The 55,936-nt window shown below is 62.7% G+C and carries 55 protein-coding genes (1 of these 55 cut by a window edge); 18 read left to right on the top strand and 37 right to left on the bottom strand.

Annotation, left to right across the window (positions count from 1 at the left end):
- The 4 genes from R3C98_RS13175 to R3C98_RS13160 form a co-directional block, all read left to right on the top strand.
- Nucleotides 1-1,539, top strand: the 3' portion of a protein-coding gene (locus R3C98_RS13175; protein ID WP_371314542.1) for a phosphoenolpyruvate carboxykinase. The gene continues 54 nt to the left of window position 1, outside the view; the window shows 1,539 of its 1,593 coding nt (coding positions 55-1,593); its start codon lies off the left edge, out of view; its stop codon occupies nt 1,537-1,539.
- A 211-nt stretch (nt 1,540-1,750) separates the two neighbouring features.
- Complete coding sequence (locus R3C98_RS13170; protein ID WP_371314541.1) at nt 1,751-2,959, top strand: acetyl-CoA C-acyltransferase; 1,209 nt, start codon at nt 1,751-1,753, stop codon at nt 2,957-2,959.
- A 168-nt stretch (nt 2,960-3,127) separates the two neighbouring features.
- Nucleotides 3,128-3,826 (top strand): redoxin family protein, encoded by a 699-nt coding sequence (locus tag R3C98_RS13165; protein ID WP_371314540.1) that lies wholly within the window; start codon nt 3,128-3,130, stop codon nt 3,824-3,826.
- Between the two features lie 224 nt (nt 3,827-4,050).
- Nucleotides 4,051-5,544 carry a hypothetical protein gene (locus R3C98_RS13160; protein ID WP_371314539.1) on the top strand — a complete coding sequence of 498 codons (1,494 nt, stop codon included), beginning with the start codon at nt 4,051-4,053 and terminating at the stop codon, nt 5,542-5,544.
- A gap of 12 nt (nt 5,545-5,556) precedes the next feature.
- Here the strand turns inward: R3C98_RS13160 and R3C98_RS13155 are convergent, their stop codons facing one another.
- Nucleotides 5,557-7,011, bottom strand: a complete 1,455-nt coding sequence (locus R3C98_RS13155; RefSeq protein ID WP_371314538.1) for a TrkH family potassium uptake protein — start codon at nt 7,009-7,011, stop codon at nt 5,557-5,559.
- A 277-nt stretch (nt 7,012-7,288) separates the two neighbouring features.
- On the opposite strand from R3C98_RS13155, the gene R3C98_RS13150 reads away from it, so the two are divergent.
- The 6 genes from R3C98_RS13150 to R3C98_RS13125 all read left to right on the top strand — a co-directional run bounded on the left by R3C98_RS13150 (nt 7,289) and on the right by R3C98_RS13125 (nt 13,541).
- Nucleotides 7,289-8,329, top strand: coding sequence for a Glu/Leu/Phe/Val dehydrogenase (locus R3C98_RS13150; RefSeq protein WP_371314537.1), 1,041 nt, complete (start codon nt 7,289-7,291; stop codon nt 8,327-8,329).
- Nucleotides 8,330-8,412: 83 nt separating this feature from the next.
- The gene (locus R3C98_RS13145) at nt 8,413-9,240 is read left to right on the top strand and encodes a universal stress protein (protein WP_371314536.1); all 828 of its coding nucleotides are present in this window, start codon (nt 8,413-8,415) and stop codon (nt 9,238-9,240) included.
- A gap of 41 nt (nt 9,241-9,281) precedes the next feature.
- Complete coding sequence (locus R3C98_RS13140; RefSeq protein WP_371314535.1) at nt 9,282-9,650, top strand: hypothetical protein; 369 nt, start codon at nt 9,282-9,284, stop codon at nt 9,648-9,650.
- 93 nt (nt 9,651-9,743) lie between these two features.
- Nucleotides 9,744-11,660: a DUF3604 domain-containing protein gene (locus R3C98_RS13135; RefSeq protein ID WP_371314534.1), complete on the top strand. Its 1,917-nt coding sequence runs from the start codon at nt 9,744-9,746 to the stop codon at nt 11,658-11,660.
- A 17-nt stretch (nt 11,661-11,677) separates the two neighbouring features.
- The gene (locus tag R3C98_RS13130) at nt 11,678-12,544 is read left to right on the top strand and encodes a peptidyl-prolyl cis-trans isomerase (protein ID WP_371314533.1); all 867 of its coding nucleotides are present in this window, start codon (nt 11,678-11,680) and stop codon (nt 12,542-12,544) included.
- Nucleotides 12,534-13,541 (top strand): HupE/UreJ family protein, encoded by a 1,008-nt coding sequence (locus tag R3C98_RS13125; RefSeq protein ID WP_371314532.1) that lies wholly within the window; start codon nt 12,534-12,536, stop codon nt 13,539-13,541. Before R3C98_RS13130 ends, R3C98_RS13125 begins: the two co-directional genes overlap by 11 nt.
- A 4-nt stretch (nt 13,542-13,545) precedes the next feature.
- On the opposite strand, the gene R3C98_RS13120 is transcribed toward R3C98_RS13125, so the two are convergent.
- Complete coding sequence (locus tag R3C98_RS13120) at nt 13,546-14,367, bottom strand: sulfite exporter TauE/SafE family protein (RefSeq protein ID WP_371314531.1); 822 nt, start codon at nt 14,365-14,367, stop codon at nt 13,546-13,548.
- A gap of 279 nt (nt 14,368-14,646) precedes the next feature.
- Between R3C98_RS13120 and R3C98_RS13115 the strand changes: the two genes are divergently transcribed.
- On the top strand, nt 14,647-16,002 hold the full coding sequence (locus tag R3C98_RS13115; protein ID WP_371314530.1) for a pilus assembly protein TadG-related protein: 1,356 nt from the start codon (nt 14,647-14,649) through the stop codon (nt 16,000-16,002).
- Nucleotides 16,003-16,023: 21 nt separating this feature from the next.
- Here R3C98_RS13115 and R3C98_RS13110 read toward each other — a convergent pair whose 3' ends face one another.
- Nucleotides 16,024-17,820: a flavin-containing monooxygenase gene (locus R3C98_RS13110; protein ID WP_371314529.1), complete on the bottom strand. Its 1,797-nt coding sequence runs from the start codon at nt 17,818-17,820 to the stop codon at nt 16,024-16,026.
- A 186-nt stretch (nt 17,821-18,006) separates the two neighbouring features.
- Between R3C98_RS13110 and R3C98_RS13105 the strand changes: the two genes are divergently transcribed.
- Nucleotides 18,007-18,915: a DMT family transporter gene (locus R3C98_RS13105; RefSeq protein ID WP_371314528.1), complete on the top strand. Its 909-nt coding sequence runs from the start codon at nt 18,007-18,009 to the stop codon at nt 18,913-18,915.
- A gap of 3 nt (nt 18,916-18,918) precedes the next feature.
- Here the strand turns inward: R3C98_RS13105 and R3C98_RS13100 are convergent, their stop codons facing one another.
- The 16 genes from R3C98_RS13100 to R3C98_RS13025 form a co-directional block, all read right to left on the bottom strand.
- A complete protein-coding gene (locus R3C98_RS13100) occupies nt 18,919-19,323 on the bottom strand; it encodes a DUF1489 family protein (protein WP_371314527.1) in 405 nt (134 codons plus the stop codon).
- A gap of 52 nt (nt 19,324-19,375) precedes the next feature.
- Nucleotides 19,376-20,077: a hypothetical protein gene (locus tag R3C98_RS13095; RefSeq protein ID WP_371314526.1), complete on the bottom strand. Its 702-nt coding sequence runs from the start codon at nt 20,075-20,077 to the stop codon at nt 19,376-19,378.
- Nucleotides 20,078-20,229: 152 nt separating this feature from the next.
- A complete protein-coding gene (locus R3C98_RS13090; RefSeq protein ID WP_371314525.1) occupies nt 20,230-20,649 on the bottom strand; it encodes a Fur family transcriptional regulator in 420 nt (139 codons plus the stop codon).
- 15 nt (nt 20,650-20,664) lie between these two features.
- Complete coding sequence (locus R3C98_RS13085; protein ID WP_371314524.1) at nt 20,665-21,861, bottom strand: winged helix-turn-helix domain-containing protein; 1,197 nt, start codon at nt 21,859-21,861, stop codon at nt 20,665-20,667.
- A gap of 7 nt (nt 21,862-21,868) precedes the next feature.
- A complete protein-coding gene (locus R3C98_RS13080) occupies nt 21,869-22,417 on the bottom strand; it encodes a methylated-DNA--[protein]-cysteine S-methyltransferase (protein ID WP_371314523.1) in 549 nt (182 codons plus the stop codon).
- Between the two features lie 57 nt (nt 22,418-22,474).
- On the bottom strand, nt 22,475-23,359 hold the full coding sequence (locus R3C98_RS13075) for a dienelactone hydrolase family protein (protein ID WP_371314522.1): 885 nt from the start codon (nt 23,357-23,359) through the stop codon (nt 22,475-22,477).
- Nucleotides 23,360-23,440: 81 nt separating this feature from the next.
- Complete coding sequence (rimI, locus tag R3C98_RS13070) at nt 23,441-23,896, bottom strand: ribosomal protein S18-alanine N-acetyltransferase (RefSeq protein WP_371314521.1); 456 nt, start codon at nt 23,894-23,896, stop codon at nt 23,441-23,443.
- Nucleotides 23,893-24,537 (bottom strand): tRNA (adenosine(37)-N6)-threonylcarbamoyltransferase complex dimerization subunit type 1 TsaB, encoded by a 645-nt coding sequence (gene tsaB, locus R3C98_RS13065; RefSeq protein WP_371314520.1) that lies wholly within the window; start codon nt 24,535-24,537, stop codon nt 23,893-23,895. The genes rimI and tsaB overlap by 4 nt, the downstream gene beginning before the upstream one ends.
- 12 nt (nt 24,538-24,549) lie before the next feature.
- Complete coding sequence (locus tag R3C98_RS13060) at nt 24,550-25,149, bottom strand: malonic semialdehyde reductase (RefSeq protein WP_371314519.1); 600 nt, start codon at nt 25,147-25,149, stop codon at nt 24,550-24,552.
- A gap of 70 nt (nt 25,150-25,219) precedes the next feature.
- Nucleotides 25,220-25,798 carry a NifU family protein gene (locus tag R3C98_RS13055; RefSeq protein WP_371314518.1) on the bottom strand — a complete coding sequence of 193 codons (579 nt, stop codon included), beginning with the start codon at nt 25,796-25,798 and terminating at the stop codon, nt 25,220-25,222.
- A 93-nt stretch (nt 25,799-25,891) separates the two neighbouring features.
- Complete coding sequence (locus R3C98_RS13050; protein ID WP_371314517.1) at nt 25,892-26,962, bottom strand: hypothetical protein; 1,071 nt, start codon at nt 26,960-26,962, stop codon at nt 25,892-25,894.
- 190 nt (nt 26,963-27,152) lie between these two features.
- Nucleotides 27,153-27,611, bottom strand: coding sequence for a copper chaperone PCu(A)C (locus R3C98_RS13045; protein WP_371314516.1), 459 nt, complete (start codon nt 27,609-27,611; stop codon nt 27,153-27,155).
- A 94-nt stretch (nt 27,612-27,705) separates the two neighbouring features.
- On the bottom strand, nt 27,706-28,746 hold the full coding sequence (gene trpS / locus R3C98_RS13040) for a tryptophan--tRNA ligase (RefSeq protein WP_371314515.1): 1,041 nt from the start codon (nt 28,744-28,746) through the stop codon (nt 27,706-27,708).
- Between the two features lie 24 nt (nt 28,747-28,770).
- Nucleotides 28,771-30,327, bottom strand: a complete 1,557-nt coding sequence (gene murJ / locus R3C98_RS13035; RefSeq protein ID WP_371314514.1) for a murein biosynthesis integral membrane protein MurJ — start codon at nt 30,325-30,327, stop codon at nt 28,771-28,773.
- A 22-nt stretch (nt 30,328-30,349) separates the two neighbouring features.
- Nucleotides 30,350-33,196 (bottom strand): [protein-PII] uridylyltransferase, encoded by a 2,847-nt coding sequence (locus tag R3C98_RS13030; protein WP_371314513.1) that lies wholly within the window; start codon nt 33,194-33,196, stop codon nt 30,350-30,352.
- Nucleotides 33,197-33,229: 33 nt separating this feature from the next.
- Nucleotides 33,230-33,700 carry an Lrp/AsnC family transcriptional regulator gene (locus R3C98_RS13025; RefSeq protein WP_371314878.1) on the bottom strand — a complete coding sequence of 157 codons (471 nt, stop codon included), beginning with the start codon at nt 33,698-33,700 and terminating at the stop codon, nt 33,230-33,232.
- A 108-nt stretch (nt 33,701-33,808) separates the two neighbouring features.
- On the opposite strand from R3C98_RS13025, the gene R3C98_RS13020 reads away from it, so the two are divergent.
- Nucleotides 33,809-34,999, top strand: coding sequence for a methionine gamma-lyase (locus R3C98_RS13020; RefSeq protein ID WP_371314512.1), 1,191 nt, complete (start codon nt 33,809-33,811; stop codon nt 34,997-34,999).
- On the opposite strand, the gene R3C98_RS13015 is transcribed toward R3C98_RS13020, so the two are convergent.
- Both R3C98_RS13015 and R3C98_RS13010 read right to left on the bottom strand, forming a co-directional pair.
- On the bottom strand, nt 34,996-35,361 hold the full coding sequence (locus tag R3C98_RS13015; protein WP_371314511.1) for an EthD domain-containing protein: 366 nt from the start codon (nt 35,359-35,361) through the stop codon (nt 34,996-34,998). The two genes, R3C98_RS13020 and R3C98_RS13015, sit on opposite strands and share 4 nt — an antisense overlap.
- Nucleotides 35,358-36,593, bottom strand: coding sequence for an acyl-CoA dehydrogenase family protein (locus R3C98_RS13010; RefSeq protein ID WP_371314510.1), 1,236 nt, complete (start codon nt 36,591-36,593; stop codon nt 35,358-35,360). Before R3C98_RS13010 ends, R3C98_RS13015 begins: the two co-directional genes overlap by 4 nt.
- Before the next feature lie 124 nt (nt 36,594-36,717).
- Here R3C98_RS13010 and R3C98_RS13005 point away from each other — a divergent pair, with 124 nt between their 5' ends.
- Nucleotides 36,718-38,955 carry a copper-translocating P-type ATPase gene (locus tag R3C98_RS13005; RefSeq protein WP_371314509.1) on the top strand — a complete coding sequence of 746 codons (2,238 nt, stop codon included), beginning with the start codon at nt 36,718-36,720 and terminating at the stop codon, nt 38,953-38,955.
- 3 nt (nt 38,956-38,958) lie between these two features.
- Here R3C98_RS13005 and truA read toward each other — a convergent pair whose 3' ends face one another.
- The 9 genes from truA to R3C98_RS12960 all read right to left on the bottom strand — a co-directional run bounded on the left by truA (nt 38,959) and on the right by R3C98_RS12960 (nt 47,260).
- Nucleotides 38,959-39,696, bottom strand: coding sequence for a tRNA pseudouridine(38-40) synthase TruA (gene truA, locus R3C98_RS13000; RefSeq protein ID WP_371314508.1), 738 nt, complete (start codon nt 39,694-39,696; stop codon nt 38,959-38,961).
- A gap of 10 nt (nt 39,697-39,706) precedes the next feature.
- The gene (locus R3C98_RS12995) at nt 39,707-40,195 is read right to left on the bottom strand and encodes a GNAT family N-acetyltransferase (RefSeq protein WP_371314507.1); all 489 of its coding nucleotides are present in this window, start codon (nt 40,193-40,195) and stop codon (nt 39,707-39,709) included.
- Between the two features lie 170 nt (nt 40,196-40,365).
- Nucleotides 40,366-41,319: a methionyl-tRNA formyltransferase gene (fmt, locus tag R3C98_RS12990; RefSeq protein ID WP_371314506.1), complete on the bottom strand. Its 954-nt coding sequence runs from the start codon at nt 41,317-41,319 to the stop codon at nt 40,366-40,368.
- A 57-nt stretch (nt 41,320-41,376) separates the two neighbouring features.
- Entirely contained in the window at nt 41,377-42,366 is a 990-nt protein-coding gene (locus R3C98_RS12985; RefSeq protein WP_371314505.1) for an NADPH:quinone oxidoreductase family protein, read from the bottom strand.
- A 47-nt stretch (nt 42,367-42,413) separates the two neighbouring features.
- The gene (gene def, locus R3C98_RS12980) at nt 42,414-42,944 is read right to left on the bottom strand and encodes a peptide deformylase (protein WP_371314504.1); all 531 of its coding nucleotides are present in this window, start codon (nt 42,942-42,944) and stop codon (nt 42,414-42,416) included.
- A 45-nt stretch (nt 42,945-42,989) separates the two neighbouring features.
- Nucleotides 42,990-44,330, bottom strand: coding sequence for a DNA recombination protein RmuC (gene rmuC, locus R3C98_RS12975; RefSeq protein WP_371314503.1), 1,341 nt, complete (start codon nt 44,328-44,330; stop codon nt 42,990-42,992).
- Nucleotides 44,331-44,386: 56 nt separating this feature from the next.
- Nucleotides 44,387-44,710, bottom strand: coding sequence for a YbaB/EbfC family nucleoid-associated protein (locus R3C98_RS12970; RefSeq protein ID WP_371314502.1), 324 nt, complete (start codon nt 44,708-44,710; stop codon nt 44,387-44,389).
- An 11-nt stretch (nt 44,711-44,721) separates the two neighbouring features.
- The gene (locus R3C98_RS12965) at nt 44,722-46,425 is read right to left on the bottom strand and encodes a DNA polymerase III subunit gamma/tau (RefSeq protein WP_371314501.1); all 1,704 of its coding nucleotides are present in this window, start codon (nt 46,423-46,425) and stop codon (nt 44,722-44,724) included.
- Between the two features lie 55 nt (nt 46,426-46,480).
- Complete coding sequence (locus R3C98_RS12960; RefSeq protein WP_371314500.1) at nt 46,481-47,260, bottom strand: tyrosine-protein phosphatase; 780 nt, start codon at nt 47,258-47,260, stop codon at nt 46,481-46,483.
- 158 nt (nt 47,261-47,418) lie between these two features.
- Here R3C98_RS12960 and R3C98_RS12955 point away from each other — a divergent pair, with 158 nt between their 5' ends.
- Complete coding sequence (locus R3C98_RS12955; protein WP_371314499.1) at nt 47,419-47,976, top strand: YSC84-related protein; 558 nt, start codon at nt 47,419-47,421, stop codon at nt 47,974-47,976.
- A gap of 69 nt (nt 47,977-48,045) precedes the next feature.
- Here the strand turns inward: R3C98_RS12955 and R3C98_RS12950 are convergent, their stop codons facing one another.
- Together R3C98_RS12950 and R3C98_RS12945 are read right to left on the bottom strand one after the other, a co-directional pair.
- Nucleotides 48,046-49,497: an AMP nucleosidase gene (locus tag R3C98_RS12950; RefSeq protein ID WP_371314498.1), complete on the bottom strand. Its 1,452-nt coding sequence runs from the start codon at nt 49,495-49,497 to the stop codon at nt 48,046-48,048.
- Between the two features lie 131 nt (nt 49,498-49,628).
- Nucleotides 49,629-50,321, bottom strand: a complete 693-nt coding sequence (locus tag R3C98_RS12945; RefSeq protein ID WP_371314497.1) for a hypothetical protein — start codon at nt 50,319-50,321, stop codon at nt 49,629-49,631.
- Nucleotides 50,322-50,447: 126 nt separating this feature from the next.
- On the opposite strand from R3C98_RS12945, the gene R3C98_RS12940 reads away from it, so the two are divergent.
- Both R3C98_RS12940 and R3C98_RS12935 read left to right on the top strand, forming a co-directional pair.
- Nucleotides 50,448-50,933, top strand: coding sequence for a DUF1203 domain-containing protein (locus R3C98_RS12940; protein WP_371314496.1), 486 nt, complete (start codon nt 50,448-50,450; stop codon nt 50,931-50,933).
- Between the two features lie 328 nt (nt 50,934-51,261).
- The gene (locus R3C98_RS12935) at nt 51,262-51,615 is read left to right on the top strand and encodes a UrcA family protein (protein WP_371314495.1); all 354 of its coding nucleotides are present in this window, start codon (nt 51,262-51,264) and stop codon (nt 51,613-51,615) included.
- Nucleotides 51,616-51,769: 154 nt separating this feature from the next.
- On the opposite strand, the gene R3C98_RS12930 is transcribed toward R3C98_RS12935, so the two are convergent.
- The 4 genes from R3C98_RS12930 to R3C98_RS12915 all read right to left on the bottom strand — a co-directional run bounded on the left by R3C98_RS12930 (nt 51,770) and on the right by R3C98_RS12915 (nt 54,649).
- Entirely contained in the window at nt 51,770-52,123 is a 354-nt protein-coding gene (locus R3C98_RS12930) for a hypothetical protein (RefSeq protein WP_371314494.1), read from the bottom strand.
- Between the two features lie 14 nt (nt 52,124-52,137).
- A complete protein-coding gene (locus tag R3C98_RS12925; RefSeq protein WP_371314493.1) occupies nt 52,138-52,785 on the bottom strand; it encodes an EF-hand domain-containing protein in 648 nt (215 codons plus the stop codon).
- A 121-nt stretch (nt 52,786-52,906) separates the two neighbouring features.
- On the bottom strand, nt 52,907-53,581 hold the full coding sequence (locus tag R3C98_RS12920; RefSeq protein WP_371314492.1) for a hypothetical protein: 675 nt from the start codon (nt 53,579-53,581) through the stop codon (nt 52,907-52,909).
- A 30-nt stretch (nt 53,582-53,611) separates the two neighbouring features.
- Nucleotides 53,612-54,649: a ribonucleotide-diphosphate reductase subunit beta gene (locus R3C98_RS12915; RefSeq protein WP_371314491.1), complete on the bottom strand. Its 1,038-nt coding sequence runs from the start codon at nt 54,647-54,649 to the stop codon at nt 53,612-53,614.
- A 228-nt stretch (nt 54,650-54,877) separates the two neighbouring features.
- Here R3C98_RS12915 and R3C98_RS12910 point away from each other — a divergent pair, with 228 nt between their 5' ends.
- The gene (locus R3C98_RS12910; RefSeq protein WP_371314490.1) at nt 54,878-55,423 is read left to right on the top strand and encodes a 2'-5' RNA ligase family protein; all 546 of its coding nucleotides are present in this window, start codon (nt 54,878-54,880) and stop codon (nt 55,421-55,423) included.
- 8 nt (nt 55,424-55,431) lie between these two features.
- Here the strand turns inward: R3C98_RS12910 and R3C98_RS12905 are convergent.
- Nucleotides 55,432-55,936, bottom strand: a 505-nt coding sequence (locus tag R3C98_RS12905; protein WP_371314489.1) for an STAS domain-containing protein, incomplete at its 5' end; no start/stop codon positions are given.

Here is a 55,936-nt window from a genome sequence, read left to right as displayed (position 1 = left end):
CGCAAGAACTGGAACGAAGCACGTTTGTACGAGACGTCCGTTGCAGCGGGCGAAGCACGTGTCGCTGAGGGCGGCCCTCTTGTTGTAGAAACCGGGCAGCACACCGGGCGGTCTGCAAAGGACAAGTTCACGGTTCGCGACGAAACCACCGAAAACACTGTATGGTGGGACAATAATGCCTCGATGACGCCGGCGCAGTTCGACGTTCTCTTCGAAGACTTCAAGGCCCACCTCGCTAATCAGGATGTGTTCGCACAGGAACTGTTCGGCGGCGCTGACCTTTCCCACCGCCTGCCTGTGACCGTGGTCACCGAATACGCGTGGCACTCCCTGTTCATCCGCCACCTGCTCCGCGTTCCGGAAGCTGGCGAGTACGAGAATTTTGAGTCGCAGTTCACCATCATCAACTGCCCGAGCTTCCGTGCCGATCCGGCACGCCATGGCTGCCGCTCCGAAACCGTCATCGCGGTCAATTTCGACAAGCGCATGGTCCTGATCGGCGGAACGTCTTACGCTGGCGAGACCAAGAAGTCTGTTTTCACGGCGCTCAATTATTACCTGCCGGCCAAGAAGGTCATGCCGATGCACTGCTCGGTGAACACCTCGCCGGACGATGACGCCGCCATCTTCTTCGGCCTGTCTGGCACCGGCAAGACGACCCTTTCCGCCGATGCAACCCGCATCCTGATCGGTGACGACGAGCACGGCTGGTCGGAAAACGGCCTCTTCAACTTTGAAGGCGGCTGCTACGCCAAGATGATCAAGCTCTCGGAAGAAGCCGAGCCGGAAATCTTCGCCACGACAAAGCAGTGGGGCACGGTCCTCGAAAACGTCGTGATGGACCCGGACACCCGCACCCTTGATCTCGATGATGCGACACTCGCCGAGAACTCCCGCGGCGCCTACCCGATTTCGGCTATCCCGAATGCATCCCTGTCGGGCCGCTGCGGCCAGCCGAAAAACCTGATCATGCTGACGGCAGATGCATTTGGCGTCATGCCGCCGATCGCCAAGCTGACCCCGGCCCAGGCGATGTATCACTTCCTGTCGGGCTACACCGCCAAAGTTGCCGGGACCGAGAAAGGTGTCACTGAACCGACAGCGACCTTCTCCACCTGCTTCGGCGGTCCGTTCATGCCGCGCCATCCGTCCGAATACGGAAACCTGCTTCGTGAACTGATCGGCAAGTACGACGTGAATTGCTGGCTGGTCTCCACCGGCTGGACCGGCGGACCTTACGGCACCGGCCATCGCATGCCGATCAAGGCGACCCGCGCCCTGCTGAACGCTGCGCTCGACGGCTCGCTGAACAATGTCGAGTTCCGTAAGGACGAAACCTTCGGCTTCCTCGTCCCGGTCGCCGTGCCGGGCGTCGATGCAAAGATCCTCGATCCGCGTTCGACCTGGGATGACGGTACCGCCTATGACAAGCAGGCGACCAAACTGGCCGAAATGTTTGTCGAGAACTTCGCCAAGTTCGAACCCTATGTGGACGACAGTGTGAAAGCTGCCGCACCGAAGGCGAAAGTCACGGTCTGAGCCTGACCCGAACTATCGGAAATTGAGCGCCGCCTGCCGCCAGGCGGCGCTTTTTTGCATTCCTGTCCCCCATCAACACCTCACCGGGGCGTTATCGGGGTAAAATTTGCCGTGATTTCATGCCGTTTACGCGAACGGAAGGGCTGGTGTTCCTTACGTGAGGCCAGTAGGGTGCAGCGCAACAATCACAGCAGTCCTTGGAGGGAAATCCATGCGTGAAGCCGTTATCGTATCCTACGCCCGTACGGGCATGACAAAGACCCACCGCGGGGGCCTCAACGACACCCACCCGATCGTCATGGGTGGCCACGTGATGTCGGCCGCTCTAGAGCGCGCTGGTGTTGAAGCAGGCGCCGTGGAAGACGTATTCTTCGGCTCCGCCCAGCCGGAAGGCGCAACGGGCATGAACGTTGCCCGCAACATTGCGCTGGCCGCCGGCTGCCCTTCCTCGACCGCGGGCGCAACCATCAACCGCTTCTGCTCCTCCGGCCTTCAGGCAATTGCCAATGCTGCTCACACCGTCATCAACGAGGGTGCACCTGTGGCTGTCGGCGGCGGTGTCGAAAGCCTGTCGCTGGTCGCCCATTCCGGCAAGACCAACCGCCACCGCATCGTCGAAGAAGGCCTGTACGAAAAATGGCCGGCTGTCTGGATGTCGATGCTCGAAACCGCCGAAATCGTTGCTGACCGCTACAATGTCAGCCGCGAATACCAGGACGAATACTCCGCTGAATCCCAGAAGCGCACCGCCGCGTTCCAGGAAGCCGGCCACATGGCCGAGGAGATCGTGCCGCTCAAGACGCGGATGAAACTCGTCAACAAGGAAACCGGTGAAGAAACCTTCCAGGAAGTCACCGTCGACCGCGACGACTGCAACCGTCCCGGCACCACCGTGGAATCCCTCGCTGGCCTGAAGCCTGTCTTCTCCAACGGCATGGTCGTGAAAGAAGGCAAATACATCACCGCCGGTAACGCTTCCCAGCTGTCCGACGGCGCTGCTGCCGTGGTTGTCATGGAAGCCCAGGAAGCTGCAAAGCGCGGCCTCAAGCCGCTCGGCCGTTTTGTCGGCTTCAATGTGGCCGGTTGCGATCCGGACGAAATGGGCATCGGCCCGGTCTTCGCCGTTCCGCGCCTTCTTGAGCGTCATGGCCTGAAGGTTGACGACATCGACCTCTGGGAACTCAACGAAGCTTTCGCCTCGCAGTGCCTCTACAGCCGTGACCGCCTCGGCATCGATCCGGCGAAATACAACGTCAATGGCGGCTCGATCTCCATCGGCCACCCGTTCGGCATGACCGGCGCACGCTGCACCGGCTCCATCCTGATGGAAGGCCAGCGCCGCGGCGCAAAATGGGGTGTCGTCACGATGTGTATCGGTGGCGGCCAAGGCGCTGCTGGCCTGTTCGAGATCTACAGCTAAGCACTGAGTGCAACTCGAGAATTGGAAAACCCCGGCTCGTGGCCGGGGTTTTTCTTATGGAAAAGCCGGTCTATTCAATGTCTTGATAGAACAACTTACGGGTGGCGTAAGTTCAAACTGCCAGTGCGCATTGCTATCTGGGCGGAAACGTCAAAAGGAATACCTCTCATGATCCGATCATTCGTAGCCGCAAGCGCCATGATCGCACTCGTTGTCGCCTGCAGCCCGGCAAGCGAAACGACCGAACCGCCCGCCGAAGCGACAACGCCATCTGCCGAAGCGGAACCTGTCCTGCCGGCCGACGCAACCGGCTTCATCACCACCAACCCCCTGCCCCTGGCTGAAGATGGCAGCGTGCGCCGCGACGATTACGGCCGCCCGTATGAATATGTTTTCCTGGGCGAGAAGCTGCCGCACATTACCGGTACGACGCTGGATGGTTCCACTTTCGATTCCGATGATCTCTCCAACTGGACCGTGATCGATATCTGGGGCCTCTGGTGCGGGGACTGCCTGGCAGACGGGCCGTATGTCGCCGCCCTGTCCACGGCGATCGCGCAGGATCCGGATCTCGACTTCCTGTCGATCCACGTCCCAGCGAGCGCAGCGCGCACCACGCCGGAAGAAATGTACAAGAAGTGGGGCTCGGTCGACGCCTATTTCGCCGAGAAAGGCTATTCCTATCCGGTCGTGATCGACCCTGACACGAGCATCCGAAGCGCGCTGAAGATCGGCTGGACGCCGTCTTACCTGCTCGTCTCGCCGGATGGCGTCGTGAAAGGCTATCGCAGCGAATTTTCCGCCGCGAAGGGCGAACCGGTGAAAGACTTCCTGAAAGACATCGCCCGCGTGAAGGCGGAGCAGTAGCCAAACCATTTTGGGCCGGCGCGGACGGGGGTCTGCACTGGCCCGGTCTATACTGGCCCGGAAAGGCACAACCGGGCGGTGTACCTGGCCCGATCCGGCACCACCTGCCAGCGCAGCCATCACAGTCTGACTTTCCTGGCCCGAATCTTGATGCAGCATTTGAACAATCGGCCTGCACGGGCTAACTGGTAGGCTCCGGACAGGGAAACGGGAGACGCCCCGGAATGCTGCATCCTTCGACCAAACGCCTGATCGACAAGCTCGATGAGATGACTCGCAAGCAGCGGGTCGGCTGGGAAGAAAGCGACAATGGCTCGATCAAGCACGATACCGAAGGGTATCGCGTGACGCTGACGGCCGCGCCTCATTCCCTGCTGCTGACGGACACATTGGGCCGCGAAATAGAGACCTGCACGCCGGAGGATTTCGCCAGCGAAACCGACGCCAGCGGGCGGCCCTATACCGAGTTCGTTGAGGAAATGTACCGCGAGGCGCACCGTCATGCGCGCGGCGCCGAAAAGGCGATCTCGGCCCTGTTGAGCAGCCTGGATGAGGCAGCTGCGGAAGACGAGGCTGATGCGGCCACACCGCTGGATGAGCTGGAAAACTTTGAGCACCCGGAAGACGATGGCGACGAGTCCCGTCCGCTCGAAGACCACGAGCTCCCCGAGCCGGAGTATGAAGGCCAGGCAGACATGCAGGCCGCGATCGCGGCGATGGCCGACCAGATGAACGCGGTTCCGCCGGAAGCGGCACACGCCGCTGAAGATTCCGAACTGGACGCGGCGCCGGAACCCGAGCCGGAACCAGCGGTCGAAGCGCCCGCCATGCCCGTCGCCATTGAAACCGCTGCCCCGGAACCGGCGGCCGAACCTGCACCGGAGCCTGTCAGCGAAGAAGTGGCAGCCCCTTATGCTCCTTTCGCCGGATCGGAAGAAACGGCCCGCACCTATGCCATCGCCGCAGAATTCGAAACGCCTGCCGAGCCGGAACAAGCAGCCGAGGACCCTTTCGGCAGCGAAAACGACGTATGGGACTCGATTCGCAATGCAGGCGGCGAAGCTGAGGCGCCTGCCGCCGAGCCAGAACCACCGGCACAGGAGCCGGCCGTCACTTTCCAGCGGCGAGGCCCGGTTTTCGGCTCTGCATTATTCTCGAACAGCCTGGGCGACCTCAGCAGCTATCGCAAGCCGGATGCTGAAATCGCGCCGGAAACGCCATCGGAGCCCGCCGCAGCACCAGTCCCGGAACCGATTGCGGAACCGGCGATGGATGTTGCGCCAGATCCGGCGTCTCAGCCGGAACCTGCCCCTGTGCCGGAGCCCGAACAGGCCGCTCCGCGCAGCTTCAGCCTGTCGGGCATCACATCAGGCTTCGGCCTTGGCTCAACGCATGCCGCCCACCGCGTCCAGCCGGAGACCCCGGCCGCGCCCGCCAAACCGGCCGAACGCGGACTGATCGACGGCACGCTCGACCTGCCGGACGAATTTCCCACAGACGAGCCTGTACCGGGTCAGGAATGGCGGATGGAACAGGATGAGGAATTCGGTTTCACCGAGGCAGACATGATGCCTGGTAGCCCCGCACAGCCCCTGCCTGCCACGACCAGCTCAGCGCCGGAATCACTAGAGCCGGAAGCCCCTGCCGACAAGCCGGAGACGGAAGCTGACAATGGGCACCCCGCGCGGTCGACCCGGCGTTTCAATCCCTGGAATTAATCTGTCTTCGGATCAACCGCGCCAGAAGCGGCGAGTCAGCACCACGAAGACGACCACAAATTCCAACCGCCCGAGCAGCATGTTGATCGTACATATCCAGGTGGCGAAGTCGGAAAAGTCCTGAAACGTGCCGGAAGGTCCGTTGATCGGTCCAAGTCCCGGGCCGACATTGGACAGCGTCGTTGCCGCGCCCGAAATGGCGGTCATCGCATCCAGTCCATCGAGGCCGAGCAGTGCGGCAGAGATCAGGAATGTCGCAAAGTACAGAAACATGAAGACCATAACCGACTGCAGCGTATCTTCATCGACATTCTTGCCGCCATACTTGATCGGCGCCCGGCGATGCGGCTGCACCATGCGGCGCGAATAGGCGAGCATTGCTTTCGATGCGATCTCCAGACGGAACATTTTGAGGCCGCATGCGGCTGACCCGGCACAGCCACCAACAAAAGTCGCGCCGAGAACGATCGCCATCACCGGTGTGCCCCAGGTGTCGTAGGGCGCCGAGGCGTATCCTGTGCCTGTCATCACGGAGATGATGTTGAACAAGGCTTCCTTGAACCCGTGGAAGACGTGGTTGAAGATCGGCGGGTCCACCACAGCCTCGTGATAAATCACGATCGTACTGGAAAGCACGAGTGCGATCCCGGCATAGACGCGGGGTTGCGGGTCGGTGATCATCGGCATGATCCGGCCCTGCAACAGCAGCATGGCCAGCAGGCTGAATGGCAGGCCGGCGACGAACATGAAGAAGGTCGCTGCATAGGCTGCCGGCGTGTCGTTGAAATAACCGAAGGATGCGTCGTGGGTGGAATAGCCGCCCGCCGACATGGTCGTCATGGCGTGGCAGATCGCATCGAACCAGGTCATGCCGCACAAATAATAAACCAGCGCGCAGGTCAGCGAGATGATGAGGTAAGTCAGGCCAAGATACGTCGCGATGTCTGTCACGCGCGGCAGGAACTTGCCGGAACGGTCGGAGTTTTCCAGCTGGAACAGCTGCATCCCGCCGACGCGCAGCTGAGGCAGGATGGCAATCGCGGTGACGATGATGCCAATACCGCCGAACCACTGAATGATCGAGCGCCACAGCAGCAAGCCACGCGGCAGCGAATCGAGCCCGGTCATGACGGTTGCGCCGGTCGTGGTCAGGCCCGACACGCTTTCGAACATGGCATCGGTAAAACTCATGCCGGACGCTATGAAGGGGATCGCGGCAACAGCCGGCAGGGCGGTCCAGACGAGAACTGTCAGCAGGAAGCCTTCCCGCTGACCGGTGCGCTCCACCTCCCCGCGCGCGAGCACCCAAAGGCATGTACCGATGAACACTGCACCGAAGGAGGAAACCGAGAAAACATAGGCTTCCGGGCGCTTGTCGGCCCAGTCGATCAGCGCGCACGGCAGCATGGCCACGCCCAGGAGCACGGTCATGATGCCGATGGCAAGAAGGAGCGGGCGCAGCTGCATATCAGGCGGTAACCATAGCCGGGAAAAGCTGCAAAGACGTCAACGCGGGGACCCGGCAGGTGCCGGGCGTGCCGCAAGAGACGGAATCGTCAGGAATGATCGGGTCATCAGCCTTGTGTCCGGTCAGTGGGCAAACCCTACGTTGCCTGCATCAACTGCGCCAGAGCTGACTACATCTGACCATCCCCGGTGGGGACTAAGATTGACCGAAGGGAAAGCGGTCTCTAAAGGCGGTCAATTCGTTACATTTGTATCTAATTGCACTCCCGGAAGCCGCATGTTCGATCACCCCTCTTATGATGCCCATGAAGGCGTCCACATGTTCCATGACGCCGCCAGCGGCCTGCGGGCGATCATCGCGGTCCATTCCACAGCCCGCGGACCGGCAGCAGGTGGATGCCGAATGTGGAATTATGACAGCGGCGAAGCGATGCTGAAGGATGCCCTGCGGCTCAGCCAGGGGATGAGCTACAAGAACGCCATGGCCGATATTCCCCTGGGTGGCGGGAAATCCGTGATCTGGGGCAATGCCCGCACAGACAAGTCACCGGAACTGTTCCGTGCCTTCGGGCGTGCCGTCCACAGCCTGCAAGGCGCCTACACGACAGCAGAAGATGTCGGGGTCAGCGTGGCCGATATGGAAATCGTGCGCGAAGAGACCCCCTATGTTGCCGGGCTCAGCAAAGGCGAAGCCGCCTCAGGCGACCCTTCCCCCGTCACGGCGAAAGGCATCTATCTCGGCCTGCGGGAAACGGCGAAACGCGCTTTCGGCACCGACGACCTGACCGGAAAAACGGTTGCCGTGCAGGGTGTCGGCCATGTCGGCGGCTATGTCTGCGATCATCTTGCAGAAGCCGGCGCGACGCTGGTGATCACCGACATAGACCAGACCGCATTGAACGCGGTCGCCGAGCGGACCGGCGCCAACATTGTCTCACCGGATGCCATATACGATGTCGATGCCGATATCTTCTCGCCCTGCGCACTCGGCGCCGTGGTGAACGAGCAAACGCTGGAGCGCTTCAAGGTGAAGGCCATTGCCGGCGGCGCCAACAACCAGCTGATCGTGCCGGAAATGGGTGAATTGCTACGCCGCAAGGGCATCCTCTATGCGCCGGACTACGTCATCAACGGCGGTGGCATCATCAATGTCGCGGCAGAAATTTCCGGCAACTATTCACGCGACTGGGTGGAGGCAAAACTCGCCCGGCTGGTCGAAACGCTGGGTGAGGTTCTGGACGAAGCCTTGTCCCATGACACCCCCACCAATGAAGTGGCGGACCGGATCGCGCGAGAGCGGATCGCTGCGGCTACGTAGAATCCCTTGCACAATTGCACGTTCAGCGTGTTAGACGTGGTGTCCTGAAGGCCCATTGCGGGTGAATTTACAGGGAGACGCTCATGTCCGTTGTCGCCATGCTGGAAGGGGCGGAATCTGCCGACCGTGCCTCGACGCTGACCGCTCTGGGGATCGCCCGGCGCCTGAACGTGCCGGTCAGCGGTGTGTGCGCCCTGCCCGACCCCACCTCGACCCTGATCGTAATGTCGACCCCCGAAGCAACAGGCCTCGCAGCCAATGCAACGCGGGATATCTCCGCCCTGCAGGAAGAAGTGATCGCCCGTGCAAAAGCAACCTTTGAGGCGGCGACCGCTGGTGAAAACGTACCCTGCGATTTTTCCCACATTGTCGATGTGGCCGAACGGGCCGGCGCCAACGCCGCCACGCTCGCCGATGCGGTCGTGTTTCCCCACAGTGTGCAGAAAGCGGCAGACCCGCTCAGCCTCTCCTTCGAATATGTCCTCATGGAAGCGCGCCTGCCTGTGGTCATGGCCGGGTCCGAGCCTTTGACGGACGGACCCGTGGTCGTGGCATGGGACGGATCCAATGGCGCCGCCCGCGCCGTGCGGTTCCACCTGCCGATCGTGAAGGCGTTTGGCGAAGTGATCATCGCCCAAAACGAAACAGACCTCGGCAAGGACCAGCCGCGCGACGCCTCCAGCCCGGCGGCGCTCGAAGCCTGGCTCGACTCCCACAATGTGAAACACAAGCGCATGCCGATCGAAGGCCAGGTGGCCAGTGGTCTCCTGTCTCTGGCCAAAGGCAGTAATGCGTCGATAATTGTTGCGGGGGCCTATGGCCATTCCCGCATTGGCGAACGCCTGTTCGGCGGCACCACCCAGCGCCTGCTGGATGCCGCAGAAGCCCCGGCCCTCGCTCTTGCCCGCTGATTATGGCCCACTAATTCTGGCCCGCTAAACCGGAGAAAAAGATGACTCTGAAACGCATTACCCTGCAACTCGCCCGCAACCCCGGCGTCACCGAGGGCGACGCCCGCATCGGCTATTTCATCGTCGCGCCGCTGACCGGGGACGGCCACCTCGATGTGGAAGCCTGGCGGGAACACAAGAAAGAATGCCGGGTGACCCGCTTCCACCCCGATCCGGACGAGCATGCAACGGGCCTGCTGACCCATCGCGGCAACCAGTGGAAGTTCCACTATGACGAAGACGATGAGGGTGACGACGAGGCCGGCTACCGGCTGGGCGACCACGTCTTTTCGGAAGGCGAGTACATCACTGTGGCAAGCCATGGCGAAACACCGCTGACCTACAAGATCACTGACATTTCGGCCGTATAGCAGCGACGACGCGGCGTCAGTCTGGACACTCCTCCCAATCGCGATCTAAATGCACTTTAAGTGCCAATACAGGGGCGCGAGAGGGAGGAATCCATGTTGAAGCAAACGACGGCGCTGGCCGTGATCATGACGTTGGCCGCCTGCAGCGGCACAGGCACATCCACAGAAGAAGCCAGTACGCCTGCGGCGGAGACGGCCGCGGTGGCCGAGACCGGACGTACGGCCGGATACAACCCTGACCGCAACGCCTATTTCGGCGACCTTCACATTCACACGCGTTCCAGCTTCGACGCCTATATCTTCAACGTGCGCCGCACCGCGGACGATGCCTACCGCTTTGCGCTTGGTGAAACGATCCAGCACCCATCCGGCTTCGACATGACAATCGCCGGCGGTCCGCTCGACTTCTACACCGTCACCGACCATGCCGAGTATCTCGGTATCCTGCCGTCCATGGACACGCCCGGAACAAAGCTTTCAGAGCTGCCGCGCGCAAAGGACATGTTCTCGACCGATCCGGACAAGATCACGGCTGCCTTCCAGGGCGTTGGCCAATCCGTCCGCACCGGAAAGCCCATCGAGGACATGTATGATCTCGATACGATCAATTCGGTCTGGCTCCAGAACGTCGCAGCGGCTGACAAGTACAACCAGCCCGGCAAGTTCACGACCTTTGCCGCCTATGAGTTCACCTCGGTAACCACGCCTGACGAGAACGGCGGCTTCGGTGGCGGCAACCTTCACCGCAACGTCTTCTTCAAGGGCAAGGCACCTGTGCGTGCTTTCTCGACGCTCGACTCCACCAATCCGGAAGATCTCTGGGACTGGATGGACGCCCAACGCGAAGCCGGCATGGAAGTCATTTCCATCCCGCACAACTCCAATGTGTCGGACGGCCAGATGTTCCGTCTGGAAACATATAATGGCGAACCGCTCGATACCGCCTATGCCGAACAGCGGATGCGTAATGAGCCGCTGGTCGAGGTGACTCAGGTCAAAGGGACGAGCGAGACCCACCCGGACCTCTCCCCCAATGACGAATGGGCGAATTTCGAGATCTACGACCAACTGCTCGGCGCCTACACGGTCGGCGCCACGAAAGGGTCCTATGTCCGCGAAGCCTACCGCAACGGCCTGAAACTGCAGGAAGAAAAGGGCTTTGATCCTTTCCGTTTCGGCCTCGTGGCAGCATCCGACAGCCACGTCGCCGGCGGCGCCTATTCCGAGCAGGACTACTGGTCCAAGATCGGCATTGTCGACGGTACGCCAGTTGCCCGCGGCTCCGTCCCCTTCCCCGGCACAACCAGCTGGGACAACCAGCCTGACCCGGAAACCAATCCCGTCGTGAAGAATGCCACCAACTGGTTCTCGCGCTGGAGCGCCAGCGGCCTGACGGGCGTCTGGGCGGAAGAGAACACACGTGAAGCCATCTTCGACGCCTTCCGCCGCAAAGAGACTTTCGCGACCACCGGTCCGCGCATGAAAGTGCGCTTCTTCGGCGGCTTCGGCTATGACGAAGACATGCTGACCTCAGCCAATCTATCCCACGAAGCCTATGAAGGCGGCGTCCCAATGGGCGGCGATCTGGTCGGCACGGGTGAAGCCCCGGCCTTCATCGCCTGGGCCCAGCGCGATCCGAACGGCGGCACGCTGCAGCGCCTGCAGGTGGTCAAGGTCACAAGCGATGGCGAGGAAGTCATCGATGTCGCCTGCGACAATGGCACGCCCGATCCATCGACCGGACGCTGCACCGATAACGGCGCCTCCGTCGACATGTCGAGCTGCACGCCGTCAAATGAGGGTGCCAGCGAACTGAAAGTCCTGTGGACGGACCCGAATTTCGACCCGGCTCGCCGTGCAACCTATTATGTCCGTGTGCTGGAAAACCCATCCTGCCGCTGGTCAACCTGGGAAGCCATGCGCAACGGCACCCCGCCGCGGCCTGACGTGCCGGAGACGATCCAGGAGCGTGCCTACACGTCCCCAATCTGGTATATCCCGGGCGGCTGACGCGACAGGAAGACAATTTGACCGACACAACCGAAAAGGTGCGCCGCTGGCCCGTGCTGCTGCGCGAGCCGCTGGTGCACTTCATCCTCGCCGCCCTGGCGGTGTTCATCGCCTGGAATGTCGTGACGTCCGGGCGCGCCGATGAAGCGCGAACCATCCGCGTTTCCAGTGCGGACCTCGAACGCCTCGCCTCCATCTACACGGCGGAGGCAGGGGCCCTGCCCTCCGGTGAGGACATGGTGGCGATGGTCAACGACTATGTGCGCGACGAGGCCCTCGCCCGGGAGGCCAAGCGCCTCGGCCTGGACGAAGGCGACACAATCGTGACCCGGCGCCTGGCGCAGAAGATGACCTTCATGGTCGCCGACCTGGCCCGCGAAGACACGCCGGATGATGCGGTGCTGCGGGAATGGTACGAGACCCATGCGGACCGGTTCACCGAACCGCAAAAAGTCACCTTTCGGCACGTCTTCTTCAGCGAGGATGTCCGCGGAGCATCCGCGACCGCCGACGCCGAAGCCGCGCTTGGCAAACTGAACGCCGGGGATGACTGGCGGGAGGCGGGCGACCCGTTCATGCTGCAGCGCGCTTATGGGGACCTCCCGCTTCGCGAAGTGGTGCGGCTGTTCGGCGGTGAGTTTGCGCAATCGCTCGCCGCAACACCGGCCTCCGGCCTCTGGACAGGTCCCATCCGCTCGGCGCTCGGAGTGCATCTCGTTCAGGTCGAGACCAATGCCCCGCCCCAGCTTCAGCCTTTTGAAGACGTGAAGGATGCGGTCCTCGCTGACTGGCAGGATGAGACACGCCGCGAAGCGAATGAAAAGGCCATCCAGGACATCATCGCCCGCTACAAGGTCGAGGTTGAAGGCATCAATGCCGATTAGATCTGGCATGGCCCGCTGGCTGGCGGCCTGCCTGGCAGGCTTTGCCGTCTGGCTGATGTCCGCAGTCCCTGCGGCGGCGCATGAAGTGCGTCCGGCCTATCTGGAAGTGATCGAAACCTCCCTGGGTGTTTATGACGTCACCTGGAAACAGCCTGTGCTGGACGGTCGCCGCCTGAAGATCGACCCGGTCTTTCCGGACGACTGCGCGCGCGAAGGTGAATATGTCGCCTCGCCCGGCGGGACGCTGGTGCAGCGCTGGACCACGCGATGCGACCTCAATCAGGGCGAAATCCGGATCGATGGGCTGGAACGAACCTTGACAGATGCCTTCGTCCGTATCGACCGGCTGGAAGGTGACGACATTGGCGCCGTGTTGCGCCCGTCCTCCCCCGTGCTGGACCTGACCGTCCCCACGGGCGCACCCATCGCCACCTATTTCCGGATCGGTGTGGAGCATATCCTTTTCGGATGGGACCATCTCCTGTTCGTGCTCGGCATGGTGCTGCTGGTGCGGCCTCGCCAGTTGTTGCTCACCCTCACGGCTTTCACCGTCGCCCACTCCATAACGCTGGCGGCGGCTACGCTCGGCGGGATTACCCTGCCCGGCCCGCCGGTAGAGATCACCATCGCGATGAGTATCGCCCTGCTGGGCGCAGAAGCCATGCACCGCATCAAGGGCTGGGACACGCTCAGCCAGCGCATTCCCTGGGCCATCGCTTTCGGCTTCGGCCTGATCCACGGGTTCGGCTTCGCGGGGGCACTCGCAGAGATTGGCCTGCCGAAGGGCGCGGAAGCGATGGCGCTGCTGCTGTTCAATGTCGGCGTCGAGGCCGGACAAGTCCTGTTCGTGAGCGTTCTGCTGGCGGCAGCCTTTGTCGTCCACAAACTGGCCGCGAAGCGCATGCTGCCGCTGCGCGTGGGCCTTGCTTACTTCATAGGCTTCATGGGCTGCTATTGGGCCATCGAGCGCATCGCCGGAGCCTTCTTCGGCGTCTGATCCGTCAGAGACCGAGGGCCTTCCACAGCATGCGAGCGGCAACCACGGCCAGCAGAATGGCAAACATCCGGCGAAGGCGCACGGCGTCCAGCTTGTGCGCGAGCGACGCTCCAACCGGTGCCATGGTGACGGTGAACAGCGAGATGAGCGCGAACGCCGCAAGGTTCACGTGGCCGAGCGAAAAGGGTGGAAGTCCCTCCCGCCCCCAGCCAATATAGATGGCCATGAGCGCAGACGGCAGCCCGATGGCGACACCCCAGCCAGCCGCCGTCGCCACGGCCTGATGGATGGGCCGGCCGTAGAGCGTCATCAGACTGACGCCGAATGTGCCCCCGCCAATCCCCATGAGAGCCGACAGAGCCCCTACGGCCATACCTAACGCCATCCGCAGCGGACCTTTTGGCATGTCGTCGGCGAGGCGCCAGGTGGGCCGGCCGAAGAACAGCTGCGCGGACAGTACAAAGGCGAGCGACCCGAAGATGCCCAGCAGGGCCCGCTTCGAAAGGAAGCCCGTCAACGACATGCCGGCGAGCGCGCCGAGAACGATCCAGGGGGCCCACCCCCGGATGATCGACCAGTCGACCGCACCATGGCTGTTATGAGCACTGACACTGCGCGCCGAGGTCAGAATGATGGTGGCCAGCGACGTGGAAACCGCCACGTGCATCGCAGCCTCTCCATACCCCATCGCATCAAACAGGAAGTACAAGACCGGAACGATGATTGCCCCGCCGCCAATTCCGAACAGGCCAGCCGCAAGGCCAGCCGCCGCGCCTGCCAGGGCGAGCGCCACCAGCAAAGGCCCATATTGAACGGCCAGTTCCATCGTTTCCTCCTTCCGCAGCGCTTTGAATCTCCCCGGAAGAGCCCTCGCCGCTGCGGTGTCTTGTGCATGCTGTTTGCACGAGCCCAGGCGCCGTGACCAGCGTCAAACGCTGCGTTCTGTTGCCCGCACTACGCAAGCTCGCCCGTTTGAGCCTTCAGAACGGGGGCCAATTCTTACCAGATACTTGCGCCGCGTAAGGAGATTTCACCGGCTTCTTAGTCTGGTGGAAACGTTAATCGCCCATAATCCAATCCGGATGTCTACAATCGGGGCAAGCTCATGTTGAACAAGCTGACCACATGGATCGACAATCGCGATGGCAATGTCGCGATGATTCTGGCAATTGCGATCGTGCCAATTCTGGCGCTGGTCGGAATCGCGATTGACCTTCAGAACACGAACACCAGTCGTCAGTTCATCCAGTACACAATGGACAATGCCGTGATCGCCGGATCGCGTGAAATGCAAGCCGGCAAATCGAAGGCCGAGATCAACACCTACATCAGGAATTATGTGGAAGGCGTGATCAAGGCCAAGAATTACATGGTCGCCTGCAAGCCAGTGGAAGTGACTTATTCCGATGGCAGCCAAGACATCAACGCAACGATCAAGTGCCAGCAAAAAACAACACTGACAGAGCTGATCGGATATCAATATCTGGATTTCGCCGTCACTTCAGGCTCCACTTATGGTATCGGCAAGGTCGATGTTTCGTTCGTGTTCGACATTTCAGGCTCCATGGGTTGGAGCGGCAAAATGAGTGCACTGAAGGATGCTGCTGAAGATGCAGTCGACGTCCTCCTGCCGACGGGCGAAGCCGCCAATATGGGTGATGTTCGCCTCTCCATGGTTTCCTATTCAAATTATGTGGATGCGGGCGATTACTTCAAAGCAGTTACCAATTTGAACCCGACACGGACATTCACCAACACCTACACAACGACCGAAGCGGTTTGTGTTAAGTGGAAACGGAATGGCCGTTGCCGCAAGTATGAATATCAGGAAGTCGAGAAAACTTCTTCGCAAACCTTTACCAACACCTGCGTCGAAGAACGTCTTGGGTCCGACGCCTACACTGACGACGACCCCGGCCCGTTCGCATGGATCGAAGCGATTGAACCAACATACAACTCCAGCAAGGGCACCTGGAGCATGGCGAGCTGCAATCCGATCGGCCCGCTTCCACTGACCAACGACCGGACAGATCTGAAAAACTACATCAATGGATTGAATGCCAGCGGCGGCACCGCGGGCCATATCGGCATCGCCTGGGGCTGGTACATGATCTCACCGGAGTGGGATAGCGTCTGGCCGTCGGGTTCCGACCCGCTCGGCTATGACGAGCCGGATTCCGCGAAGGCCATGATCATCATGACCGATGGTGACTTCCTGAACTGGCACAATACCGGCGAAGGCTCGTCTTTCGACCAGGCCAAGAAGCTGTGCGACAACATCAAGGACGAAGGCGTCCGGGTTTACACAGTGGCGTTCCAGGCCCCGACGGCCGGTAAGCAAATCCTGGAATACTGCGCATCCGGCACCGAGTTCGCGTTCAAGGCGGAGAGCGCCGACGAACTGACCGACGCCTACACCAAGATTGCCCAGTCTATCTCAGACCTGCGCATCACATACTGATCCGGCACCTGGCAGGGCGACTCAACCGAGCGACAGCCCTGCCAGTTCTCCCTCTTCCCTCCATCCTTTCAGAATGGCGAAATACGGATCAGGCCCGGCGCCATAGGACAAGTCCTGACGGGCGCGCTCGCTCGGCTTGCCTTCATTGTTGTAGTAACCGGGTGTGCACTCCTCGAGGAATTGCTGGCGTAGCATGGCCTTCTCGATGATCGTATCGACCCATGCCTGTTCCGCCTCTTCCGTCAGTTCGAACCGCCCGGCCTGCCGCGCATTCGTCTCGGCCAGAGTGTAGCCGATTTGCGAAGCTTGCTCTGCCAGCAAGTGCGGGTAATTCGCTGTGAACCCGGCCTGAGCGGGCCCCATGACGAACATGTTCGGGAATCCGTGCACGAACATGCCATGCAGGCTGCGCATGCCATTCCCCCATGCCTTGGCGAGGGACACCCCGTCCTGGCCAACCGGGTTGTATCCGGCCCGGCGAGTATAGTCGGTACCGACCTCGAAACCCGTCGCATAAACCAGGCAGTCGATCTTGTATTCCTTGCCCTTCACGACCACCCCATGCTCGGTGATGGCGTCAACGCCCTGCCCTTCCGTATCCACCAGCGTGACATTGTCCCGGTTGAAGGCAGCCAGATAGTCGTCGTGGAAACAGGGCCGCTTGCAGAACTGGCGATACCATGGCTTCAGCGCCTGGGCCGTCTCAGGGTCCTTCACGATATCGTCGACGCGGCCGCGCACCTGTTCCATCTTCTTGAAGTCGGCCAGTTCGGCCAGCTCAGCCAGTTTCTCAGGTGTCAGGTTCTGATTACCTTCCTGTGTCGCAATGTGCAGCAGGTTGCGGATAATGTCCGTCCACCCATCCTTGACCATGTCGACCGGGGCGAAGCCACCTGAAACGAGCGTATTGAAATTCTCCATCCGCGCCTTCTGCCAACCAGGCTGAAGCGATTTCACCCATTCCTCGTCGGTCGGCCGGTCACCGCGATAGTCCACAGAGGACGGTGTGCGCTGGAAAACGTAGAGGTGCTTCGCGCCGCGTGCCAGGTGCGGCACACACTGCACAGCCGTTGCGCCCGTACCGATGATGCCGACGACCTTGTCGGAGAGCTTGTCGAGCCCGCCTGCGCAATCGCCGCCCGTATAGTCATAATCCCAGCGGCTGGTGTGGAAGGAATGACCCTCGAAACTCTCCACACCCGGAATGCCCGGCAGTTTCGGCCGGTTCAGTGGGCCGTTTGACATGACCACAAACTGCGCCGTGAAATCGTCGCCGCGATTGGTCAGGACTTGCCAGGCGTTTTTGTCCTCGATCCAGTTGAGTCCGGTGATCTCCGTGCCCAGAAGGGCATTGCGATAAAGATCGAAATGCCGGGCAATGCGGCGGGAATGTTCGAGGATTTCCGGCGCGCGTGAATATTTCTCCACCGGCATATAGCCGGTCTCTTCCAGCAGCGGCAGATAGATATAGCTCTCGATATCGCAGGCGGCGCCGGGATAGCGATTCCAGTACCAGGTGCCGCCGAAGTCGCCGCCCTTCTCCACCATGCGGATATCGTCGAAACCTGCCTTGCGCAGCTCACCCGCGGCCAGAAGTCCGCCAAAGCCGCCGCCAATAACGCAAACTTCAACATGGTCCGTAACCGGATCGCGCGGCTCGAATTCGCAATAAGGGTCGTCGATATAATGGGCAAAATCGCCCGCCATGTTGACGTACTGATCGTTGCCTTCCGCCTTGAGGCGTTTGTCGCGTTCGGCGCGATACTTGTCGCGCAGGGCGTCCGGATCGAACGCATCGGGCCGTGCATCGTCTGCCATGGCCGCTTCCTCCTGATGTTTCCTCGTCCGGATCTTTTTGTCCGGCTGAGGCCAGTTTACCGGAAGCGGGCCACCTGAAACAGGCTGACCCAACGCCAACCTGAAACAGAAAATGCCATGGCGGGTTCCCTTGGCGGCCATATCTTCGCTTGACGGAAAGGAGCGCGCCAGCAAAGGCTCGCGGCCATGCGTCTGCCCCATCCCATTATCCTTGTCTGCCTTGCGGTTCTTTGCGGCTGTACGCTCGACGCCACGATGAAAGGTGTCACGCTGGGCGGCACGGGCGTCATCACCGCAACGGCCTGGCGCTATATTCTGGCCTCCGCGATCATGGTGACCCTGTTCGTGGCGGCGCGACGCCCGATACCCGGCTGGAAGGCAATCCGCTTCCACACGCTGCGATCGATAGCCCAGGTGATCTCGTCGCTCACCTTTTTCTACGCCCTCACGCAGATCACGCTCGCTGAGGCCGTTGTGATGGGCTTCACCGCCGCGCTGATGATCGCACCCATAGCACGGGTCCTTTTGGGCGAACGGATGAGCCCGATCACGGTCGGCGCGTCATTGGTCGGATTTGTCGGCGCCGCCATCGCCATTTCGGGAGAACCGGCAAGTGCCCCGGCAGCCGGCACGCGCGCTTACGGGATTGCGGCGATGCTGGTCTCCGCCGTCGGCTATGCGTTGAACATCGTCCTGTTGCGTTTGCGAACGAAAGAAGAGGACGCGCTGACGCTGGTGACTTTCATGAATGTGTTGCCAGCGCTGTTCCTGATCCCGTTCCTGCCTTTCGTGGGCATTCTCCCGGAGATGAATGCCTGGCCGCCCCTGGGTGGCGCCGCCGTCGCCGCTGTCGGCATCTGGTCCTTCATGACATTCGCCTATGCCCGGGCCAGGGCGCAGACGCTGGCCCCGTTTGAATATACGGGCCTGATCTGGTCGTCCCTGTTCGGCTATGTCTTCTTTCAGGAAATTCCGGGCATCCGCCTCTATGGCGGCGCCACAATTATCATCCTCGCCTGCCTCGTCGTGGCGTTCGAGACGCACTTCTCCGCCCGCCGGGAAGCCCGCGCCGCCGCGGCTGAAATCGCGCCCTGAGGCCTACCAGACACCCGCATTCTTGAGCGCGGTGTCGAGATCCGGCGGGATATCAAGGGCCGCCTCGCCCGATTTCAGGTCACGCGGGGCATCCTCCGGCTTCAGGTAGCGCCAGCCCTGGAAAGGGCGCTTGGCCTGCGCATAAGTACGCACCAGTTCCGGATCGAAGATCAGGGCGCACATGTCCCTTCCCTCGGAATCCTTTTCCTGCCGGATATCGACGATACGCTGGCGCACGCGGATGGCGCCTTTCACGACCCAGTAGATCGACCCGCCGCGCAGGATTTCCTCTGCGCGTTTTGGGAACATTCGGGTGTAGTGCGCTGGATTGGGTGAGGTTTTCAGGTAGCGGGCCTGCCATCTCGCGATGTCATCGACATCCTCGGAGCCGACACTGAGTTTCACCATGTGAATCGTCATGGGCCCAGTCTAGCGCGCACCCGCCCGGAGGCCAAAGCGGCTACTGTATCAGCTGGGCGGATTCAAATTCCTGCTGGGCTTCATTGCTGGCGAAGAAGAACTCCGCCTTCACGATGTTGGCCGAATAGCGCCGGTCGATCGTGCGGAACGCCGCGCGGGCCTGCAGGTCTATGGAAAAGCCGGAGACATAGCTCATGCCCCAGCGTGGCTCTGTCCGGATGAAATAGGACTGGTCGTAGCGGGTCAGCGTGCCGCCTTCAGGGCCGGACACCGGCTGCGGCAGCGTGTAGTCGATGCGCAGGAAACGCTCACCTACAGGGTCCAGCCAGGCCGTTGCGGCAAGGCGCTGGGCGGCCCACACGTCGAATTCCCCGTCATTGCTGGAAGGGCGGTGATGGAACGAGACTTTCCAGGCGGCGCCCTTGTCGTCCACGGCGACCTGGGGCCCAAGACTGGCGCGCAGATCGTCCGGGAACAGGCGCCCGTCCGGGGCAGCCTCGTTGGCCCATTCGGCGGCCACATTGTCGAGTTCCTCATCCTCGCCTTCCCAGGTCAGCGCGGTCCAGCGGTCCCGGCCCTTCTTGCGCGGGTCGAAGCGGTAGACGCGCCGGGCGTGGGACGATTGCAGCTCTACCGTGAAGGCCGCGCGCAGCGTGGGCGGGGCTTCCGTCGCCTGCAGCGCGGAGTTCATCGGGCCCGATCCGGTGGCCAGCGTGAAGGTGAGCAGCCAGGCTAGAAACATGACGGTGTTGCAATCCTCCGGGCAGGGTTAGGCCCGGATTACGGCATCACTACGGCGGATCACGCCGGACTAAACCATGACCAGGACGGATCACAGCATGCGCCATCAATGATTTACGTGAGTTGAACAGGACTGCCCTGGCAGAGCGGGCGTCAGTCCTTGTCGCCATCCTTGAGCGGCACGCCATAGAGTTCGAGCCGGTGATCGATCAGACGGAAGCCGAGCTTCTTGGCGATCAGCTCCTGAAGCTCCTCGATTTCCTCGGAATGGAATTCGACGACCTCGCCGGTGCGCACGTTGATCAGGTGATCGTGGTGTTCGTCCGGCATTTCCTCATAGCGGGCGCGGCCGTCTCGGAAATCGTGAGCCTGGATGATCCCGGCATCCTCGAACAGTTTCACGGTGCGGTAGACCGTGGCCAGCGAGATGGAGGCATCCTGGGCATTGGCCCGGCGGTGCAGTTCTTCAGCGTCGGGGTGATCCGTCGCGGTCGAGAGCACACGTGCGATCACGCGCCGGGGCTCCGTCATGCGGAGTCCCTTCTCAACGCAGAGTTTTTCGAGTCGGTCCATGATACGTATTTGCCCCTAGCGCGACGGTAAGTCCAGATTCAGATGTTGGTTACGGACAACGCTGTCAACTCCGGCCAACCGGGCAAAGCGCGAGAGTTCTGCGTCCAGCCGGGCTTCCCGGGCCCCGGTCCAGGCGATGCCGGGCTCAGGCCAGATCCGTTCCAGGGTGAGCGTTCCGGCCGCCCGGTCGGCCTTCACCTCGATCCGGCCGACCATCCGGTCCCCTTCCAGCAGCGGATAGACGTAATAGCCCCATTGGCGTTTCGCCGCCGGGACGAAGATCTCGATCCGGTAGTCAAAGCCGAACAGGCGCTGCAGCCGCGCCCGGTCGCGGATCACGGGGTCGAACGGGTTCAGGATGCGCAGGCGCGACGTCGGCGCCGGGGCGGCCTCCAGCCGGGTTTCGATGTCTTCCGGCGCAAGCGCGCTCGTCCATTTGCCGTCGGCGCCTTCGATCCGCACCGGTACCAGGCGTGTCTGGCGGCTGGCCCAATCCTTCACCTCGGCGAGGTCTGCCGCGTCCCAGAAGCGCTGGATGTCCCCTTCCGAGCCGAAAGCAATGCGAGAGAGCGCCTCGCGGCAGAGCCAGTCGACCTGTTCGTGCTCGGGTGGTTCATCGTCCCGGTGATGACCGGGAATCACCCGCTCGGTGAGGTCGTAGAATTTGGTGAAATTCTCCCTGTGCGAGGTCGAGAGGTCTCCGGCGTACCACATGTAATCGAGCGCCAGCTTGTGGGGCGGGCGTTTCCACATTTCGCGCGGGCCTTCGATCCTTGTGTCGAATGCCTTGGTGCAAAGCGGGCCCTCCTGCCGGATGCGGTCGACAATGCCGGCCCGGCCATCCTCGTCCAGCATGCCGCGATGCCATTCCCAGCCGCGGACTTTCTCTTCCAGCCGGCGGAACTGGCGCCGCCAGTTGGGATAGAACTCCATCGGGATCACGGAGGCGTCGTGCGTGAAGTGTTCGAACACGCCGCGTTCTTTCCGCATCAGCTTGTCGAGCATGGGCTCGCGGTAGTTCTGGTTGCGCGACCAGAGAATGTGGTGATGCGCCCGCGAGACGACGCGGATCGAATCGAGCTGGACGAAGCCGAGATCGCGGATCAGGGCGGCAAGGTCCAGCGGCCCGGTCGGCGTCGCCGACAGGCCCTGCGCATGCAGCCAGAGACGCCGGGCGTCTCTGTTCCGAATTTCAAGCGGCGCCCTGGTCATCTGATCATCACTCGAACAGTTTCAACTGACCGCCATCCGGATAGACCCCTTCGCGGGCGAGCAGCGCCTTCTTGGTCAGCATACCGCCGGGCGCGGAGAAGCCGCCCAGCCACCCATTGGCACCGAGCACCCGGTGGCACGGCACGATCACCGGCCAGGAGTTGCGGCCCATGGCCATACCAATCGCCTGGGCGCCATTCGGCCGGCCAATGGTTTCAGCCAGTTCGCCATAGGTGACCGTCTTGCCCCAGCCGACCTTGCGCAGCGCGTCATAAGCGGCCCGTTCGAACGGGGAATGCCGCTCCATGTCCAGCCGCAGGCCGTCAAAATCGGTTTCCTCTCCGGAGAGGAAAGCCTTCAGCGCCGCGATGACTTCGGCGATCTCAGGCGGCACATCCGCCTCCTTCACCAGTTCGGCGCCGTGACGTGTGATGCGCGCCACCGTCTGCTTCAGATCAGCTTCCGGCAGCTGCACGCCGGTAATGCCTGCCTCTGTCCAGGCAAGACCGCACCGGCCGATCGGTGTTTCAAAATGGGACGCCCACTCCTTGAACATAGAGGGAACATTTCTCAGTTTGAGAGATGAGTCCATCCCTCCCCGGACCAAAGGCGGTCAGGTCAGGTGTTTTGCAAAGAAATCGAGCGTCCGGCTCCAGGCAAGCGTCGCTGCGGCCTCGTCATAGCGGGATGTCGTGTCGTTGTGGAACCCGTGATTCACGCCTTCATAGAGGTACACTTCGTACGGCTTGCCCGCGGCATTGAGCGCATCCTGATAGGTTGGCCATCCGGCATTTACCCGGTCATCCAGCCCGGCGAGGTGGATCTGAAGCGGCACTTCCAGTTTCGCAGCATCGTCCACGGTCGGCCAGCCGCCATAGAACGGCACGGAACAGGAGAGCCAAGGCTGCTTCACCGCCATCAGATTGGTGATGGCCCCGCCGAAGCAGAAACCGGTGATGCCTACCTTGCCATTGGTCGCGTCATGGTCTCGCAGGAATTCCGCGCCCGCCATGAAATCGGCCAGCATTTTCCCGCTGTCACGCTGCGCCTGCATGGTGCGGCCGTCATCGTCATTGCCGGGATAGCCGCCAAGCGGATAGAGCGCATCCGGCGCGAAGGCGACATAACCTGCCTTGGCAGCCCGGCGGGCCACATCCTTGATGTGGGGGTTGAGGCCCCGGTTCTCATGCACGACCAGAACGCCGGGCAGAACGGCGCCGCCTGCGGGGCGCACGAGGTAGCCCGCCATCTCGCCTGCGCCGTCAGGAGAGGCATACGTGACCATTTCGGCATCGAGTTCGCCGTCAGCTTCCGAAGTCTGCTGTTTCGAATAGTCCGGCATGACACAGGCGGCGAGCGACGCGACGCTTAGTCCGCCTACCGCATACTTGCCCAGCCCCTCGAAAAAGCCGCGCCGCGACAGGTGTCCGTGGCAATACTGGTCGTAGAGGTCGAATACGCCCTGAGGGATGATTGCCGGTTTGATATCGTCTGCCATTGTACGTCCTCCTGCTGCTGCGGGGATGGTAACGTGGCGGGAGAATTTGGATAGGGTGAAGCGATCACTTCTGCGTGGGGATCATAGGCTCATCTTGCAGGACATCAGGATCGCATCCACCGGCACATCGCGCCCGGCTGTATAGTAACGCGGGCGGCGGCCATCCTCGGCAAAGCCGAAGCTGCGGTAGAGCGCGCGGGCCGGCGCATTGTCTTCAGCGACGTCCAGCGTGATGCGGGAAACGCCCCGCTCTCCCAGCCGGTCGATGAGCGCGCGGATCAGCGTGGCGGCGAGGCCTTTTCGGCGCTGGTCCGGGTCGGTTGCGACCGTCAGGATGTCACTTTCGCCTGCGATCGTCTGCGCCATGGCGAAGGCCACGAGTTGGCCCTCCAGTTCTATGCCCAGCGTCAGGATGGAGTTGTCCAGCAGCAGGCCACGGAACGAGACAGCGCTCCACGGGTCATCGAAGCTGCGCATGTGCAGCTGGCTCATGCGCCCCGCATCTTCCGCACGCAGGACGAGCACCGGGTGGGTCACTTGCGCGGCTCTGGCAGGGTTGCGTCAGGCTCGCGCGCATAGACCGGGGACGGAGGATGTTCTGCCGGATCGAACTGACCACCCTTGATGGCGGCCGTGATTGCGGACGGCACCAGCGGGCGCAGGTCCAGTCTGTCTTTCAGGTCTCCCAGCGCATCGGCATTGTCCATGAAGATCGGCGCGTGGAAGCCTTCCAGCATGGGCAGCAATTGTTCGAGGCGGAGTTCCAGCACATCGGCAATGCCCTGCCCGTGGCTGACGCCTTGCACCCACCAGGTCAGGTCCGGCGGGCGCTTCTGCCCCGCGAGGCATCCCATGACCGTGCCTTCCATACCGGACGGCACGGCGGCCTCAAGGCTGGTTACGCCGACACAATCTGCCTTTGTCACCAGCGCCAAACCGCGCGCATAGGCGACGCCGATACGGATGCCGGTGAAGCTGCCGGGGCCGGTGACGACCGCGATACGGTCCACCTGATCCAGCGTCACGCCTTCGTCGTCCAAGAGGCGCTGGACAAGGCCCGGCAGATGCTTGTCCTGGCCACGCGCCATCACCTCGCGCGCATCGGCGAGGATCTCGCCATCGCGCACGAGCGCCACTTCCATGGCGGTAAAAGCGGTGTTCAGCCCCAGGACCAGCATCGTCTCGTCCGCTTACAGGATGCGGCAGGCCTCGTCGAATGGCAGGCGCGGCGAACGATCGAAGATCGTCGTGCGGTCGCCATGGCCGATATTGCAGATGAAGTTGGCCTTCCAGTTCTTCATCTCGCCGTCCTGGCTTTCGAAGAACTCCTTGTTGACGCCAGCCGCATCAAAGCCGGACATCGGGCCGCAATCGAGGCCGAGCGACCGGGCCGCCAGCATCAGGTAGGCGCCTTGCAGCGTGCCGTTCCGGAAGGCGGTCTCTTCCTTGATGTGGTGGAACCAGTCCTTGGCGCTTGGCATATGGGGGAAGAGCTCGGGGATCTTTTCGTGGAATTCCATGTCGTGGGCGATGATCACCGTCCACGGAGCTTTCTGCGTCTTCTCCCGGTTGCCCTCCATCATCAGCGGCAGGAGGCGGGCCTTGCCCTCTTCAGAGCTAATGAAGACGAACCGAGCCGGGGAATTGTTGGCGCTGGTCGGGCCGAGCTTGGCAAGATCATAGACCGCGCGAATCAGCACTTCGGGGACATCTTCCTCGCGCCAGCCATTATAGGAGCGCGCGTCGCGGAAAATCACGTCCAGCGCATGGTCGTTCACGGGATGGGCCATCGAGTCAGTCCTTTTGCTATTGGAATAAGCGGCCCGTCTTCGCGCGGGCCGTCAAGAGGGCAGATCGCGCCTAGAGCACAGCCTCTACGGCCGTCACTTCCGGCACATAGGTTTTCAGCATGTTCTCGATGCCCTGCTTCAGCGTCATTGTGGACGACGGGCAGCCGGCACAGGCACCGCGCATGGAGAGGTGCACAATGCCGGTATCGGGCTCGAAACGGTGGAAGATGATATCGCCGCCATCCTGCGCCACTGCCGGGCGCACGCGCGTCTCGATCAGCTCACGGATTTCCTCGACGATCTCGGCGGCTTCGCCTTCGTAGGTCACATCAGCTTCGGCGGAAGCGGAAGGCTCCGCGCCATCCTCCACGACTGGCAGGCCAGCCATGTAGTGGTCCATGATCGCGGCCAGGACCATCGGCTTCACATGCCGCCAGTCCTTGTCTTCGACCTTGTTGATCGACACGAAATCGCTGCCGAGAAAGACACGCTCGACCCCGTCGACCTGGAACAGGGCGCGGGCCAGCAGGCTGATGCGCGCGCTGGCGACGTCCGGGAAATCGAACGGGCCGCGATCGCCTGCCACTTCGTGTCCCGGCAGGAATTTGATCGTGTCCGGGTTGGGAGTCGGTTCGGTCTGGATGAACATCGCCGCCTGCCCTTTCTGTCTAAAGCTTCACCTGCGCAACAGATGGCGCGGAGAGGCAGGCGTATCAAGGGCGAAAGGCTTAAGAAGCCTGGCTTAGTGCGTTGCGCCAGCCATGGCCGGGTCGAGCTGGGCGACGTCTTCGCCTTCCGGCTCTGCAGGCGGCAGCGGCTGGTCAAGGCGTTCGGCAAGCTCTTCCGAGGTGCGCTGGGCGTCACGCAGGAAGAAGCCGAGGCTGGCCAGGTGGTTGGCCATGATGGCGCCATCGCCCTTCTGGTTGGAGACGACCAGCGGACGGATGCGGGCAGCGCGCGTCCAGGCGGCTTCGGCCTTGTCATAGGCGGCCATTGTGTCGGCATCCGCGAGGCTGTCGCGGTCGGCCAGGCGTGCCGCCTTGATCATTTGCAGCGCGATGTGCGCACGCGCCTTGGCAGCATAGAAGACGCGGATGTCCTGCTTGGATGCCGGCCAGCCAGTCGATTCCTGATAGATCTGGACCGAAAGGTCATCCTGGTCAGCTTCAGCCCAGCCAGCAAACATTCGCGCTTCATCAGCCGCCAGCACCCGGCGGTCAGCGACGTTAACGAGGCCGCGGCTGGCGCGGGAATCGAACCTGTTCAGCGCTTCTGCAGCAGCCGTCAGGCGCGGACGCATGTCTTCGCCGGGAATACCGTTCAGCAGGCGGGACGCGGCGATCAGGTCCGCATCAGGCTCGCCATTTTCGTCCGGCACGGCAGCGGCGGCCATGCGAGTGAACTCCGAGAGGCCTTCTGCGGTGGCTTCCTGCCAGGCGGGCATGGCTGTCAGGCGGGCCTGCGGGTGCCAGTTCGGCTTGTCGGCGGCCCAGCCTTTCCCTTCCAGCTCGCGAGCGATCTTGGTGATGGCGATGCCTGATTCCGGGAAGGCCCATTTCTGGCCATCTGCGAAGACGATGTCGGAATCGTCGATCTTGTGAGACATGACCGCGGAGAACGGATAGGCGCCCACCAGTGCCAGGAACAAGCTCAGTTTGAAAAGGAAGATGGTACGACGCCAGACGCCCCGGAAGAAATCCATGATCGGATGCGGCTCTGCCTCATCCAGTTCGCGCAGATCTTCTTCTGTCACCTCGTTCGGGTCTGGTCCCTCTTCAAGGTAGGCAGCGTGCAAACGGCTGTCGAAGGCCATACTCTACATTTCCCCGGCTCTGGCGCGGTGTTGCATTCACAACACTATGCTTTCAATTGTGGCATTTTAACAGCTCATTAACTGTTAAATGTCCGCAACCTACACCTGTGCACGCAAATGCTGCGCCACATGGGCCGGAGACGACTGTTTTCGAGGCGAACCGGAGCAGTCCGCAGTCGGATCAAGCGACTCAGTCGCCGAGTCCCTTGATCTCCGCGCTGGTCACAACAGTCTGCGACGTGCCGTCCGAATCACGGAATTCCAGAGAGAGGTCGACAGAGTCGCCGACAGCGATCGCTGGGTCGACGCCGAACAGCATAAGATGGTTACCGCCCCGCTGCAGCACGATGGGCTCGCCCTCGGACGCGGTGAAGCTTTCCACCTGACGCATCTGCATCACGCCGTCTTCCATCGACATCGCATGCAGTTCCACCCGGTCTGCAGCATCGGTGGAGACGCCAACCAGTTCCGCAGGCGCGCCGGTGACATAGGCCATCAGGCCGCCCGCAGCGACATCCCGCCCTTCAGTCGGTTTCACGATGAAAGCTTCTTTCACCTCGATCACGGATTCGCCTGCCGGTGCGCCCGCCGGGCCGGAACAGGCCGCGAGCATCAGGGCGGCGGCGGGAATCAGGGCGCGAAACAGCATGGGGCACATCCTTCTAGAACTGAAAGGCAAGACGTAGTCCGGTTGCCGGACGGGTCAATGTGCCGGATTGGCACGCTGCCCCGTCAGGCAAATGTCAGGGCCGCCAGTAACCGACAGCCCGCCGGACCTCTTCCATGATCGGCGCTGCGATGGCGTCTGCCCGCTCCGCCCCGTCCTTCAGGATCGAATCGATACCGGACTGGTCGGCCAGGATATCGCGATAGCGCTGCGTGATCGGCGCAAGATGCGCCACCATCACATCTGCAAGTGCCGGCTTGAACACGCCAAAGCCCTTGCCACCAAATTCGACCAGGACCTGCTCAGTCGTCAGGCCGCTGACGGCGGCGTAAATGCCGACGAGGTTGTCGACCTCCGGACGGCCTTCGAGGCCCTTCGGCTCTGACGGCATGTCGCCTTCAAGGTCCGTCTTCGCCTTCTTGATCTTCTTGGCGATCAGGTCGGCATCGTCGACAAGGTTGATGCGGGACAGGTCCGACGGGTCGGACTTCGACATCTTCTTCGTGCCGTCCTTGAGGCTCATGATCCGCGCGCCGGGGCCCTTGATCAGCGGTTCCGGCAGCGGGAAGAAGCCCGGCACGTCATATTCGCGATTGAAGCGGTCGGCGATGTCGCGGCTGAGTTCGAGGTGCTGCTTCTGGTCCTCGCCCACCGGGACATGGGTGGCCTTGTAGGCGAGAATATCCGCGGCCTGCAGGACCGGATAAGTGAAGAGGCCGACGGATGCCCGCTCGGCATCCTTGCCGGCCTTGTCCTTGAACTGGGTCATGCGCTCGACCCATCCCATGCGGGCGACGCAATTGAACACCCAGGCCAGCTCGGCATGGGCCGGCACGGAAGACTGGGCGTAGACGATCGATTTCTTGGGGTCGATACCGCAAGCAATAAAGGCCGCCGCGATCTGGCGGGTCTGCTCAGCCAGCACGCCCTTCTCCACCGGCATGGTGATGGCGTGCATGTCGACGACTGCATAGACACAGTCCCAGCCATCATTCTGGAGGTCGACGAACTTCTTCAGCGCGCCGAGATAGTTGCCGAGGTGAAGGTTACCGGTCGGCTGGATACCAGAGAAGACCCGCTGGGGGCCGGTGTAGGCGGGGGTGTTTGTGTCAGTCATGCGCAAGCGCTGTAGCCGATTTACCTAGCGGCGCAAGGCCTGCGTGATGTCGCGGGGCCGGATCGCGCCGGTCAGGAAGGCCGCAATCGCGTAGACCAGGCCTCCTGCAAGGATCACAATTGCAGCGGCTAGCGCCCGGGAGTCGACCACATTGTCCCGCAGCCACTGGAAATTCTGCACCATGAACCAGACCGCCCCGGCCATCAGGCCGCTGGCGATGAGGGCGCGCAGCGTACGTGACACGAGCGCCGGGCCCGGCTTGTACCAGCCACGCGCTGCCAGCGTTGCCGCCAGCAGCAGGGCGTTGACCCAGGCCGCAACAGACGTCGCGATCGCAAGTCCGATAAAGCCCAGCTGGCCCTGTCGGCTCAACCAGAAGAACAGGCCCGCGCCCAGCACGATATTGATCACCACCGAGGTGAGCGCAAAGCGCATCGGCGTCTTGGTGTCTTCCCGCGCGAAATAGGCCGGCGCCAGCACCTTGATGAGGACAAAGGCGGGCACGCCCCAGGCATAGTGGAACAGCGCCCCGCCTGATGCCTGTGCATCCGACTGCAGGAAGGCGCCCCGGACGAAGAAGGCATCGATCAGGAAGACCGGCGCGACCAGCAAAGCGGCGGCCGCTGGAAGGGTCAGTGCCATGGCGAGGCCGATGCCTTCATCCATCGTCGACTGGCTGGAGGCATGGTCCTCACTGCGCGCGGCGCGGCTGAGGCGCGGCAGGATGGCGACCCCGACCGCCACGCCGACAAGGCCGAGTGGCAGCTGGTAAAGCCGGTCTGCCGTGTAGAGCCACGACTTGGCCGCCTGTTCGAAACTGGCGAGTGACTGGCTGACGATGATGTTAATCTGCGTGCCCGACGCCGCAATCGTGCCCGGCACGGCAAGCGCCATGACCTTTCTCACTGCGGGTGTGATGCGCGGCCAGCCGATCAGGCTGAGGCGGACCTTCTGGCGGCGGACGCCCCACCACAGCAGAGACACTTGCAGCACACCAGCGATCAGCACCGCGACGGCGGCGGCTTTCGACACAATCTCCGGTACGTTCGAAATCAGCGCTGCAGGAATAAGGCAGAGGTTCAGCAGGGTCGGCACGCCCGATGACAGGATGAAACGCTGACCGGAATTCAGCACGCCGGACAAGAGCGCCGCCAGTGCCATACAGGTCAGGTAAGGCATGGTGATCCGTGTCAGGAGCACGGCCAGATTATAGTGGACATGGTCGTCGGCCTGCCCGCCATGGATGACCAGCAGCACCCAGGGCATGAAGATCTGCGCCAGGATGGTCAGCGCCGCGGTGAAGGCGAAGAGAACGCGCATCGCCTCCTGCGCCACGGCCTGTGCCGCCTCCGGCCCTTCAGCTTCCAGCGTGCGGGCATAGGTCGGCACGAAGGCGGATGCGAACGCGCCCTCGGCAAAGATGCGGCGGAACAGGTTCGGGAATTGCTGCGCCGTGACCCAGGCATCGTTGATCGGCCCGGCGCCGAGCTTCGCCACCAGCAGGATGTCCCGCGCAAAACCGAGGATGCGGCTGCACAGTGTCAGCGAGGATTGCACGAGGGTGTTGCGGGCGATGCTCATGCGACCTGTCGTGCAGGGGTTCTCAGAAACTGTCTACGGCGCGCGACCGGCGCAGCTTGCGAGCCGGTGTGTGCGGCGCATCCGGTTCATGACGGCCCAATACGTCGAGAAGCTGTTCACGCAGGGACTCTTTGAGGGCAGCGTTCTCTTCCAGCTTCCGGCCATCTTCTGTCTGCACATAGAAAGCATCGAACATGCGTTCGCCAAACGAGCCGACGTGCGCCGAGTGGATCGAGACACCGGCATCGGCAAGGCAATTCGCGACATCGTAGAGCAGCGCCGGCCGGTCGCGACCGGCAATGTCGATGACGGTATGATCGGCAGAGAGGTCGTCGCGGATCTGGACGGATGGATGCACCAGGAAGGCAGCCTGCCGCCGGCCCATGCGTTCGCGCACCGTCATGTCGCCCGGTTCACCGGCGAGCACCTTGCGCAGCGCCGTATCCAACCGCTGCAGGCGAGCCGGGTCATCCTTGCCGAAAGGCTTGTCCTGGATGTCGTGCAGCATGAACACGTCGATGATGCCGCCCTCGCGGCTCGTATAGACCTGTGCCGCGATGATGTTCGCGCCATTGTGCGCAAGCGTTCCGGCAAGGTCTGCAAAGAGGCCCGGCCGGTCTGCACCGGAAACGAACAGCGCCATCGCCCCGCCTTCCAGAGACAGCCGGTGATGCACCTGGTCCCCACCCCCATTGAGGGCCTGCGCATGCCAGGCGAGGTCTTCAATATCGAAGCCGGTCCAGTAAGCCGTCTCCATTTCCAGCATCAGCGCAGGAACGGTGCCCAGCCGGTCCATCAGCTCCTGCTGGCGCCTTTCGGCGCGGGCCTCGAGTTCGGCTTGCACGCCGGCTTCATCCGTCCGGCCACCGCGCAGGGCGGCCGCCGTGTTGTGGTAGAGGTCCGTCAGCAACTGCCCCTTCCAGGCATTCCACACGCCGGGGCCGACCGCCTTGATGTCTGCGATTGTGAGAATGTAGAGCAGCCGCAAGCGCTCCAGCGACCCAACCATTTCAGTAAATTTCGTCACGGTTCGCGGATCGGAAATATCCCGCTTCTGCGCCGTCTCGCTCATTTCGAGGTGGTGCCCGACCAGCCAGGCTACGAGTTCGGTTTCGTCTTCAGACAACCCCAGACGCTCACAGGCCTTGCGGGCGGTCTTCATGCCGGCGATCTGCTGGTCGCCCTTCCCCTTGCCCGTGTCGTGCAACAGCATGGCGAGGTAAAGCGCGCGGCGATTTTCGATCAGGCCGAAGAGTTCCGTGACCAGTTTGATCGGGTGTTCGTCGCGCCCATGCTCCATCTCGGCTATCGCCTCGACTGCGCGGATGGTGTGCTCGTCCACCGTGTAGTGGTGGTACATATTGAACTGGGTCTGCGCGACGATACCGCCGAATTCTGGGATCGCCCGCCCCAGAAGGCCGGCCTCGTTCATGCGCCGCAGGATCAGACCCGGATCGTCCCCGCCGAGAATGGCATCAAGGATCAGCGCCTGCGCTTCAGGCTTCTCGCGCACGCGCTCGTTCAGCGCACGGAGGGCCCGCGTCAGCAGGCTCAGCGCCTGCGGGTGAATGTCCTTGCCTTCATCGCGCGCCACGATGAACAGGCGGAGCATGTTCAGTGGATCGCTCCGCATGGCCTTGTCGTCTTCGACATTGATACGGCCATTATCGAGGATGAAGCCTTCGTCTTTCAGCGCCACCGGGCCGCGTGCAGGCAGGAACCGCCGCAAGCCTTCCGGCTTCTTTTTCTGGTCCGCTTCCAGTTTTGCCGCGAGAATACGCGTCAGGCCGCCGACGTCTTTGGTGACGAGGAAATAGCGCTTCATGAAGCGCTCCACGCCCTGCTGCCCGCGCCGGTCGCGATACCCCATGCGGGCTGCGATTTCGGGCTGCAGGTCGAAGCTGAGACGTTCTTCTGCCCGTCCGGTCACGAAATGCAAGTGGCACCGCACGGTCCACAGGAAGCGCGCCGCGCGGATAAAAACCGAATACTCATGGTCCGTAAACGGACCTGCCTGCATGACATCTTCCAGCGTATGACCGCCATAGGTCTGCTTGGCGATCCAGTAGAGTGTCTGCAGGTCGCGCAGGCCGCCCTTGCCCTCTTTCAGGTTCGGTTCGACGACATAGCGTGCATCGCCCTGGCGCGAGTGGCGCGCATCCCGTTCGGCCAGCTTGTCGGCAATGAATTGCGCATCACGCCCCTTCACCGCCCCTTCATGGAAGGCCGTGAGCATGTCTTCGGCGAGCGCTTCGTCGCCGCAGATATAGCGCGCGTCCAACAGGCTCGTCTTGATGGTCACATCTTCCAGCGCCAGCTTCACGCAGTCGCTCGGCGTACGAAACGCATTGCCGACTTTCAGGCCCATGTCCCAGAGGGCGTAGAGCATGTATTCGACCACGCTCTCGGTGTGCGGGCTTACCTTGTAGGCACGCAGGAACAGGAGGTCCGTATCGGAGGACGGCCCCATCACGCCGCGGCCATAGCCGCCGGTCGCCATGATGGCGATGCGCTCGGCCTCCGTCGGGTTGCGGGCCCGGTGCACGTGGGTGGTGGTAAAATCGTAGAGGGCGCTGATCACCTCATCCTGTACGGCGGAGAGGAGGCGCGCAGTGTCCAGCCCGTCGGCGCCCTGCTGCAGGCGTTCCTGAGCGATCATGCGGCCGCGAAACATGGCCCCGTGCAGGAGGTCCAGCGCAGCTTTCCGGGCGGCCTGCGGGTCGCCGAAATTGTCGAGCGCCGCGGCAGTGAGCTTCACGCGCAGGGCGCGGCCATCGATGATGTTCGAAATACGCCACTTGCCCGGCCGGCGCAGGAGCGGGCTACGGGTTTCGAGGAGTGTCGGGGCCTTGGTGGGCGGTATGTTCATGGGGGCTGTCTATAGCAGGTTCCGGGGCGGGTTCTATGCACCCTTTTCCACACGGACCGGCAGGATGCGGGACTTCTTCACAACTCCATACGCGAAACTGGTCTCGATGGAGGCAATTCCCGGCAGTTTCTGGATCGTGTGGCGCACCAGCTGTTCGTAATCGTCGAGGCTGCGGGCGACGATTCGCAGCTCATAGTCAGCCCCGCCGGTCATCAGGTAACAGTCGAGAATCGCTTCGGTTTCCGCGATTTTCCTCTCGAAGGCCTGCACATTCTCCTGCGAATGATTGGCCAGCCGAATGCGCACCAGGCAGGTGATGGGATAGCCGCACGCCTTCTGGTCCACGAGGGCGGTGTAGCCCTGAATCACGCCAGCGGCCTCGAGGTTTCGCACGCGGCGCAGGCAGGGCGATGGCGACAGCCCCACTTCCTCCGCCAGTTCGAGGTTGGTGAGGCGACCGTCGCGCTGCAGGGCGCGGATAATCCTGGCATCTATGGCATCCATGGGCGCCAGTATTGGCATATTCTGCCAATGATCAAGCTTCCTGCGATGCAGTTCGGCACCTTTCGCCCACAACCCCGTGGTAAAATCTCCTCAAACACGGAGATCCCCATGGCATTCGATGCGACCCGCCCCCTCGGCCCTGCCACACGCGCCATTCATCATGGCTATGACCCGGCTAAAAATGACTATGCGCTGACTCCGCCAGTGCATCTGACGTCTACGTTTGCCTTTCCGGATGCGCAGACCGGCGGCGCCCTGTTCGCAGGCGAGGCCGAGGGCCACATCTATTCCCGCATCTCGAACCCGACCGTCGCCTTGCTGGAAGACCGCATCGCCAGCCTCGAAGGCGCCGAGGCGGGCCTGGCCACCGCGAGCGGCATGGGCGCCATCAGCTCCCTCATGTGGACGCTGCTGAAGCCCGGCGACGAGATCATCACCGACGAGACGCTCTATGGCTGCACCTTCGCCTTCATGCGCGACGGCCTTTCGCGTTTCGGCGTGAAGATCACCCATGTCGACCTGCGCGACCCGGCGAACCTGCTCGACGCGATCAGCGAGAAAACGCGTGTCGTCTATTTCGAGACCCCGGCCAATCCGAACATGCGCCTTGTCGACATTCGCGCGGTGGCCGGCATTGCGCACGAGAATGGTGCGCTCGTGGTGGTGGACAACACCTACGCCTCTCCCCTGCTGACCCGTCCGATTTCGCTTGGCGCAGACTTCGTCGTCCACTCGGCCACCAAGTATCTGGGCGGGCACGGAGACCTCGTGGCGGGCATGGTACTCGGCCGCGCGGAGGCCATCATGGAGGTCCGCATGATTGGCGTGAAGGACATGACCGGCTCCGTCATGTCGCCCTTCAATGCCATGCTGGTCATGCGTGGACTGAAGACCCTGCAGCTGCGCATGGCGCGGCACTGCGAGAGCGGGCAGCGTGTTGCCGAATGGCTGGAAGCCCAGCCGGGCGTCGAGACGGTCTACTATCCTGGCCTGCCGAGCCATCCGCAGCATGAGCTGGCAAAGCGCCAGATGGACGGCTTCGGCGGCATGATCGCGTTCGAACTTTCCGGCGGCTACGAGGCAGGCATCGCCATGATGAACCGGCTGCAGCTCATCCGCCGCGCCGTCAGCCTCGGCGATGCCGAAACCCTGATCCAGCACCCGGCCAGCATGACCCATTCGACCTATACGGAAGAAGAACGCCTCGAACATGGCATCAGTAATGGTCTCATCCGCCTCTCCGTCGGATTGGAGGATGCCGAGGACCTTCTGACAGACCTTGAGGCGGCGCTGGCCTAACCCACCACCTCCATCTCGTTCCCGAACCAGAGGGGCGAGTTGGCGAGGTCGATGAATTTCTTTTCGTCTTCCAGCAATTCGGCGCCGGCTTTGGCCGCCGCCTCGCTGGTATTGGCGGCCATGGCTTCCTCGCTTTCGAACCAGAGCTCGGCGACGCCGTCATAGGAGGGCGGCCCGCCTCGGCTGGCCTGCATGCCGGCGTTCATGGCGTCATAGGCCGTGTGGTTCTGGACGTAGCGGAGGATGCCAAGCACCTCCGCATGCTTCGCCACCAAAGGGGCGTGATGCTCGCGCCAATAGGTCTGGAACTCCTCCCGCGTGAGGTGCGGGAGGCGCCGCAGACAGAATGTCAGCTTGATCACAGCAGGTCTCCGCCCGCTGCAGCCGCACTCGTGCCGTCTTTCTTGTAGGCCCGGATCACATTCTTGCCAGTGATCCATTTGTGCACTTCATCCGGCCCGTCGACGAGACGCTGCGAGCGGATGTGCGTGTACCAGGCGGCCAGCGGCGTATCGAGCGAATAGCCGAGTGCGCCGTGCAGCTGGATCGCCGTGTCGACCACCTTGTGCACCATGTTCGCGAGGAACACTTTCGCGATGCCGTTCTCCTGACGGATGTCCATGCCGTTCTCGGCCTTGTAGGCGATATGCATCAGCATGAGGCGCGCGATGTAGAGCTGGCTCGCGCATTCGGCCAGCATGAACTGGACGCCCTGACGATCTTCCAGCTTCTTGCCGAAGGTTTCGCGGCTGGTGACTTGCTCCGTTGCCAGATCAAGTGCGCGCTGGGCCATGGCGACATTGTGCATGCCGTGGCGCAGGCGCCCATAGGCGAGCCGGTGCTGGCCCATGGCGAAGCCCTGCCCTTCGCCGCCGAGCAAATTCTCTTCCGGCACGACAAGGTTCTCGATCTTCACCTCGGCATGGCCGCCGCCCATCTCGTGATAGTGCGGCCCATGCACCGCCATGGTGGGGATGTCGCGGATGATGTTGTAGCCGGGGTTCGGCAGTTCCACGATAAAGGTGGAATATTGCTGGTGGCGCGGCGCTTCCGGATTTGTCTTGGCCATGACGACCGCGATGTCAGCGGCCGTGGCGGCCGAGGAGAACCATTTCTCGCCATTGAGAACGTAGTTGCCCTTGCCGTCTTTCTCCGCAATCGTCTTCATGCCGGTGGCGTCGGCGCCGGCGGCCTTCTCCGTCATGGAGTAGCAGATCCGCTTCTCGCCATTGATCAGGGGCTTCAGGTATTTCTCTTTCTGGAAGTCCGTCCCGTGGGCCAGCAGCGTCAGCATGGTGGCATCGTCCGGGCCCTGCGAATTCATGGAGAGTGCGCCGAGGTGGCTCTGCCCGAGTTCCATCTGCACCAGCGCGTTGGCAAGCGGGCCAAGCCCCATGCCACCATGCTCGACCGGGAAGAAGGGCAACCACAGGCCCTGCGCCCGCGCCTTCTTGCGCAGCACCGCAAGCACTTCCTTGTAAGGCTTGCCAGCCGCCATTTCCTTTTCGGCGGGGATGCACTCCTCCTGCACCCATTTACGCACGCGTTCGCGTACTTCCTTCGCCTCTTCCGGTATCGTGAAATCAATCGCCATGTTTCGCTCCCTTGTCTTTGACACGAGGCTAGCGCCGGACTCGCCCCTCGCAAGCCTGACTTCGCGTCAGACCCTCCAGCAGGCGTGATTTCGGTTCCTCCGGAAAAGCATTATATTCCCACCCATGACCCACGATCATTCCATGCATCACGGGCACGAAGGCGGCGGCACATGCTGCCATCACGACACGCACGCGAAACCGGCTGGGCCCGACAGCGATTACGACCATGTCCCGCCCGGCTATGACGGCACAGTGTGGACGTGCCCGATGCACCCGCAGGTGCGCGAGACCTCCAATACAGGCTGTCCGATCTGCGGCATGGCGCTGGAAGCTGAAACAGCGACAGCAGAAGAGGACACGTCCGAACTGGACGATATGACACGGCGGTTCTGGGTGGGCGTCGTTCTCTCACTGCCCCTGCTGGTCCTGACGATGGGCGAGATGATCCCGGGCGTGTCCCTGCCCGGCTTCACGAAAACGCCCGCCTTCAACTGGGTGCAAGCCGCGCTGGCGACGCCGGTCGCCCTCTGGTGCGGCTGGCCGTTCTTCGTGCGCGGCTGGCGCTCTGTCGTGAACAGCAGCCCGAACATGTTCACGCTGATCGCGCTGGGTACGGGCGTCGCCTATTCCTATTCTCTGGCAGCGACAGTCGCGCCCGGCATCTTCCCGGACACGCTGCGCGGGCATGACGGGCGTGTGCCGGTCTATTTCGAATCCGCTGCGGTGATCACCACGCTGGTCCTGCTGGGCCAGGTGCTGGAGCTGCGCGCCCGGCGGGCCACGTCCGGCGCAATCAGGGCGCTGCTGCAGCTGACCCCGCCAACCGCCTGCATTGTGCGCGAGGATGGCAGCGAGGAAGACGTGGCCCTCGACCACGTGAAATCCGGCGACCGCCTGCGCGTCCGTCCCGGCGAAAGCGTGCCGGTCGATGGCGAGATCCTCGAAGGCCGCTCCAGCGTGGACGAGTCCATGGTGACCGGCGAGCCTCTGCCGGTGGAAAAATCCATGGGCGACAAGGTGACCGGAGGCACGGTGAACCAGACCGGCGCCTTCATCATGGAAGCGACCCATGTCGGCGACGAGACGCTATTGGCGCGCATCGTGAAGATGGTGGCTGAGGCTCAGCGTTCCCGCGCGCCGATCCAGGGCCTTGCCGATACGGTCTCCGGCTGGTTCGTCCCGGCGGTGGTGCTGATCGCGTTGGCGACCTTCATCATCTGGATCGCGGTGGGGCCGGAGCCGCGCTTCGCCCATGCGCTCGTCAATGCCGTTGCCGTACTGATCATCGCCTGCCCCTGTGCGCTGGGCCTCGCCACGCCGATGTCGATCATGGTCGCCACCGGCAAGGGCGCGCAGGCGGGCGTGCTGATCCGCAATGCCGACGCGCTGGAAACAATGGAAAAGGTCGACACGATTGTCGTCGACAAGACCGGCACGCTCACCGAAGGCCATCCGGAACTGGTGACCGTGGAACCGGCAGACGGGTTCCCGGAAAATGAATTGCTGATGCTGGCAGCTGGCGTCGAAACCTCGTCCGAACACCCTCTCGCCGCCGCCATCGTGCGCGGTGCCGGGAAACGCGGTCTGACGCCCGGCGAGGCATCCGGCTTCCAGTCAACCACCGGAGAAGGCGCCGAGGCCGATGTGGATGGCCGGAAGGTCGCCGTCGGCAATGCCAAGCTGATGCGGCGGATCGGGGCCTTCGACGGGGCGCTCGCCAGCAAGGCAGATGACGACCGCGCCAAAGGCCAGACGGTCATGTTCGTCGCGGTGGACGGAAAGCCCGCCGGCCTGATCGGCGTGGCCGACCCGGTCAAGGAAACCACGCAGGGCGCCATCAACCGTCTGCATGCAGAAGGCCTGCGCGTCGTCATGCTGACCGGGGACAATGAGACAACCGCCCGCGCGGTTGCTGCAACACTCGGCATCGACGAAGTGCACGCCGACGTCGCACCGGAAGACAAGAAAAACGTGATCGCGAAACTGCAGGCGGAAGGCGCCGTCGTGGCGATGGCAGGTGACGGCATCAATGACGCGCCGGCGCTCGCCCTCGCCAATGTGGGCATCGCCATGGGCACGGGCACGGATGTTGCCATGGAAAGCGCGGGCGTCACGCTGGTGAAGGGCGACCTGATGGGCGCTGCCAAAGCCCGCACGCTCAGCCACGCGACCATGCGGAATATCCGCCAGAACCTGTTCTTCGCCTTCGTCTACAACTCGCTGGGCGTACCGGTGGCGGCGGGGATCCTCTACCCCGTCTTCGGCCTATTGCTGAGCCCCATGATCGCGGCGGCGGCGATGAGCCTGTCGTCGGTATCCGTCATAAGCAACGCCCTGCGCCTGCGGACGCTGAAGCTCTAGGCGTCAGTCGTAGTCGACCTGCGTCAGGTAAAGCCCGTCGGACGGAGCGATTGGGCCGCATTGCGTGCGGTCGGTGGCGGCAAGAATGTCTGCGATCCAGCCAACTGGCTGCTTGCCCCGGCCAACATCGACGAGGCTGCCGACCATGGAACGGACTTGCCGATGGATGAAACTTTGCGCCCGGCAGGTCACGATTACACGCTCGCCTTCCCGCCAGACCTTGATCTCATTCAGCGTCTTCACCGGCGTCAGGGCCTGACAATCGGTATCGCGGAAGGTCGTGAAGTCATGCGTACCAACCAGCGCCTGTGCGGCCTCGTGCATACTCTCTGCACTGAGTTTCGACGGCACCCGCCAGGCAAGGCCGCGCTCGAGGGTCAGGTCTGCCCGGCGGTTGACGATGTCATATCGGTAGTGCCGCTGGGTGGCGTTGAAGCGGGCGTGGAAATCGTCACTGACCTCTTCTGCTTTCAGCACGGCTATCGGGTGCGGACGCAGATGGAAGTTCATCGCATCGGCGACCTTGCGGCCCCGGTCTGTCTGCAGGTCCATATGCGCGACCTGCCCTGTCGCGTGCACGCCGCTGTCAGTACGGCCGGCACCAAACACCTCGACCGGCGCACCATCCAGCTTCGCCGCCGCCGCCTCCAGCATTCCCTGAACCGTGGGCACGCCAGGCAGCTTCTGCCAGCCCTGGAACGGGCCGCCATGATATTCGATGAGGAGTCTGTAGCGGGGCATCGGCCCGCCCCTAGCCGAAGGCAGCCGGATAGGTCAATTCGCCCGCTACCGGCGCGCCCGGATTGACGGCCTGCGCCATGAAGGCCGGGCCCGACCAGGGCGCTTCAAACGGTTTTGCGAGATCTGCCGAAAATCCGAGCTTGGTATAGAATTCCGGATGTCCCAGAACGAAGACGATGCTCTCGCCCCGCCCGGCCATGACCAACAGCCCCATTCGGACAAGCGAGCTGCCGATTCCCCGCCCCTGGAACTCCGGAAGAACGCTCATCGGCCCCAACCCGACAGCTGAAGGTTTTCCACCTATGAGGATACGGAAAAATTCAATATGCCCGACCAGTTCGTCATGCCTGTGCGCGACAAGCGACAAGAGCGAATCGTGATCTGCATGCAGGTGCCGCGTGATCGCAGCTTCTTCTGTGCCGCCAAAGGCCTGCGTGTTAAGGGCCGCAACAGCATCAAGGTCTTCTAAATTCAGCCGACGGATCCAGGTCTTGTTCATTTGATGGCCGTTCTGGTCACAACAAGGGGGCATGTGGACCGATCAAGATCCCCATGCCCGGATAGAATTTTCAACTTGGCGTCCAGCACCGGCCCCCAGCCGTAGATGCACCCTAAGCTAGAATATTGGCATTTGCAATGAATCTAAACACATCCGGAGATTGCGTCTTCTCAAAAGAGCATCGTATCCGGGGGAATAGGCTGGCCATTCAGAAAAACGTCCACATCCAGCGGCTTTCCGCCCGGTTTCTGCAGGCGGGTGAGGCGCACGGCGCCACCATCTCCGCAGGCGACCAGCAGATTGTCGTCCAGCACCATACCCGCCGGCGCGGAGGTTTCACGACCTGAACGCCGGGAATCCAGCAGTTTCAGACGGACCGGAGTGGCACTGCCCGGAGGCGTCCACTCGCACCAGGCGCCGGGAAAGGGTGACAGGCCGCGGATCTGGCAATCCACCTCGCGCGCCGATCGGCTCCAGTCGACCTTCTGGTCAGCCGGGCCAAGCTTGTGCGCGTAGGTCACCCCCTCTTCCGGCTGCGGCCGGGGCGTCAGGCTACCATCGGCGAGCCCGGCCAGCGCAAACGGGGCGAGTTCGGACGCGAGATCCATCAGCCGGTCGTGTACACTGCCCGCGGTGTCTTCCGTGCTGATCGGCGTGCGGCGGGAGGCCAGCACCGGGCCGGTATCGAGCCCTGCATCCATCAGCATGGCATCGACGCCGGTTTCGGTATCGCCTGCCATGATGGCACGCTGGATCGGTGCGGCGCCCCGCCAGCGCGGAAGAATTGAGGCGTGCATGTTCAGGCAGCCGAGGCGCGGCGCATCGAGGATCGCCTGCGGCAGGATCAGGCCATAGGCGACGACCACCGCGGCATCGAGTCCAAGCGCCGCGAAGGCTTCCTGCTCCGGCGCCTTCTTCAGGCTTTTCGGTGTGCGGACTTCCAGCCCCTGCGACTCAGCGAAGGCATGGACGGCCGTTGGCGTCAGCTTCTTGCCGCGGCCAGCCGGGCGCGGCGGCTGGGAATAGACGCAGGCGATTTCGTGGCCCACGGCGATCAGCGCTTTCAGCACACCGACGGCAATATCCGGGCTTCCCATGAAGGCGATACGGAGCGGTTTGGTCATGGGTGCGGACTTATCGGCAATTCTGGAGGCTGGCAAAGCGGCAGGCTGCCGCCGGTCTCACGCGCCGCCATCGGCATTCACCTCAAGTACAACCTTGCCAGTGCCTTTGCCTGACAGGGCAAAGACCATCGCTTCACCGAACTGGCTGAAGGGGTAGACCTTGCCGACCGGCGGCTTGATGCGGCCCTCACCCGCCCACCCAGCAAGTTCGTGCAGAGCGGCAATTGCCTGCGGCAGCTCGTATTCCATGTATTGTCGGACATCGACGCCCATCAGCGCGGCGCCCTTCATCAGGGTCAGGTTCGACGGCAAGGCCGGGATCGGTCCGCCGACAAAGCCGACCACCATATGCCGCCCGCGCCAGCGGAGAGAACGGAAGGCCGCCTCGAACAGAGGCCCGCAGACCGGATCGAAAACCACGTCCGGGCCCTTGCCGCCGGTCAACGCCTTCAGCCTGTCACGCCAGCCTTCGGGCTCTGTATCGATGGCATCATCAGCACCGTGTTCAAGCGCGAAAGCCCGCTTCTCTTCCGTAGAGGCCGCCGCGATGACGCGGGCGCCGAGCGCCTTGGCGATCTGGGTCGCGGCGGATCCGACGCCGCCGGCGGCCCCGAAGACGAGCACCGTTTCACCCGCTGCCAGCGCGGCGCGATCCTTCAGGCCGTGCCAGGCCGTCAGATAGTTCAATGGCAGGCTGGCCGCTTCAGAGAAACCGAGCGTTTGCGGAATCCGGATCACCATGGCCGCCGGCGCGACGGCGTATTCGGCAAAGCCATTCGCGGTCATCGTCATGACCCGGTCGCCAATGGAAATCCCGGTCACGCCTTCCCCCACGGCTTCGACGACGCCGGCGACTTCCCGGCCCGGCGTATGCGGTAGCGGCGGCTTCACCTGGTATTTACCGAGCGCCACGAGGGAGTCGACATAACCGACACCGCAAGCGGCGACACGGATCAGCACCTGCCCCTTCTTTGGCGCAGGCGTTTCAACATCTTTGAACTGGTAGCTTTCGAGCGACTCGAGCGTCTCGGCGACAACGGCTTTCACGATGGGACCCTCACAAGGCTGGACAAGTCTTGCGCCGATCCTCGCGATCAGGCGACGTTTTCGCGCATGGCGCGCAGCTTGGCTTTCTTCACCTTGTCGACCGCCCGCTGGCGCTTCAGGCGGGACAGGTGATCGATGAACAGCGTGCCTTCGAGATGGTCCATCTCGTGCTGGATGCAGACCGCGTAGAGATCCTCGGCCCATTCCTCGACCTTGAAGCCATCATAGTCGAGATAGCGGATCAGGCATTTTTCCGGGCGTTCGACCTGGTCGAAAATATCCGGCACGGACAGGCAGCCCTCTTCGTAAGGCTGGGTCTCTTCAACGGTTTCGACGATTTCCGGATTCACGAAAAATTTCGGCTGAGGCTCCTCGCCTTCCTTGGCGAGGTCCATCACGATGACGCGCAGTGGCACGCCGATCTGGATCGCGGCCAGGCCAATGCCCGGCGCGTCGTACATGGTTTCCAGCATGTCATCCATGAGCGCGCGGATGTCGTCGGTGACGCCGCCCTCAACGGGCTTCGACACCTCTTTCAGGCGCGGATCTGGAACAGTGAGGATTTCGCGAATAGCCATGATTTTCAGATAGGCGCACGCCCCTGCCCGGTCAACGGCTGCGCGTCATTCCGCTGCTGGCAGGCGTTTCGGGTCTCCGAAGTCCAGCTGGCCGTTTTCCGGCGTGTTTGCACGGGTTTCGATCTGTTTCGGCTCGGCGGGCGCCTTGTTGGGCGGAGCGATCTTCATGTCCTCGAACTTGCGCAGCGTCGGCAGCACACGCTTGTCGAACGATCCTATCATGGAATTGAAGTGGTCGACCGAGCCGTTCAGGGATTTGCCGAGCTTCTCGATGTGGCCCAGCATCACGCCCATGCGGGTGTAGAGATCAGCGCCCAGATGGGCGGCCTCCATCGCATTCTCGTTCATCTGGTGCTGGCGCCAGAGATGGGCGACGGTGCGGGCGAGCGCGATCAGCGTGGTCGGCGTGGTGACGATCACCTGCCGGCTCATCGCCTTCTCGATCAGGTCCGGCGCATGTTCGAGGGCCGCGGCGAAGAAATTCTCGCCCGGAATGAACATGGCGATGTAGTCGAACCGGCCGCCGAGGTTTGACTGATAGTCCTTCGAGGCAAGCGTGTTCACATGCCGCTGGACGCTGGCGGCATGGGCCTTGAGGTGGGCAGCACGTTCGGCCGGGTCTTCGGCATTCACCGCAGCCATGTAGGAAGCGAGCGAAACCTTGGAGTCGACCACGATCTGACGGTCACCCGGCAAGTGGATCACGGCGTCCGGCCGCTGGCGGCCAGCCTCGGTGTCGTCGTGCACCTGTTCGGAAAAGTCGCAATGCGCCGAGAGGCCCGCCTGCTCCATCACATTGCGGAGCGTCATCTCACCCCAGCGGCCGCCGCCTTTCGGGGCTGTCAGGGCGCTGACAAGCTTGCCCGTCTCGGTCGTGTTCAGTTTCAGGCTTTCATGGATCGCCTTCACCTGTTCCTGAATGGCGGACTTGTCCTCGGTACGGACTTTCTCGATCTCGTCGACGCGCTTCTTGAAGGCGTCGAAATTCTCCCCGATCGGCTTGATCAGTTCCTTCAGCTGGCCCTGCGCGCCTTCCTTGTGCTTCTCGAACGTCTCGTTCGCGAGCTGCAGGAACTGAGCGTTCGCCTGCCGCAGCACACCCTGGGCCATGTCGGCGAATTTCTTCTCGTCTTCAGCGCTGCGCGCCTTCGCTTCGGCCAGCGCAATCTCCGCGTCGCGGGCAACCGCTTCGAGTGTTACGACACGCTGCAGGGCTGCTTCGCGCTCATCGGTGGCGCGCTCCAGCTCCAACGTCAGGCGTTCAGCCTTCTGCTTCGCGGTGCCGAGCTGCATCCATGCGATGACGCCCGCGCCGAGGGCGAGGAAGAAGAGGATCAGGTGGGCAAGGTCAAATTCCTGCCCGGCAATGGTGGCAATCGGTTCCATTCAGCCTCTCTGGCATGATTCCAGAGGAACATATACGGAACGAATGTAGCTGTCGACTAAAACGGCAGCTTGAAGCCGGGCATCATGCCGCCGAAGCCTGCGGTGGCGTCCTTCATGGCCGCTTCCATCGCCTCGTCGAGGCGGCGGCGGGCGTCGGCATGGGCGGCCTTGATCAGGTCTTCGATGATTTCCGGCTCGTCGCCCATCAAGCCGGGGTCGATGCTGAGGGAAACCAGTTCTCCCTTGCCGCGCAGGCGCACTTTCACGAGGCCTGCCCCGGCCACACCGTCGGCCTCGGTCGACTCGATCTTCGCCTGCACTTCCTGCATCTTGCCCTGCATCTGCTGGGCTTGCTGCATGATCTTGGCGAGGTCTTTCATGATCGGGTCCTTCAGGCTTGGCGGCGTGAGTTCAGGTCTATGACGTTTTCGGCGTCGGCAGGAATGTCGGGGCTCGCCCGGTCCTCGTCGACAACATCCACAATGGTGGCGCCCGGCAGGCTGTTCAAGGCCGCCGCGATGAGCGGATGCGCGGCAGCGGCCGCGAAGCGCTCTTCCTTGGTGCGGATTTCGGCGGCACGCACGGTCTCTGCCCCGCCACGGATCTGTTCCACCACCCAGTCGTCGCCCGTCTGGCGTTCGAGGAAAGTTTTCAGGCGGGCCAGCACGTCGGGCGGCGCGGCGGCTTCCAGTTCGCAGGTAAAGTGGCCGTAGGTGATCGGGCCGGGCTTCACATAGCGCTCCATCTCGACCTGGAGATTGATCTCCCGGAGGTTCGTCAGGTGGGCAAGGATGTTCTCAAAGCTGTCCAGCCCGCCGGGGTCTGGCGGGGCCTCAGCCTGTGCTTCAGGCTTTCCCGGCGAAGCTTTGCCCTCCGCGATCATGCGGGCAGCTTCTTCCGGGGACGGAAGACCGGCAGAGGCGACAAGGCGCAGGATGACCATGTTGAGCGCGGTGGCCGGGTCTGGCGCAACTTGCAGCACATTGTAGCCCGACAGAAGGATCTGCCAGGTGCGGGAGGCTTCGGCCGGCGTCAGGCGCTGGGCCATGGCGCGGGTGCGCTCCACCCAGTCAGCCGGGCCGCCGGGCTGGTAATCGTCGCCCGTCGCCTGCGCGATGGAAATGTCAGCCGCGATTTCCAGGAGGTCCTTCAGGATCACGGCCGGGTCTGCCCCGCCGCGCACCTGGTCCTGCACTTCTTCCAGCGCTGCCTTTGCCTCGCCGGCGATCGCCTTTTCGAAGGCATCCATCAGGCGGCCCCGGTCACCCAGGCCCAGCATGTCGCGGACGGCAGCGCCGGTAACAGCCTCCCCTTCCAGCGTCTGCACGATCGCCTGGTCGAGAATGGAAAGCCCGTCGCGGACGGAGCCTTCAGAAGCCCGCGCGATCAGGACGAGCCCCTCTTCGGAAACCTTGGCGCCTTCCTTCTCGGCGACGCGCCCGAGATGGGCGGCAAGCGCGGCAGGCTCCAGCCGTTTCAGGTCAAACCGCTGGCAGCGGGAGAGGACCGTGACCGGCACCTTGCGGATCTCGGTGGTCGCGAAGATGAACTTCACATGCGGCGGCGGCTCTTCCAGCGTCTTCAGGAGCGCGTTGAAGCTGGCGTTCGACAGCATGTGCACTTCGTCGATGATGTAGACCTTGTGGCGGGCGGAAACCGGCGCGTAGCGGGCGCCGTCCAGAAGGTCCCGCATGTCGGCGACGCCGGTGCGGCTGGCCGCGTCCAGCTCCAGCACGTCCGGATGGCGGGACGCCATGATCGCCTCGCAATGCTCGCCCAGCGGTTTCAAATTCACCGACGGGCCATCGTGATCGTCTGACGTATAGTTCAGCGCACGGGCCAGCAGGCGGGCCGTGGTCGTCTTGCCGATGCCGCGCACGCCGGTCAGCATGAAGGCGTGGGCGATGCGGCCCGTCTCGAATGCGTTGCGGAGCGTGCGGACCATGGCCTCCTGGCCGATCAGGTCCTCGAAGGTGCGAGGCCGGTATTTCCGGGCGAGCACTTCATAGGCGCCGGGCTTTGCCGGGGCCTCGTCCTCTCCGAACATGGAGAAGGTCGCGTCATCGCGCTCGGTATCGGAATCGGTCTCGCTCATTGGTCGGGACCTTAGCCGCTGCCGGGGTCCGGGCCAATGGGGGCGATGACTCGTCTCAGCCTTCGAGCAGCTTGTCGCGGATCGTGTCCTGCTGCGCCTTGGTCACACCGAGAGTTTCGGTGAGATAGGTGTCGATGGATCCGACTTCGCTTTCGATCCGGGCGAAGGCCGTTTCGAGGTAGGGCAACCGCACGCCAATGAACGGACGGAAAACTTCCGGCTCGTAATTCTTTCCGATGTGGGCGTTGAACATTTCCGCGATCTCGCCGAGGCGCCCGTCCACATCCACGGCCACATTGGTGAGGACGTAGTCGGCATGGATGTCCTCCTGCGAGACGCCCAGAATATGATGGGTGAGCGCGCAGAGAATGCCCGTGCGGTCCTTGCCCGCGGCGCAGTTCACTAGGCCCGCTTCGTCGTCTTTCAACTCGGCGAGGTGGCCGAACCAGGTGGCGAACAGCTCCCGGTGGTGCGCCTTGAAGGGGGCGACGCGGTAATAATCGGTCATCCAGGCTTCGGCCTTTTCGGCATCGGCCTCGACTTTTGTCAGGAACTGGTGGTGCGGCGCCTCATGCTCGCGGCCGCCATCATGGGTGATGGTCATCGGCGCGGACCATTTGCCGGGCTGGCGTTCGCGCTCGTCCGGGCGGCGCAGATCCGCCTGCACGGCAATCCCCTTCTGCCGTATCTGCTGCAGATCGCCATGCGTGGCTTCGGCATAATGGCCGGAACGGAACAGCCGCCCCTGTTTGACATGACCCCCGTGGCGGGAAGCATAGCCCCCGAAATCCCGGAAATTGCGAACGCCTTCAAGCGGCAGGATGCGATCTTTCATAGCCAAGCCAGCTAGCGCGCAGTTGCGCCCTCGTCTACCCTGACCCTGTGACAGCCGTTAATTACGGCAAGATACCATCATTTTCCCGCCCCATTCCCGCCATGTCCGGGGGTAGAACCCCTGAAGATACAAGCAAGAAGAGATCAAAAGGAGTTCTCATGACCCGCCTTCGTTCGATGATTGCCGCCGCCTGTCTCACTTTCGGGACACTGTCCGTCACCGCCTGCTCCACCCTGCCCGACGAGGTGGACCGCGCCGAAATCGACGCAGACAGCCGGCAAGCCCTGAACGCGCTTTACGCCAAGAACCCGGCCGCCAAAGCCATCGGCCAGCAGGCCCGCGCCGTGCTGGTCTTCCCGTCCATCGTGAAAGCCGGCCTCGGCATCGGCGGGGCCTATGGCGAGGGTGAAATGCGCCAGGGCGGCGCGGTCACAGGTTATTACTCGACCTTCACAGGCTCCTGGGGCCTGCAGGCCGGGGCCCAGCAATACGGCTATGCCGTGTTCCTGATGAATGACGACGCCGTGAAATATGTCCGCGAATCCGAAGGCTGGGAAATCGGCGTCGGCCCGACCGTCGTGCTGGTGAATGCCGGTGTCGCGCAGAACCTGTCGACCACTTCCCTGAAGGAAGATGCCTATGCCTTCATCTTCGACCAGAAGGGCCTGATGGCTGGCATCAGCATCGAAGGCACGAAAATCAACAAGCTGGACTAGGCTGACCGCTCACAAGAAAAGCCGGCGCCACCCTTCGGTCGCGCCGGCTTTTTTGTGGTCAGATGCGTCTTACCGGAAGGGCGGCTCGTCGAAGCTGCGGAGTTTGCGGCTGTGGAGCTTGGCGCCCTTGTCGGCGGCGAGGCGTTCCAGCGTCTCGATGCCGATGCGGATATGCTCACCGATGGCCCGCTCGTAGAAGCGGTTGGCGGCGCCCGGCAGCTTGATCTCGCCATGCAGCGGCTTGTCGGACACGCAGAGGAGCGTGCCATAGGGCACCCGCAGGCGGTAGCCGTTGGCGGCGATCGTGGCGCTTTCCATCTCGATGGCGATGGCGCGGGACTTGTTGAACCGCGGGGCCGAAGCGGAGAAGCGCAGCTCCCAGTTGCGGTCGTCCGTGGTCACCACGGTGCCGGTGCGCAGGCGTTTCTTCAGCTCATCCCCGCTCTCGCCGGTGACATGTGCGGCCGACTCCTGCAGCGCGATCTGGACCTCTGCCAGCGCCGGGATCGGGATCTCCGGCGGCAGGACGGCGTCCAGCACATGGTCTTCGCGCAGATAGGCATGGGCGAGCACATAGTCGCCGATTGCCTGTGAGTGACGCAGGCCTCCGCAATGACCAACCATGACCCAGCACTGCGGACGGATGACCGCCAGATGATCAGTGATTGTCTTCGCGTTGGCTGGGCCGACACCAATATTGACCAGCGTGATGCCGGTATTGCCCGGCGCCCGCAGGTGGTAGGCCGGCATCTGTGACCGGCGCCAGGGGGAGGCATCGATCTCGGCGCGTGAGGTTTCCGTCGGCTCGGAAATCTCCAGGCCGCCCGGCACCGACAGGGATGTGTAGCGCGAGTCATTGGCGAGCTGTTCCAGCCCCCACTCGCAGAACGCATCCACATAGCGATGATAGTTCGTGAAAAGAATATAATGCTGGAAGTGCTCGACCGGTGTGCCCGTATAGTGCTGGAGCCGCTTCAGCGAGAAATCCGTGCGCAGCGCATCGAACAGGGCGAGCGGGCGATCTGTAAAGGGCTCGTAGAGTTCACCGTCGGCCACTTCGTCGCCAATTTCCGACAGGTCCGGGCTCGGGAAATGCCGCGCGAGTTCGGCCGGGGAAATTTCCTCGAGGCCGGAGGCCTGCCCCTGCTCCCACACATAGGCGTAGGGCATTTCCGACTGCGAACGTTCGACGAAGACCTCGATCTCGTAATACTTCAACAGCGGGGTCAGCTGCTCCATCAGGTAGGGACGGAAAAAGTCCGGCCGGGTGAAGGTGGAGACATAGGTGCCCGGTTCCGAGATACGGCCATAGGAACGTGAAATACGCGGGGCCGGCCCGTCCGGATTGTAGACGATCCGGATCTGCGGATAGCAGAACGCGCCGGCTGCGCGCAGCTCCGGGTCGGGCGGCGTGCCTTCGCGCAGGAATGTATTGAGGGCAGCGGCTTGCGCCTCGACGGCCTCAGCGTAGAGCTTTTCGAGGGCGTCAATGACGGCTTCAGGTGTAGTGAGTTTCGACATGGCGCCATCTGCCCCAGCGGCAGGAAGCTGTCAATTCACCTTATTATGAAACCAGCCGCCATTTCCGGCAGCACCAGCGCCCGGCGCGGGGCGGACCCGGCCGGCGGAATGACCTGTCTCTTCAGGGGGCTTCAGCTGGAATCGAGCACCGGCAGCCAGGTCAGCGCCGCATCGTGCAGTGTCCAGAACAGTTCGCGCATGACGGGCGAATTCTGAAGCCCGGTACAGGCCGCCGGCGGCTCGTTTGCAACGGGCAGCGGAAGGGATTTGTCGGCCCGGATACGGGCGAGCTTCCGGCGGAATCGGGCGATTTGCGCCTCCGGATTTGCCAGTGCCTCTTCCAGCGCGGCGAACCGGTTCATCAGGCCCATGGCGGGCAGCATGTCCTGCGCGCCGGGGCGCGGCGCCGGGTCTTCCTGTCCTGCCTGACGGCGGCCGCGTGCTGCCAGGCGGGCAGCGAGCCGGGACACTTTCTGCGCAGGCAACGGACACGATTCCGTCAGGCGGAAAGCCGGCAGGGGAAACAGGAGCTGCACAGGCGCTGCGGCATCGGATGGCGTACGGGCGCCCGCCGTTTCGCGGGGCGTGCCCTGTCGGGCGGGCGGCAATGGCGTTTCCATCGCGACAAGAAACAGGATGCGGCGCACCATCGTTTCTAGCCGCTTCAGCTCCGCATCCACCACCCGGCACACCGCCCGCGGCAGGAAAGCCCGTATGCCGAGCGGACCGAGCGCCAGCCGCGTGGCAAGCGCGGCGGCCTGCTGGCCGGCATAAGCCCAGGCGAGCCCGAGGGAGGCAGAAAGACGGATGGGTGAAATCATCATGGCGCCCAGCCTGCGCCCCGCCCGTACCCGGAGGATTGAGATCAATTCTATCCCACAGCAAGCAGCGGGTGGGCCGGACATAGGGAAAGAAAGTAGTTCCAGGTGACCAGATACGGAGAGCCGCTTATGTCATTCCAGATCCGCCCCCTGCCCGCCAATGCCTTCAAGGACCTGTCCACGCTCTGTGAGGACGAACTCAGTCGTCGCCTTGTCCAACGACGCGTGGTGGATAGCAGCCCCGGTTATCCCTGCCGTGTCAGCCTTGAAGATGCCCGCCCGGGAGAGACGGTGTTCCTGCTGAACTACACCCATCACGCCGCGGCAACGCCTTTCCGGGCCAGTCATGCCATCTATGTCCGCGAAGGCGTAGACAGCGCGGACCTTCCGCAGGGAGAGGTTCCGGACATGATCCGGCAACGGATTATATCCCTTCGTGCCTTTGACTCGGAGGGCATGATGGTTAATGCCGAAGTCATGAATGGAATTGACGTAGCGGCAGGCATCCGAACGCTTTTTGGGCATCCGCCCACAGAATATATTCACCTCCATTTTGCAAAGCAGGGTTGCTATGCTGCAAGGGTCGACCGGAGCCCGTTTTTGACAGAATTCTGACGGTTCGCGCAGTAGCGGGTGACCGCAGTAAACACTGCCATTCGTGGAATGCGACGAAGGTTTGGGCAGGCCTGCCCGAACAACGGGCGACCAAGAATCTTACATGCTTCTGGATGCAGCCCACTGAAAAAACACTCTTGAAATGCTGCGTTTGCGAGATGATTGTTGCGGTGCAGCACGCGGCCGCTTCGGGGCTGGCCAACGTCTGCCCGGTGAGTGTGTGTCCGGGCGGCGTGTTTCGAAGCGATATCGTCGCGTGAGGCAGCTTGAGGGAGGAGTTTCAAAGCCGTTGGGAAGACGGCACCAAACTCTGAAGGACTGAATTCTCATGATGAAACAAATGTTTGCAGCCGCCGCTCTCGTTGCCGTGGTCCCGTTCGCCGCGTCCGCTGAAGTGACCACGCCGATCTCCGTTGAAATCTCCTACGATCACGACCTCCTGGCATCCGACACCGGTGCTGAAGTCGTGCTTTCCGACATCCGCAGCCAGGCACGCAGCGCCTGCACCGCTTCGGGCAGCAAGTTCGGCCGTGGCCCGCTTGTCGACCGCGCCTGCACCAACGACGTGATGGCTCAGGCCGCAGTCAAAATCCTGAAAGAACGTGAAGAAATGGGCCTGAAAACGGCTCCGACCTTCGCCCGTGTCGCAACGGTCGAAACCGCTTCTTACGAACAACGCTAGACCATTTCCTCCCGGAATAGCGTTGGAGGGGCGCCCGCGGCCACGGGCGCCCCTCACTGATTCCAGGAACAAGGGGGACGGAATCAGTACGAAAGCAAGAAAAGCCCGGGGGGAAACCGGGCTTTTCCGACTGGACCTGATCGCTGAAGGGGGTCTATTTCCAGCGGCCAGGATTGCGGTACCAACCCCGATTGGTCTTCACCCACTGATCTGGCACCCAAAGAGCGCCGGCATGCGGGGGCGAGCGGTCCCAATGACCGTCGATCCAGACGAAGTCAGTTCCGGTCCAGTTCCAATAGCCACTGATCCAGACTGACAGGGATGTCGGACGCGGCGGAATGATCACGGTCCGCGGCGGAGGCGGCGCGGTCGTGATGTAAACGGTGCCCGCCGGTGGCGGACCATAGTGCCGATACGGGCCATAACCTGCGCAGGCTGTCAGACCTGCGAAGGCAAGCGCGGTGACGGCAGGAAGGATGCGCCTGATTGCGATGCGTTGGCGTGCCATGTCTCACTCTCCTCTCACATGCCGCGATTATAGGATTGCAACTCGCCCCAGCTCAATTGACCGTCATCATTGGTATCGGCTTCCAGCCAGGCATGTTCGCCGAAGCGCATGTATTCCTCGCGGCTGACGACACCGTCTCCATTGCCGTCCATCACGCGGAAACGCTCGGTCTTGCGGAGGTTTGCCTGCTGGCGCATCAGCGCCTGGCGCTGCGAGTCGTCATTGCTGTAGGGGCCGGGACCGAAGCGGGCAGCGTGATATTCTTCCAGCGACAGGCCGTTTCCGTCCTGATCCATCTGGCCGAACATGTCCGTGTGCCAGTCTTCGAATTCGGCGCGGTTCACGCGGGAATCGCCGTCACGGTCGAATTTGCGAATGCGGTCCTGCGTGCCGAGATAGAGCCGGTCACGGTCAGGATCGCGGATCATGTCGCGATCGCGGTCCCGGTCCTGCAGCTTGTCGCGGCCGGAAGCAGGATCCATCACGCGCAGCCGGTCGCGGTCCATATCGCCGGACATGCTGCCCATGCCCGAACCGGAGCCGGCACCCTGGCCGCCACCGCCTTGTCCGCCACCGCCGCCGCCTTGCGCAACAGCCACACCAGACATCGCAACTGCACCCGCCAGAATGGCCGCCGCGCCCAAAAACTTCAGTTTCAGCATCCTTGTCTCCTCGTGCTGAACGCACCGCGAGCATCCGGCCCACGGACAAAGCCCTCCCAAGCAGACCCTGTTTGGCACGGCTGGCTGACGCCTGCCTGACGGGAAGTGGATTGATTGGCGCCTATTTTTGCGAGTGCATTGCAAAGGCGTGGCAAACTGCGCCGTTTGTCATGAGGCGGACGGATTCCTCGTCTCGCCCCTCTCCCAGCCACTCCGCCGCAGGGGCCAGCGCGGCCACCTGCAGAGAGAGCCCGCCACGCCGCAAAACGGCAGCAAGGTGCTCCACCGCGTGCCGGAAGCTATAGGCCCGCGTCTCGAAACGAAAGCCGATCTCGTCGCATTGCGCTGTGAGGGTGCAGGCGGGATCATATGTCCAGGACAGTCGGCACTCAGCTTTCCTGCCGCCGACATTCAGGGGGACCGTTTCGTACACATGATCCGCAAACGGCCCATTCGCCTCCCCCGGTTCCGGACCAGGCGGATGTTTCGGAACCGGCAGAAAGCGGCGCCAACCCCATTTGGCCGGGCGCGGCGGTACTGAGGCAATCGCGGGCAGAGCCGATTCCAGGGCCGTGGCTTCTGCAGACGGCGCCTGGCTCATCCAGTAGACGTCCTGCCGCGCGACAGCGCTTTCCAGATGCGGCAGCGCCTCGTCCGGCGGGCATCCGGCAAAGCCGCCCAGCCTGACTTCGGCGCGCAGGGTATCGAACAAGGCCTGCCGCGCATCGGCATTCGCCGCGTCGATCTCCTGAAGCCGCCGGATAACCCAGCCCAGAATCTCGCTGCGCACGCTCATCCCGGCGAGGCCAGGCCTTCTCGGGCCGCCCTATTCTGCCGGCACATTGTCCGGCTTGGCGGCGGGGCGCTGGTCGAACCGGGTCCACACGCCCTCATCGCCGTGCCAGTCGCCCTTCGTGGCGCCTTTGGAATATTCCGTGGCGCGCTGTTCGAAGAAATTCGCGTGCTCGACACCGTTCAGGATCTCGGTCAGCCACGGGATCGGGTGCTTGGTGATGCCATAAAGCGGCTCCAGCTTCAGCTGGCCGAGGCGCCAGTCGGCGATGTAGCGGATGTAGTTCTTGATGTCGTCGGCGGTCATGCCTTCGACCGGGCCCATTTCGAAGGCGAGTTCGATGAACTTATCTTCCAGGCTGACCACGGTGCGGCAACATTCGCGGATGCGCTCGCGCAGCTCGTCATTCATCACGCCGGTTTCGGCGCAGAAGGTGTGGAACAGCTTGATCATGCCCTCGCAGTGCAGCGACTCGTCGCGCACCGACCAGCTGACGATCTGGCCCATGCCCTTCATCTTGTTGAAGCGCGGGAAGTTCATCAGCATGGCGAAGGACGCGAACAGCTGCAGACCTTCCGTGAACGCACCAAAGACAGCCATGGAGACGGCGATGTCTTCATTCGTCTTGGTGTCGAACTGGCCGAGATAGTCGTGCTTGGCGGCCATCTCCTTGTATTCCATGAAGGCGGAGAATTCGCTGTCCGGCATGCCGATGGTTTCGAGCAGCAGGGCGTAGGCCGCGATGTGGATCGTCTCCATGTTGGAGAAGGACGACAGCATCATGGACACTTCCACCGGCTTAAATAGCGGCATGTAGTGTTCCATATAGTTGGCACCGACCTCGACGTCCGACTGGGTGAAGAAGCGGAAGATCTGCGTCAGCAGGTTGCGCTCGGCATCCGACAGTTTGACCGCCCAGTCCTTGCAGTCTTCGCCCAGCGGCACCTCTTCCGGCATCCAGTGGACCTGCTGCTGCTTCTTCCAGAAATCATACGCCCACGGGTAGCGGAACGGCTTGTAGGCGCGGCTCGGGGTGAGCAGTCCGGGAAGCGAGGAATCGGTGGCAGCCATGACGGGCCTCCTTGGCAAGCGAGTCGGTTATAGGGGTAATCAACACCACATATAGTGCTTAAGAAGCGTTAATGGCGCAAGATGCAGCGTGCCGCACGCGACATTCATCCACAGGCTTGCGCACAGGAAAGGCAAGAGTGGCACGATACCCCGCATGCCGGACAGGGAAACTTTGCAGAAAGAGACCAGGCTGCATTATCAGGAACGGGCTCTGCAGAGGCATATGAGATGAGTCGGCAACTCTTCACGCTCGCATTTCCCGAAACCAGCGCTGGGGCGCGGGCCTGGATGGACCGGGTACGCGCTGAACATGACCGGGATTTCGCGAACCGGGTCGCGCCTCACTTCACGCTCGTTTTCGGGGACAACTCTGTTCCGGAAGCAGAATACCTGCAGCATGTCCGGACTGTCGCCGAGGCTGTCGCCCCCTTCCCTTTCGCATGCACGCGTGCCGTGACTGGTACAGACCACCAGGATGAAACCGGCTACGCTTTCCTCATTCCGGACACAGGTGACGGTGACATACTGGAACTGCGGAACCAGCTGCACACCGGCCCCTTCTCGGGGCTGCTGCGGGCCGACATTCCTTATGTCCCGCACATAACGATCGGCCGGTTTGCCAGCGTCGAAGCCGCCGGGAAGGTATGCGATTCACTGAATACATTCGGCATCGATGTGTCAGGCCGGATCACCGCGCTCACGATTGTTGCCATGGATACACAAGGGACGATTCAGGAGATACAGGCCATCTCTCTGTCTCGCAGCAAGGCATAGCGCGCGGCTCACACTCCATCCAGCATGGCCAGCGCCTTTGTCTGTGCGGTCCGGATGTCCGGTTCCACTAAGACGTGCGGGGCTTCAACACCATGAGCCGCGAGGGCGGCTTCGTTGGCGGGGCTGAGGCCGGTCAGCCAGACGGCGATCTTCCGGCGATGAGCGGCTTCGACGAGCCCCTCGATCGTGTGGGCCGCCGTTGAATCAACGAATGGCACTTGTGAGAAGTCCACGATCAGGGCGCGGTGCTGGTCGCCGATCCGGTCCAGCACAGACCCAATGGTCGCCGCCGCGCCGAAGAAGAAGGCGCCGGAAATGCGATAGACGATCACATCACGGCGGGTGCTGGTGGCCTCGTCATAGGGGACGCGCTCGCGCAGATCGTCGGCCTCGTCCGGGCGGACCAGCGGCGCGCCGAGTTCCACGGTCGCGGCCTGCGACATGCGCTGGATGAACAGAGCCGCGCCAAGAGCGAAGCCGACGATAATCGCTTCGGTCAGGTCGCGGAACACT

It is taken from the genome of Hyphomonas sp., from assembly GCF_041398465.1.
Classification (GTDB): Bacteria; Pseudomonadota; Alphaproteobacteria; order Caulobacterales; family Hyphomonadaceae; genus Hyphomonas.
This window is presented reverse-complemented; position numbering and strand designations above follow the sequence as displayed.

Coding starts and splice junctions, on each gene's coding strand:
- R3C98_RS13160 (WP_371314539.1), top strand. CDS start 4,051: ATGCTGCATCCTTCGACCAAACGCCTGATCGACAAGCTCGATGAGATG.
- R3C98_RS12925 (WP_371314493.1), bottom strand. CDS start 52,785: ATGCTGAAACTGAAGTTTTTGGGCGCGGCGGCCATTCTGGCGGGTGCA.
- R3C98_RS13170 (WP_371314541.1), top strand. CDS start 1,751: ATGCGTGAAGCCGTTATCGTATCCTACGCCCGTACGGGCATGACAAAG.
- R3C98_RS12915 (WP_371314491.1), bottom strand. CDS start 54,649: ATGGCTGCCACCGATTCCTCGCTTCCCGGACTGCTCACCCCGAGCCGC.
- R3C98_RS13085 (WP_371314524.1), bottom strand. CDS start 21,861: ATGACCAGGGCGCCGCTTGAAATTCGGAACAGAGACGCCCGGCGTCTC.
- fmt (WP_371314506.1), bottom strand. CDS start 41,319: ATGACCAAACCGCTCCGTATCGCCTTCATGGGAAGCCCGGATATTGCC.
- R3C98_RS13100 (WP_371314527.1), bottom strand. CDS start 19,323: ATGGTGAAACTCAGTGTCGGCTCCGAGGATGTCGATGACATCGCGAGA.
- R3C98_RS13055 (WP_371314518.1), bottom strand. CDS start 25,798: ATGTTCATCCAGACCGAACCGACTCCCAACCCGGACACGATCAAATTC.
- R3C98_RS12910 (WP_371314490.1), top strand. CDS start 54,878: ATGAGTCGGCAACTCTTCACGCTCGCATTTCCCGAAACCAGCGCTGGG.
- R3C98_RS13020 (WP_371314512.1), top strand. CDS start 33,809: ATGGCATTCGATGCGACCCGCCCCCTCGGCCCTGCCACACGCGCCATT.
- R3C98_RS13005 (WP_371314509.1), top strand. CDS start 36,718: ATGACCCACGATCATTCCATGCATCACGGGCACGAAGGCGGCGGCACA.
- R3C98_RS12940 (WP_371314496.1), top strand. CDS start 50,448: ATGTCATTCCAGATCCGCCCCCTGCCCGCCAATGCCTTCAAGGACCTG.
- R3C98_RS12970 (WP_371314502.1), bottom strand. CDS start 44,710: ATGAAAGACCTCGCCAAGATCATGCAGCAAGCCCAGCAGATGCAGGGC.
- R3C98_RS12995 (WP_371314507.1), bottom strand. CDS start 40,195: ATGAACAAGACCTGGATCCGTCGGCTGAATTTAGAAGACCTTGATGCT.
- R3C98_RS13010 (WP_371314510.1), bottom strand. CDS start 36,593: ATGGCGATTGATTTCACGATACCGGAAGAGGCGAAGGAAGTACGCGAA.
- R3C98_RS13140 (WP_371314535.1), top strand. CDS start 9,282: ATGACTCTGAAACGCATTACCCTGCAACTCGCCCGCAACCCCGGCGTC.
- R3C98_RS13165 (WP_371314540.1), top strand. CDS start 3,128: ATGATCCGATCATTCGTAGCCGCAAGCGCCATGATCGCACTCGTTGTC.
- truA (WP_371314508.1), bottom strand. CDS start 39,696: ATGCCCCGCTACAGACTCCTCATCGAATATCATGGCGGCCCGTTCCAG.
- R3C98_RS12955 (WP_371314499.1), top strand. CDS start 47,419: ATGACCCGCCTTCGTTCGATGATTGCCGCCGCCTGTCTCACTTTCGGG.
- R3C98_RS13105 (WP_371314528.1), top strand. CDS start 18,007: ATGCGTCTGCCCCATCCCATTATCCTTGTCTGCCTTGCGGTTCTTTGC.
- R3C98_RS12945 (WP_371314497.1), bottom strand. CDS start 50,321: ATGATGATTTCACCCATCCGTCTTTCTGCCTCCCTCGGGCTCGCCTGG.
- R3C98_RS12950 (WP_371314498.1), bottom strand. CDS start 49,497: ATGTCGAAACTCACTACACCTGAAGCCGTCATTGACGCCCTCGAAAAG.
- R3C98_RS13075 (WP_371314522.1), bottom strand. CDS start 23,359: ATGGCAGACGATATCAAACCGGCAATCATCCCTCAGGGCGTATTCGAC.
- R3C98_RS13125 (WP_371314532.1), top strand. CDS start 12,534: ATGCCGATTAGATCTGGCATGGCCCGCTGGCTGGCGGCCTGCCTGGCA.
- R3C98_RS12930 (WP_371314494.1), bottom strand. CDS start 52,123: ATGGCACGCCAACGCATCGCAATCAGGCGCATCCTTCCTGCCGTCACC.
- R3C98_RS13150 (WP_371314537.1), top strand. CDS start 7,289: ATGTTCGATCACCCCTCTTATGATGCCCATGAAGGCGTCCACATGTTC.
- R3C98_RS13030 (WP_371314513.1), bottom strand. CDS start 33,196: ATGAACATACCGCCCACCAAGGCCCCGACACTCCTCGAAACCCGTAGC.
- R3C98_RS13120 (WP_371314531.1), bottom strand. CDS start 14,367: ATGGAACTGGCCGTTCAATATGGGCCTTTGCTGGTGGCGCTCGCCCTG.
- R3C98_RS12935 (WP_371314495.1), top strand. CDS start 51,262: ATGATGAAACAAATGTTTGCAGCCGCCGCTCTCGTTGCCGTGGTCCCG.
- R3C98_RS13080 (WP_371314523.1), bottom strand. CDS start 22,417: ATGTTCAAGGAGTGGGCGTCCCATTTTGAAACACCGATCGGCCGGTGC.
- R3C98_RS13060 (WP_371314519.1), bottom strand. CDS start 25,149: ATGGCCCATCCCGTGAACGACCATGCGCTGGACGTGATTTTCCGCGAC.
- R3C98_RS13155 (WP_371314538.1), bottom strand. CDS start 7,011: ATGCAGCTGCGCCCGCTCCTTCTTGCCATCGGCATCATGACCGTGCTC.
- def (WP_371314504.1), bottom strand. CDS start 42,944: ATGGCTATTCGCGAAATCCTCACTGTTCCAGATCCGCGCCTGAAAGAG.
- R3C98_RS12960 (WP_371314500.1), bottom strand. CDS start 47,260: ATGAAAGATCGCATCCTGCCGCTTGAAGGCGTTCGCAATTTCCGGGAT.
- murJ (WP_371314514.1), bottom strand. CDS start 30,327: ATGAGCATCGCCCGCAACACCCTCGTGCAATCCTCGCTGACACTGTGC.
- R3C98_RS13050 (WP_371314517.1), bottom strand. CDS start 26,962: ATGGCCTTCGACAGCCGTTTGCACGCTGCCTACCTTGAAGAGGGACCA.
- R3C98_RS13145 (WP_371314536.1), top strand. CDS start 8,413: ATGTCCGTTGTCGCCATGCTGGAAGGGGCGGAATCTGCCGACCGTGCC.
- R3C98_RS12965 (WP_371314501.1), bottom strand. CDS start 46,425: ATGAGCGAGACCGATTCCGATACCGAGCGCGATGACGCGACCTTCTCC.
- tsaB (WP_371314520.1), bottom strand. CDS start 24,537: ATGCTGGTCCTGGGGCTGAACACCGCTTTTACCGCCATGGAAGTGGCG.
- rmuC (WP_371314503.1), bottom strand. CDS start 44,330: ATGGAACCGATTGCCACCATTGCCGGGCAGGAATTTGACCTTGCCCAC.
- R3C98_RS12920 (WP_371314492.1), bottom strand. CDS start 53,581: ATGAGCGTGCGCAGCGAGATTCTGGGCTGGGTTATCCGGCGGCTTCAG.
- R3C98_RS13045 (WP_371314516.1), bottom strand. CDS start 27,611: ATGCTGTTTCGCGCCCTGATTCCCGCCGCCGCCCTGATGCTCGCGGCC.
- R3C98_RS13025 (WP_371314878.1), bottom strand. CDS start 33,700: ATGGATGCCATAGATGCCAGGATTATCCGCGCCCTGCAGCGCGACGGT.
- R3C98_RS13115 (WP_371314530.1), top strand. CDS start 14,647: ATGTTGAACAAGCTGACCACATGGATCGACAATCGCGATGGCAATGTC.
- R3C98_RS13110 (WP_371314529.1), bottom strand. CDS start 17,820: ATGGCAGACGATGCACGGCCCGATGCGTTCGATCCGGACGCCCTGCGC.
- R3C98_RS13135 (WP_371314534.1), top strand. CDS start 9,744: ATGTTGAAGCAAACGACGGCGCTGGCCGTGATCATGACGTTGGCCGCC.
- trpS (WP_371314515.1), bottom strand. CDS start 28,746: ATGACTGACACAAACACCCCCGCCTACACCGGCCCCCAGCGGGTCTTC.
- R3C98_RS13090 (WP_371314525.1), bottom strand. CDS start 20,649: ATGGACCGACTCGAAAAACTCTGCGTTGAGAAGGGACTCCGCATGACG.
- R3C98_RS13095 (WP_371314526.1), bottom strand. CDS start 20,077: ATGTTTCTAGCCTGGCTGCTCACCTTCACGCTGGCCACCGGATCGGGC.